This window comes from Ancylobacter aquaticus, from assembly GCF_004339465.1.
In the GTDB taxonomy this organism is placed as follows: Bacteria; Pseudomonadota; Alphaproteobacteria; order Rhizobiales; family Xanthobacteraceae; genus Ancylobacter; species Ancylobacter aquaticus.
On sequence record NZ_SMFY01000001.1, the window covers coordinates 1,533,707 to 1,590,449 of the forward strand.

A 56,743-nucleotide genomic window follows, 5' to 3' on the forward strand; every position below is an offset into this window, starting at 1 on the left:
CGTGCCACGCCGCACGGCCTGCGCGCGGCGACGGCGACGGAGCCGCTGACGCCTGACGAGGAGGCGCGCCTGCGCGCCGCGCTCGGCGATCCGGCTCCCTCAGACAGCCCGGCGGACGTTACGAAAGTTTAACGCCGCCGCCAGACTGCGTTAAGGCGACGGTCTCTACCTTCTCGTTCAACGCTCCCGGTGGGGAGAGTGATTTGCGAACGAGGAACGACACATGCAGCGCACCGCGCCCATCCCGACCCGCACCCCTTCTTCCACGCTGCGCAAGAGCCGTTCCCGGCTGCTGGCCGGTGTGTTCACCCTGGCGCTTGCCGGTGGCACCGTCGGCGCCTTCGTGCTGCCCGAGATCGTCACCCCCGCCCAGGCCCAGCTGACCACCAACCAGCCGGCCGGCACCTTCTCCTTTGCCGACATCGTCGAGAAGGTTTCCCCCGCTGTCGTCAGCGTGAAGGTCAAGAAGGCCGAGGACAAGGTCGCCTCGAATGACGAGGAAGGCATGGGCGGCCAGAACGTGCCCCCGCAGATCGAGCGCTTCATGCGCCGCTTCGGCTTCGGTCCGGGTGGCCCCGGCGGCCCCGACATGGGCCCGCGTCGTGGTCCCGGCCCGCGCGGTGGCGTGGTCGGCCAGGGCTCCGGCTTCTTCATCTCCGCCGACGGCTTTGCCGTGACCAACAACCATGTCATCGACGGCGCCTCCGAGGTCGACCTCACGACCACGGACGGCAAGAGCTACACCGCCAAGGTGATTGGCACCGACCCGCGCACCGACGTGGCGCTGCTCAAGGTCGACGGCAAGGACGACTTCCCCTGGGTGAAGCTCGCCGCCAAGGCGCCGCGTGTCGGCGACTGGGTGGTCGCGGTCGGCAACCCGTTCGGCCTCGGCGGCACCGTCACGGCGGGCATCGTTTCGGCGCGTGGCCGCGACATCGGCTCGGGCCCGTATGACGACTTCCTGCAGATCGACGCCCCGATCAATCGCGGCAACTCCGGTGGTCCGACCTTCAGCCTCGACGGCGACGTGATCGGCGTGAACACGGCCATCGTCTCGCCTTCCGGCGGCAATGTCGGCATCGCTTTTGCCATCCCGTCCGAGACCGTGCTCGAGGTGGTGGAGGCGCTGAAGAGCGGCGGCGAAGTGGCGCGCGGTTATGTCGGCGTGCAGATCCAGCCGGTCAGCGACGAAGTCGCCGAGGCGCTGGACATGGAGCAGGCCGAGGGCGCGCTCATCGCCCAGGTGCAGCCCGGCACCCCCGGCGAGAAGGCCGGCCTCAAGCCGGGCGACGTGGTGACGCAGATCGATGGCGAGACCGTGAAGGACTCCCGCGAGATGTCGCGCGAGATCGCCCGCAAGAAGCCCGGCACGGTGGTGAAGCTGAGCGTGCTGCGCGACGGCAAGTCGATGACCATCCCGGTCACGCTGGAGCAGCTGCCGACCGACGTCGCTTCGGCCGACAAGGCCAAGGCGGATGAAAGCCAGGAGGACGGCAAGGGCATTCCGCGCCTCGGCCTCTCACTGGCTCCCGCCAAGGGTGTCGCCGGCGCCGGTGACATCGGCGTCGTCGTCACCGAGGTCGATCCGAGCGGCCCGGGCGCCGAGCGCGGCATCAAGGAAGGCGATGTCATCCTCGACGTGGGTGGCAAGCCGGTGATGACCCCCGCCGATGTGCGCGATGGCCTCGCCACCGCCCGCAAGGACAACCGCAAGGCCGTGCTGATGCGGATCAAGTCCGAGCAGGGCACCCGTTTCGTCGCCATCTCGCTGGGCGACCAGCGCGGCTGACCGCGAGTTCCGGCTGCGGCTCGTTCCGTCGCCCCTTGGGCTGCGGCCGGTTCGGTGGCGCGGGGAGTCCGAAAGGATTCCCCGCGTCATCTTTTTCAGGGGCCCTCCGGCGCTGGCGCCGGGGGAGGCCAATATAGGCGCGAGGCTCGAAATGACGTACATGGAGACGAATTCGAATCTTACCGCCGCCTCCGATTCCGCGCGGGGCAGAGATGACCCGTTCATCGACCTCGCGGACATCCGGAAGGCAGCCCGAAAGAGCGCCGAAGAGTCCCCCATGCGCCTGCTCATCGTCGAGGACGACCGCGACGCCGCCGACTATCTGCGCAAGGCGTTCCGTGAGGCGGGCCACGTGGTGGACGTGGCCACCGATGGCGAGGAGGGGCTCATGCTTGCCCGCGAGGGCGGCTATGACGTGCTCATCGTCGACCGCATGCTGCCGCGCCGCGACGGCTTGTCGGTGATTGCCGATCTGCGCGGGCGCGGCGACAAGACGCCGGCGCTGATTCTCTCCGCGCTCGGACAGGTGGACGACCGCGTGACCGGCCTGCGCGCCGGCGGCGACGACTATCTGCCCAAGCCCTACGCCTTTACCGAGCTTCTGGCCCGCGTCGAGGCACTGGCCCGTCGCGGCGGGCCGCAGGCGGCCGACACGGTATACCGCGTCGCCGACCTGGAGCTTGACCGGCTGGCGCATCGCTGCACGCGGGCGGGGCAGGAGATCGTGCTGCAGCCGCGCGAATTCCGGCTGCTTGAATATCTCATGCGCCATGCCGGGCAGGTGGTGACGCGCACCATGCTGCTGGAGAATGTGTGGGACTACCATTTCGACCCGCAGACCAACGTGATCGACGTTCACGTCTCGCGGCTGCGCGCGAAGATCGACAAGGGTTTCGATCCGCCGCTGCTCCACACGGTGCGCGGCGCGGGGTACATCATTCGTGACGGCGCTCGGTAAGCTCCTCCGCACCACCGCGTTCAAGCTGCTCGCGGCCTATCTGTTCATCTTCGCCATCTTCGCCGGCTCGGTCATCGCCTATCTCGGCTGGCACACTCAGCGCCTGGTGACGCGGCAGGCGGTGGAGGCGATCGAGAACGACACGCGCTTCATGCAGGCGCAGTTCGAGCGTGGCGGCATCACCCGCCTCGTGCAGCTGGTGAGTCGCCGCGCCCGCGCCCCCGACGCCGGCCTGCTGCTGATCGCCAGCTTCAACGGCGACCCGCTCGGCGGCAATGTGCTCAACCTGCCGCTGAACATTCTCGACCGGCAGGGCTGGCGGGAAATCGACTATCTGCGCTCGGAGGAGTCCTCCGGTCCGCCGAGCCGCGCGCTCGTGCATGTGATCTTCCTGCCCGGCGAATACCGGCTGCTGATCGGGCGCGACATCGTCGAGCGCGAGGAACTGCGCCAGATCATCATCGGCCCCGCCGTCTGGGGGCTGGCGCTTCTCGTCGTGCTCGGCATGGCGGGCGGGTTGTTCATCACCCGCCGCGTGCTCAAGCGCATCGACCAGATGACGGCGATCTCCGACGGCATCATGGCCGGCGACCTCTCCGGTCGGCTCGCCGTCTCCGGCACCGGCGACGAGTTCGACCGACTGGCGCTGAGCCTCAACGCCATGCTCGACCGCATCGAGGCGCTGATGGCCGGGCTGAAGCAGGTGTCGGACAATATCGCCCATGACCTGAAGACGCCGCTGACCCGGCTGCGCAACCGCGCCGAGGACGCGTTGCGCACCGCCCAATCGGAGGAGGAATGGCGCCTTGCCACCGAACGGACCATCGAGGAATCCGACGGGCTGATCCGCACTTTCGACGCGTTGCTGATGATCGCCCGCGCCGAGGCCGGGCAGGCCAGCGCGTCCATGCTTCGCTTCGACCTCGCCGAGACGGTCGCCGGCGTCGCCGAACTCTACGAGCCGGTGGCCGATGAGAGCGGGCTGGATTTGCGGGCCGAGGTCGCCGGGCCGCTGCCGATGCGCGGGGTGCGCGAGCTTCTCGGGCAGGCGCTGGCGAACCTCATCGACAATGCGATGAAGTACAGCGCGCCGGAAATGCCGGGCGGGACCCCAGGCGCGCGGCGCGACATCACGCTGACCGCCCGGCGCGAAGGCGACCGCGTGCGCCTCGTCGTCGCCGATCACGGGCCGGGCATTTCCGAGGCGGACCGCTCGCGCGTGCTGGAGCGTTTCGTGCGGCTGGAGGCGAGCCGCACGCGCCCCGGCTTCGGTCTGGGTTTGTCTCTCGTTGCGGCAGTGGTACGCCTGCACGGCGGCACACTGTCGCTGGAAGGCAACGATCCCGGGCTGCGGATCGTTATCGACCTGCCGCTCGACCTCACCGACGAGGCGGGAATGGATTGACACACGCAGGGGGGCAAAAGCGGCATGGCGGCAAGCAAGAGCGGGACAGTAGCGGTGCCAGCGGAGAGCCTCGTCACGAGGCTCCGGCGCGCGCCCGGCTTTCCCGTGCCGGAGGGGCTCCCCGAGGCGGTGGCGGATGTCCTCGCCGGGGCGCCCAAAGCGGCGCGCGCCCGCCTCGTCGCCCTTCTCGCGGCCCATGACGATTGCCGTGCCGTGCTGGCGGCGGTGGCGGCCCATTCCCCGTTCCTGACCGATCTCATCCGGGTCGACCCGGCGCGCCTGCTGAAATTGCTGGAAGCCGAGCCTGCCGAGGCGCTGGCGCGCGCGCGCGCCGACACGGTCGCGACGGTGGAGGCGTCTTCCGATGAGGCCGAGGTGATGGCGGCGCTGCGCCGGCTGCGGGCGCTCACCGCGCTCACCGTCGCGCTGGCCGATATCGGCGGGGTGTTCGACCTCGCCACCGTGACCGCCGAGTTGACCGCAACGGCGGATGCCGCCATCGCGGCGGCGGTCGCGTTTCTGGTGCGCGAGGGCATCAGCGCGCGCAAGCTGCGCAAGACCGGCGTCGAGGGTCTCGGTTACACCGTCCTCGCCATGGGCAAGCACGGGGCGCGCGAACTCAACTATTCCAGCGATGTCGACCTGATCGTGCTCTACGACCCCGATCTCGCCCCGCTGGCCAAGGACGTGGAGGCCGCGCCGTTTTTCGTGCGGATGACGCAGCGGCTGGTGAAGCTGATCCAGGAGCGCACCGGCGATGGCTATGTCGCCCGCGTTGACCTGCGCCTGCGCCCCGACCCGGCCTCGACGCCGGCAGCGCTCTCGGTGGAGGCGGCGCTGGCCTATTACGAGCGCGAAGGTGCCACCTGGGAGCGCGCCGCCTATATCAAGGCGCGGCCGATCGCCGGCGATCTCGCCCTCGGCCATGAGTTTCTCAAGCAGCTCACCCCCTTCGTCTGGCGCCGCGCGCTCGACTATGCCGCGGTATCGGACGTCCACGCGATGAAGCAGGACATCCACGCCTTTCGCGGCCATGAGGCGATCGCGGTGGAAGGGCACAATGTGAAGCTCGGGCGCGGGGGCATTCGCGAGATCGAGTTCTTCGCCCAGACGCAGCAACTCATTGCCGGCGGCCGCGACCCGCGCCTGCGCACCCCGCGCACTCTGGAAGCGCTGGCCGTGCTCGCTCAGACGGGCTGGATCGGCGAGGGGGCACGCGCGGAACTCGACGAGGCCTATCACTTCCTGCGGCGGGTGGAGCACCGGCTGCAGATGGTCGCCGACGCGCAGACCCACAGCCTGCCGGAGGATGAAGAGGCGCTGGACGGTTTCGCCCGTTTCATGGGCTATGGCGACAGGGATGCTTTCGCGCAGGCGCTGACCCAGCGCCTCACGCGCGTTCAGGACCATTATTCCAAGCTGTTCGAGGACGCCCCGCCGCGTGCGGCGGTGGAGGGGCGGCTCGAATTTCCGGAAGGTGCCGACGACCGCGAGACGCTGGCGACGCTGCACCGGCTCGGCTATGCCGACCCGAAGGCAGCCAGCGCTACCGTGCGCGGCTGGCTGGCGGGCGAGCCCCGTGCCCTGCGCGCCGAGGGCGTGCGCGAGGAACTGGAAGCCATCGTGCCGCTGCTGGTCGACGCGCTGGCACGCGGCGGCGCCCCCGATGCCGGGCTGAACGCCGCCGACCGCTTCTTCCGCGAGATGCCGACCGCCCAGCGGCTGCTGGCGGCGCTGCGGCACAATCCCGACCTCGTGCGGCTTCTCGCCACCATTCTCGGCACCGCGCCACGCCTTGGCGAAATGCTGGCGCACCGCCCCTCGCTGCTCGACGCGCTGCTCGACCCGGCCTTTTTCGGCGCGCTTCCCGACGAGCCGGAACTGGCCGCGCGGCTTGCCGCCGACCTCGCCCAGGCGGAGAACGAGGAAGACCGGCTCGACCGCGCGCGCCGCTTCCGGCAGGAGCACCATGTGCTGATCAGCGTGCGGATTCTCTCCGGCACGCTGCCCGCCGCCCGCGCCGGCGAGGCCTTCGCCCGGCTGGCCGACGTGCTGATCCGCTCGCTGGAAGAGGCGGTCGTGGCCCGCTTCCGCGCCGCTCATGGCGCGCTGGCCGGGGCGGAGATCGCGGTGCTGGCGATGGGCAAGCTCGGCGGCCGGGAGATGACGGCGGGCTCCGACCTGGACCTCATCGTGCTGTATGATTTCGACGAAGAGCACCCCGACAGCGACGGCCCGCGCCCGCTCTATGGCAGCCAGTATTTCGCCCGGCTCACTCAGCGCGTCGTCAGCGCGCTGACCACGCCCACCAATGCCGGCCAGCTCTACGAGGTGGACCTGCGCCTGCGCCCTTCCGGGCGCTCCGGCCCGGTGGCGACCAGCCTGCCGCGCTTCGAGGTCTACCAGGCCGAGGAGGCGTGGACCTGGGAGCACATGGCACTGACCCGTGCCCGGGTGGTGGCGGCCTCGCCCGCCTTCCGCGCTCGGGTGGAGAGCACGATCCACCATGTGCTGGCGGGCGAGCGCGACCCGCGCCGTCTCGCTGCCGACATCGTCGACATGCGTGGCGCCATCGCCGACGAGAAGGGCGAGGACGATCCCTGGGACCTGAAATACGCGCGCGGCGGGCTGGTGGATATCGAGTTCATCGCCCAGTATCTGGTGCTTGCCCACGCGGCGCATGAACCCCGCATCATCGACACATCGACGCTGCGGGTGATCGAGGCCGCCCAGCGTGTCGGCCTGCTCGACGTGCAGGACGGGCAGGTGTTGGCCGACGCCTGCCGGCTGTTGCACGATCTGACGCAGGTGCTGCGCCTCGCGCTCTCCGGGCCCTTCAAGCCGGCGGAGGCCAGCCCGGCGCTGCGCCGGCTGCTGGCGCGGGCGGGGGCGATGCCCGACTTCTCGACGCTGGAAGCGCACCTGTTTGAAACTCAGCGCGCGGTGCGGGCAACCTTCGAGCGCCTGCTGGCCGCCGAGCCGAAGCGCCGGCGCAAGAGGGCGTGATGTTTGCAGGCCCGTCAAGGCCGTGCTCGGCCCGGCCATCCATGCCTTGACTGGTCGCAGGCTGATAAAGTCATGCAATCCCTGGCCAAGCCCGGGGATGACGGCTTGAAAGGCGGTCAGATCAGCTCTCGCCTTCCCGGCAACCTCTCAGTCGCCCGCGCTTTCCCCTAAAGCGTTCATCGGAGGTCTATTCGGCGGGAAGGGTCCGGCTGGTACGGTACTGAAGTGCCGGGCGGCCGTTCAGGGGCAGGCGGATGACCACCGTGGTGCCGACGCCCTCGGAGGAGCGGATGCGCATCGAACCGCCATGCAACTCGACCAGCGACTTGGCGATGGCCAGCCCGAGGCCCGAGCCCTTGTGGGTCTTGGTGAACTGGCTCTCCACCTGCTCGAACGGCCGGCCGATCTTGGCCAGCGCGCTCTTGGCGATGCCGATGCCGCTGTCCTCGATGACCAGCAGCGCCGCATGCTTGGAGCGCCGCGTGCGCAGGCTGACGCGGCCCTGCTCTGGGGTGAACTTGATGGCGTTGGAAAGCAGGTTGAGCGTGATCTGCTTGAGCGCGCGCTTGTCGGCCTCGACCGCCACGGCGGCATCGGAGTCATCGACAATGGTGAGCTGTTTTTCGCCGGCCCGCACCGACATGACGCGGATGGCGTCGGCGACGACCTCGTCGAGCCGGACCGGCTGGAGGTTGAGCTGCATGCGCCCGGCCTCGATGCGCGACATGTCGAGAATGTCGTTGATGACGTCGAGCAGGTAGCGGCCGGAATCACGGATGTCGCGGCAGTATTCGTTGTACTTGTCGTTGCCGAGCGGGCCGAACAGGCCGCTTTCCATCAACTCCGAGAAGCCGATGATGGCGTTGAGCGGCGTGCGCAGCTCATGGCTCATATTGGCGAGGAACTCGGACTTGGCGCGGTTGGCGTCCTCGGCCTTGGTCTTCTCGTCGGCATAGTTCTGCGCCAGTTCGGCCAGCTGAAGCGCCTGCAGTTCCAGCGTCTGCTGCGATTTACGCAGGTCGGCGACCAGCGCCATCAGCCGCTTCTCGCTTTCCATCAGGCGCTCTTCGTGGCGCTTGAGGGCGGTGATGTCGGTGCCGACCGAGACGTAGCCGCCATCCTTGGTGCGGCGCTCGGCGACCTTCAGCCAGCGCCCGCCTTCCAGCTGCGCCTCGAAGGCACGGGCGCCTTCTTCTGGCCGGTCTTCCGGGCGGAGCGGGATGCGGACCACGGGCTGGCGGGCGAGGGTGGCGATGGTCTCGAACTCGGTCCCCTGCGCCACATGGGCGTCGCCGATGCCGTAGAGCGATTGGAACCGGGAGTTGCACAGCACCAATCGGTTCGCCGCATCCCACAGCACGAAGGATTCGGAAATGCTCTCGATAGCGTCGCGCAGGCGCATGTCGGCGGTGGCGGTGCGCTCGGCAAGCCGGCGCTCCTCGGTGACGTCCACCGCGATGCCGACAAGATGGGGCGGCTCGCCATTGGGCTGGGGCACGACTTCCGCGCGGGCGCGCAGCCAAACCCAGTGGCCGTCGGCGTGCTTCATGCGGAACACACGGTCGATGGTGCGGCCGGGCTTGTCGGCGATCTCGCGGGCGATGTCGTAGAGGTTGGTGTCGTCGGGATGGACGAGGCTGGCCACCTCGCCGAAGGAGATGAGGTCCTCGCGCGGGGCGTGGCCGAGCATCTCGAACATCGAGTCGGACCAGAACATGCGGCCACGGCCCATGTCCCAGTCCCACAGACCACAGCGGCCGCGCGAGAGCGCGGTGTCGATGCGCGCGCGCACCGTCTCGTAGATGCCGTCGGCCTCGCGGGCACGGGTCGCCTGCCAGTGGAAGGCAAAGCCGAGGATCAGAAGAACCGCGCCGGTGGTGGAGAGCAGGGTGACGGTGAGGACCGTGTCGGAGCGCCAGGTGGCCAGTGCGCCGGAGAGCGGCTGCACGACGACAAGCTGAAGCGCGCCGTTGGGCAGGTTGCGCACAGTGGCCAGCGCAGCGGCGCCATCGGGCATGATGACGTCCAGCACGCCGGCGTTCTCGGCGAAGATGGTGAGCGCCTGGGTGTTGGCGAGAAGCTGGCCGATCTGCTCGGCGGCCGTCGACGTCTCGTCATGGGTGGCGAGTATCTTGCCGGAGGTGTCGATCAGGCCGTAGCGGCGCCCGTCCTCGGCGGCGCGCGGCGGCAGGCTGTTCTGCAAGAGGGTGTCCGGCGTCGCCGAGCCGGCAGGCAGGCGTCCGGCCTCGCTGGCAATGGCGGCGGCAAAGAGCGCAAGCTCGTCCTTGGCATTGGCGATGGCGTCGGCGCGATAGGCGTGGATCTGCACGATCGCGGCGATGGCGACCGAGGCGATGAACGCAATGATCAGCGCCGGCACCGCCTTGCGCATGAACGGTTCGGCGTCGACCAATCGCTGATACGCAGGTCGCGCCACCGTGCGTGCAAGCCCTCTCATGGCCTGTACGCGCACGGACGCGCCTGCAGCGTTGGCGCGCGCCATCGCCGGCCTCCCCCGAAGTCCCAAAACCCGATCCCAGTACGATAGGAGCGATGTGCCGCATCTCTCCGAATCACTCCGATTTGAATCGATATGGCCCCCCACTGTCCAGAGTCCCCGGGAGTCAAGTTAACGATTCGGCAACCTGCGGACGTGGCGAGGGTGTCTGGGTGGGTGGCGCTGCCGGACAAGAGAGGTGACGCATGCCGACAACCACGCCGCATGGACGCCGCGCGGGCCCCGGTGCTATTCGCTTTTGCCCGGTTTGCGGGTGGCTGCTGAAATAAAAGAGGTTCACATGAGCGATATCTGGTTCCGCACAGGCGAGGCGACCGTTCTCGCGGCTGACGGGCAGTTCACCGACGCCATGCCGGAGGTTCTGATCGGTTCGGTGCGCGGCCCCGCCGGACAGGCTTTCGCCTCGATGATGGGCCAGGTGCAGGGGCACACCCGCATGTTCGTGGTGCGCGACCTGAACCAGCAGGTGCGCCCGGCGACGATGATGACCACCAAGGCCACCATCCACACGCTGGAGTATGTCGACCTGCTCGGCGGCGTGGTGCAGGGCGCCATCGGCGACGCCATCGTCGACGCGCTCAGCGAGGGTATCCTGCCGAAGGATCAGGCGGACGAACTGTGCATGATCGTCATGATCTGGCTTGACCCGCGCTGCGCCGAGGACGCCAATCTCGACAAGGCGGACCTCTACCGCACCAATTACGAGGCGATGAAGCTGGCGCTGGAACGGGCCATGACCGGCAAGCCGACCGTCGACGAGCTGATCGCCAACCGCAAGACGGTAAAGCACTACGCGCTCGACGGCGTGGTGGAATACTGAGCCTTTCCCGTTGCCGCCGCTTCTCGCCGGTGAGGGACACCGGCGAGGTGACGCCGGGGGCATCCTCGCTCAGCGCGTCAGCCCAGCGAGCGGCTGACGATATCGGTCACGTCAGGCGACAGGTCGGGCTTTTCGGCCACGCGCCGTAGCGCCGCCTCGGCCGAGGCGCGCCGTACCGGCTCCAGCGAGCGCCAGCTCTTGAAGGCGGCGAGCAGCCGGGCGGCGAGCTGCGGGTTGCGCCCGTCAATATCCATTACCGCGCCGGCCACCAGTTGGTGGCCGGCGCCGTCGACCCGGTGGAACTGCGTCGGGTTGAGCCCGGCGAAGCTGCCGATGAGCGCGCGCACGCGGTTCGGGTTGCTCCAGGCGAAGGCCGGGTGGGAGGTGAGCCCGCGCACCCGCTCCAGCGCCTGCGGTTCGGCGATCTGCGCCTGCAATGCCAGCCATTTGTCGACCACCAGCGGGTCCTCGTGAAAACGCTCGTGGAACGCGGCCAGCGCCGCCTCGCGCGCCTGCGGCGCCGCATGGGCCAGCACCGAGAGGGCGAAGAAACGGTCGGTCATGTTGTCGGCGGCCTCGAAATGCACCTGCGCCCGGGCTATGCCCTCGGGCGTGCCGCCGGCGGCGAGGAGATCGAGGCAGGTGTTGCGCAGCGCGCGCCGCCCGGCCGAGGCCGCGTCCGGGCAATAGGCGCCCGATGGTGCGTGCCTGACATAGGCGGCATGCAGCGCCGGGGCGAGCGCGTCGCTCACCGCCCGGCGCAGCCGCGTGCGGGCGCCGTGAATGGCGTCCGGGTCCACATCCTCGCCAATCTCGCGCGCGACGTCGGTCTCCGAGGGGATGGAGAGTGCCTGCGCCACGAAGGCCGGGTCCAGCGCGCCATCATCCAGCGTGGCCCCGAGCGCGGCGACCAGCGCGTCCGGCGCCGGCATGGCGGTGCCGGCACGGGCGGCGGCGGTCGCTTCCACAAGATGGCCGAGGGCGATGGTCTGGGCGGCGTCGAAACGGTTGAACGGGTCGCTGTCATGGCGGGCCAGAAACAGCAGGTCCGCCGTCGACATGTCGCTTGAGAGCTTCACCGGGGCCGAGAAGCCGCGATTGAGCGAGGGCACTGGGCGGTGCGGCACGTCGCGGAACACGAAGCTCTGGCGCGGCTCGGTGATGAGCAGCACGCCGCGCGCGGCATTGCTGCCATCGTCGGGGGTGAGCGTCATGTCCTGCCCGTCGGGGCCGACGAGGCCAACGGCGAGCGGGATGACCATCGGCAATTTCTCGCTCTGCCCCGGTGTCGGCGGAAGTGTCTGCGCGATATCGAGCCGGTAGCTGCGCGCGGCCTCGTCCCAGCTGCCGCTCACTGTGACCTGCGGCGTGCCGGACTGCGCATACCAGAGCGCGAACTGGGCCAGGTCGACCCCATTGGCATTGGCGAAGCAGGCGAGGAAGTCCTCCACCGTCGCGGCGTCGCCGTCATGCCGATCGAGATAGAGGTCCATGCCGGCGCGAAAACCCTCCTCGCCCAGCAGCGTCTTGAGCATCCGCACCACTTCCGCGCCTTTTTCATACACGGTGGCGGTGTAGAAATTGTTGATCTCGCGGTAGCTGGACGGGCGCACCGGATGCGCCAGAGGGCCGGCATCCTCGGGAAACTGGTGGCCCTTCAGCAGCCGGACATCGCTGATGCGCTTGACCGGGCGCGAGCGCGCATCGGCGGAAAACTCCTGGTCGCGGAAGACGGTGAGGCCTTCCTTCAGGCAGAGCTGGAACCAGTCTCGGCAGGTGATGCGATTGCCGGTCCAGTTGTGGAAATATTCATGGGCGATGATCGCCTCGATATTGGCGTAGTCGGCATCGGTGGCGGTCTGCGGGCTGGCAAGGACATATTTGTCGTTGAAGATGTTCAGCCCCTTGTTCTCCATCGCCCCCATGTTGAAATCCGCGACGGCGACGATGTTGAACACGTCGAGGTCGTATTCGCAGCCGAACACTTCCTCGTCCCAGCGCATGGAGCGCTTCAGCGCGTCCATGGCGTAGCCCGCCCGCTCCGTCTTGCCTAGCTCGACATAGATGCCGAGCTCGACCCGCTTGCCGGTGGCGGTGACAAATTCCTCGGTGATGCGGTCCAGCTTTCCGCCGACCAGCGCGAACAGGTAGCAGGGCTTCGGCCAGGGGTCGTGCCACACGGCGTAGTGGCGGCTGGTGCCCTCCACCGCGCCGCTCTCCACCGGGTTGCCATTGCCGAGCAGCACCGGCGCCTCCGCGCGCTCGGCCTCGATGCGGGTGGTGTAGACGGCGAGCACGTCCGGACGGTCGGGGAAGAAGGTGATGCGCCGGAAGCCTTCGGCCTCGCACTGTGTGCAATAGGTGCTGCTGGAGCGGTAGAGGCCCATCAGCTTCGTATTGGCGGAGGGGTCGACGACCGTCTCTATTTCCAGCGTCAGCGCCCGCTGCGGCGGGGCGAGCAGAGTCAGCGCCGCCGGGGTGACGACATAGGCGGTGCCGTCCAGCGGTTCGCCGTCCAGCGTCAGCGACTTCAGGCTCAGTTCATCGCCGTCGAGCACGATGGGCGATCCCTCGCGCCCTGCCGGGTTCGGCCGCATGGCCAGCGTTGCCACGATGCGCGAGGCGGTGGGGTGCAGGCGCACATCCAGATGCACCGTGTCGACGAGCCAGTCCGGCGGGAGGTAGTCGCCAAGGCGGACGGGCGGGGGCACGGCATCGGACGACATGTTGAACTCCAGAAAACGGCGTGTGTCTCAGGCGGCGTGTGGCTCAGCGGCGTAAGGCCCAACAGGTAAGGGCTTCGGGTCGGTACCGGAAGGCGCGAGGCCGGGATGCGGCCGGCGGGTCAGCGCGTGCGGGTGATCTCCACCCCGGCATCGCGGAAGATGCCGGGAATGGGAGCCGAGGGCTTGTGCAGTTCGACCCGCACCTTCTCGACGCGCGGGAAGCGGGCGAGCACCGTCGCGGCGATGGCCTGGGCGAAGGCTTCGAGAATGTGGAAGCGGTGGCCCGACGAGACCTCGTGGATGACCTCGAACACTTTTTCATAGCCAACTGTCTCGCCGTAATTGTCGTGAGCGGCAGCGTCGCCGGCATCGAGCCACCAGTCGATGTCGACGATGAAGCGTTGGCCGAGCCGCGCCTCCTCCTCAAGCAGGCCGTGCGTGGCGTGCAGTTCGACGCCCCGAAGGAAAACGCGGTCGGACATAAGCGGGGTTCCGGTATTTTTCACGGGGTCAGGCGGCGTCGAGCGCGGCGGCGAGCAGGCCCACCGCCACGGCGGGGGCGCAATCGGCCGCCTGCCGGGAGAGGGCGGGATCGTCGGTCAGTACATCGGCGAGGTCGAGATAGGTCAGGTCGCGCCGCTCGGCGAGCCGGGCCGCCATGAAACGGCCGACGCCGGCGCCAACGAGCATTTCCGGCGGGTTTTCCTGCGCCGACACCACACAATCCAGCGCGCGCCCGATCCGGCCGACCTGTGCCTCGGCGAGATGGCGGGCCAGCGCCTGCGCCTTGGGCAGCAGAGGCGGCGAGAAATCATGCCCGATCATGCGCAGCAGGCGGCGGGCGCTGGCCTCCGCCGTCTTCGGCCCGCCATCGGCGCTCGGGTGCAGGTCGGCGTCCTCGGTGAGAGCGCCGGTGAGGCGGTGAATGTCCGCGCTCGTGGCAAAGTGCTCGGCCATCAAAGGCAGCCACCGCCCCTCGAACGGCGCCTCGCCTGCCAGCGCCATGACCGGGGTGCGGGCGGCGCCGGTATAGACCAGCTCGTTGCTGGCGAGGCGTTCGGCATCGGTGAAGCCGCGCGCCGTCACCCGCCCGCTCTCAAAGGGGATGAGGTCGGTGGTGGTGGAGCCGATGTCGAGCAGAATGCCGCCCGGCAGCAGATGCGAAAGCACGGCGGCGGCGGCGTACCAGTTGGCCGAGGCAATGTGGTCGGCATGCTCGGCGGCGCGTTCGGGCGGCACGAAGCCTTCCGGGCCGGCGAAAAGGGTCAGCGGTGCGCCGGCGAGTTCGCGCATCAGCAGCGCCGCCGTGCCGATCACCCCGCTGCGGCGGTCGGGCCACAGGTCGGCACCCTCGGCGGTCATTGTCACGGCGGAAGGCACGCCAGGCTCGAATTCGGCCCGCAGTTCGCGCAGGGCGCCGGCGAGCGTCTCCTCGCCCTTCCACACCGGGCAGGGGGCGATACGCACGGCCTTTAGCCTGCCATCCTGCCCGAAGGCGGCAAGCTTCACATGGGCGCCGCCGACATCCCAGCCCAAACGGATGATCTTCTTCAAAGCAGAACCTCGACGGGTAGGGCGGGCGGCAGGTGCGGAAGGTCCGGCACCACGCCATCGCGAATGAACTCGGCCATGAAAGCCAGCGGATTGACCGCCAGCGCCCGGCGCAGGCCGGCATAGGAAGTGGTGAGGCGCGGATTGACCTCGATTGCCACAGACCCCTGCACGGTGGCGATATAGTCCACGCCGACCAACCCGTGCAGCCCCGGCAGCGCCGCACTTATGCTCTCGGCAAACGCGCGCAGCGCGTCGTCGACCGGGAAGGCGCCGACGGTAACGCCGGTGAAGCGCAGCGTGCCATTCTCTCGCGCGATATGCTGGCGATTGGCGGTCAGTACATGGGTCCGCCCGCTCTGGCAGAGCAAAGTAAGGCTCGCCGCCTCGCCCTCGATGAAGGGCTGCACGACATGGCCTGCCGGCAAAGGCGGCGTCGGGCGGTGGTCGAGAAGCCGCAGGCCGAACCCGCCGGCGCCGTCATCGGGCTTCACCACGAACGGGCCGTCAGTGCCCTCGGGCAGCGCATCGAGCGCCCCTGTGGGGACCACGTTCACTCCCGCCGCCGCCAGCGCCCGGGCGGTGCGGCTCTTGCTGGCGCACAGGGCGATGGTCTCGGCCTCCGGCGCCACCACGCGGCGGCAATGGGCGCGGAACTCGCGAACCAGCCCTTCGAGAAGGCCCCCGCTCTCCGGCGCGATGGGCCAGCAGCAATCGGCCTCCTGCGCCATCAGCCGCCAGATCGAGCGCGGATCGTCGCCGAGGCGCAGCGCCGTGCTGGTGCCGCGCGGCGGGGCGGGAAAGCGCGCATCATGGGTGGTGATCACCCGCACGCCGGGCAGGTCTTCAAGATCGCCGATCAGCGTGTCGCGCATCAGCGCGCCTTCGGCTATGAGCGAGGCGGGCAGTTCGGCACCGAGGGCGCCGCCCCCCGTGATCGTTTCAACGACAAAAACCAACATCTACCGAAGCGCCAGAGAGGAACGCCGAAAGTGGAACTTATACCCGTGATCGACCTGATGGGAGGTGCGGTGGTCCACGCCCGGCGCGGCGCCCGCGACGCTTATCGCCCGATAGAGACACCGCTGGCGGCAAACGCTGCCCCGCAGGATGTGGCCGAGGGCCTGCTGGCGCTTGGCGCCTTCCGCACGCTCTACATCGCCGATCTCGACGCCATAGCCGGCGGCGGGGGCCATGATGCGGTGCTGGAGGCCCTCGCGGCGCAACATCCCGGGCTCGCCCTGTGGGTCGATGCGGGGGAGGCTTCCCCCGCCCTGCTGTCCCGCCGTGTCGCGCGCGGGCCGGGGCGGCCGGTGATCGGCAGCGAAAGCCTCGCCGATCGCGCGCAGGCGGCGGCGGCGCTGGCCAGCGGGGCGGGGCTGCTCTCGCTCGACTACGGCCCGGAAGGCCCGCGCGGGCCGGCCGAACTGCACGCCGACGCCGCTCTCTGGCCGGAGGCGGTGATCGTGATGACGCTGGCGCGGGTCGGCGCCGGGCAGGGGCCGGACATCGAGCGCCTGTCGCAGATCGTGGCACGGGCGCAGGGCCGGCGGGTCTATGCGGCGGGCGGCGTGCGGGACGTGGGCGACCTTCATCGTCTGGCGGAACGTGGCGTCGCCGGCGTGCTGCTGGCGAGCGCGCTGCATGACGGGCGGCTGTCGCGGGAGGATATCGCGGCGTTCATGGGGTAAGCAGGGCGCTGGCGAACAGCGTCGCTACGGTCAGGTCGGCGCTGGTGCCGGGGTTGAGGCCGCGCGCCTTCAGGCGGGTGTCGAAGGCGTGCAGCGGTGCCCGGCGCATCTCGGCTGGTGCGCGGAAATCGACCGTCGCTGCCACTTGCGCCGCCTCGTCGCGCACCTTTTCGGCCGTTGCCTCGCCGAACTTGCGGGCGATGTGGCTGTCGGCAAAGGTGGCCATGAAGGCGAGATGCACCCCCTCGGTGCGGGCCTCCGCCTCGGCATCGGCAAGTTCCACATAACGGGCGAGGCCGATCTCGAACACGTCGTTGAAGCCGGTGACATATTGGCGGGCAATGCGGTCCCGCTCTGCCGCTTCCGCCATGGCCTCGCGCAGGCCGATGCGGGCGGGCGCCGCCACATCATGGGCCGAATGCCGGCCGAGACCGCCGGGATTGGCGGCGGCGATCGCGCGGAAGGCGGCCTGCGCGTCGGCGATGTCGAGCCTCGCCAGAACCGCGTGGAGGTTCGCCCGCAGCGCGCCGGACTGTTCCGCCGCCGCCGCGAGGGGCGCGCAGAGCAGGATTATGCCGAGATTGGTGTTGAGGCCGGTCGCTTCCAGCGAGGCCGCCACCGCCGTCTCGATCCGCCGCCCGACACTCGCCCCCGGCGCGGTGAGGGCGGGCGCCGCCGCCTGCGCTGCGCGCTCGAAATGCCCGACGTCCATGCCGTGGCCGGCGCTGAAGCGGTGGACATTGCCCGCCTTCAGCGCGTCGAGTTCGGCGTGGCAGGCGGCGCGGAACGCGTCGGCGATGGCGTCGGCGCTCATGCCGGCACGGCCACGCGCCGGGTCGAGGCCATCTGGGTCGCGAGATGACGGGCCAGCGCGGCGGCGATGTCGACCTCGACGGCCTTCTGCAGTCCCTTCCAGGCCGGCATGGAATTGACCTCCAGCACCTGAAGCCGCCCGCTCGCATCCTCGATCAGGTCCACTCCGGCATAATCGGCACCCACCGCCGCCGTGGCGCGGATGGCGAGATCATGGGCGCGGGCATCGAACGGCGCGGCCACGCCGACGGCGCCTTGGTGGATATTGGTGATCCATACCGGCGAGCGGCGCAGCATCGCGCCGGCCACCTGCCCCCCAATGACGAAGACCCGCCAGTCCTGGTAGCTCTCGGCGGCGGGGGCCGCGACGAAATCCTGGAGATAGTACAGGCCGCCGACTTTCTCGGGCTCGGGCAACAGGCTGCGCGGGGCCAGCCGGCGGATGCCGCGCCCCTGCGCGCCGAACAGCGGCTTCAGCACCATGTCGCCCGGCGCGTCGTCCAGCAGCGCCTGCATCGCCGCGCGGTCCTCGCCGACGAAGCTGCGCGGCGTCGGCAGGCCGGCCTGCGCGATGAGAAAGCTGGTCATGGACTTGTCGACGCAGCGCTCCACGGCGCGGGCATCGTTCATCACCTTGACGCCCAGCGCGTCGAGCGCATGCAGCAGGCCGAGCCGGGCGGTGATCTGCTCGGTCGACCCTTTGGCGATGAGGCGCACGAACGCGGCGGCGGGCAGAAGATCGCCGAGGCCCGGCAGAACCAGCCCGTGCGCGGTGCCGCCAATGGCGAAGCCGCAATCATTGAGCGACAGCACGAGGACGTCAAAGCCCTCGCGCTCGATCGCCGTCTTGAGGCGACGGGTGTGCCAATCGGCGTCCTCGGTGAAGATGACGACCGTATCGGACCGTTCCGAACTCATGCGAAGGAGCGCTCCAGAATCTCGTCGTGGAACGCGCCGAAGGTGAAGCTGCGGCCGGTCTCCAGCGCCGTCACGGTGACGCGGGCGGGGCTGAACAGCATTGGGTCCATCGCGTAGAAGTCGCCCTTATAGGCGGTGAAGATCTCCGCGAAGGTGCGGCCATGGTCGCGCGAGGAGGAGCTGGGCAGCCCCTCGGCCAACTCGCGCGCCTCGCTCTCCGGCCCGGTGACGAACAGCTGCACGTCGCCGCCATAGAGCGTGGCGTCATTGGTGCGGCCCATGGCGGCGACGAAATCCGGCGCCGGCGGCGGCAGGGGGGAGGCGCCGATGCCGTCCACCACCCGGTCGAGCGGGAAATGCAACGCATGTGCCTTGTGCAGCGCCACTTCGAGCACGCGGGCGACGATCTGCACCGTGCCGGCGAGGCTCGATGTGGGGGTGAGGATCAGCGTCAGCTTTGCCGGCGCGATGCCGCATTCCTCGGCGATGCGGGCGACCAGCACATCGGGGGGCATGCGGTCGACTTCGAGCACCAGGCAGGCATTGTCGGTGCTGTCGCGGTAGCCAAGTTCCTCGAACAGCGCTTCCTTCGCCCACAGCGCGCGGGCGGGGCCGGAGCCGAGGGCGAAGAAATCGCCTTCCGCCAGGCTCCAGCCGGCATATTGGCTGCCCAGGCAGGCGATGACCGGATCGGCGGTCGTCACCGTCACCATCGTGCCCCAGCGCGGAAAACGGCCGCTGGTGGAAAGGCTTACCGAGCCGAGGCCGCCGAGGCAGATTTCCGCGATACGACGGCCGGCTTCCAGCCCGCCGCGCGCGGCGATGCCGGCATCGACGAGGCGGGCGCCGCAGGGGCTGCGGCTTATGCCGAGCCGCAATGTGGTGGCATTGGCGACGAGGTGGTCGACGAGAGGGGCCGCCAATGCCGCAACGCTCGGCTTCAGCGTGTCCAGAATGAGGTCCGCCATGGGAGATCTACTCCGCAGCTGCTGCGCGGCCGGCAGTGCCCAGCGCGCGCGAAAGGTGATTCATGCGCCGCGCCAGGACGGCGCGGGCTTCGGCAATGTCGCGCCCGGTCGCCCGCACCGTGCAGACGGGTTCGCCCGCCGCGATGCGCGTGCCCGGGGCGGGACGGTCGGCCACCCAGCCGGGCAGCGCGTCCCTCATCACGGTGGCGGCGGGTGCGTAAAATACGCCGGCGGCCCGGGCCTCCACGCCCGCGCCGGGGACAAGGAGCGGGAGGGGCGGCAAACCGCCCGCGCAGGTGTCGAGATGAAGCCGCAGCAGGGGCGGAAGCGGGGGGGCGTCGAAGATGTCCAGCGTCGCGCCCGGCCGGGGATTGACCTCGATGAGGTGCCAGCTCCCTTCATGAAGGATGAGGTCGGCGCTGGCGAGGCCCTTGAGGCCGACGGCGCCGGTGAGCCGGGAGAGTGCCCCGGCAACCTGTTGGACGAGGGTTTCCTCCAACTGGATCGGCCCTGCGCAGCCGCCATAGCGGAAGGGGGCGTCTTCGCCGGGGTCGCACCATTGCTCGGAAAAGGCGAGCAGCCGCGCCGCCCGGCCATTGCCGAGGAACAGCACGGAGACGCTGTGCCCTTCCAGAAACTCCTGCAGATACCAGCCCTCGCCGCGCGGCTCCGCAGCCCTGCGAACATGCCCCCCGCCCGAACCACCGATCCGTTTTTCCAGCGCGTGCATGCCTGCCGGCGCGCGGTCGGTGAAGATCCGGGGGTGCGGGATGTCAAGATCGCCCAGCAGCCGGGCGAAGGCGAAGGGGTCCTTGAGCCGGGCGAGCGCGGCGGCGCCGCTGCCGGCCACGCGGAAAAGCCCGGCCAGCCGGGCGACGAGGCCCGGCGCGTCCTCGAACCCCGTGCCGAGCACGACAGGCGTGTCCGGTCCGACATGGCGGGCGAGTTGTTCCAGGAGGTCGTCGGGATCGAGAGCAAAGCCCTGTTTCCGGCGCAGCCGGACAACGCCATGCGCCAGCGCCCGGGTGTCCTCGTCCGCGAACAGGTCGAAGGCGAGGGCGCGCAGGCCGGCGCGGCGGGCGGATGCCGCCAGCCCACGCGCGGCGATGCCGATGAGGACGACATCGAACCCGTCCTCAGGCCGTGAGGGAGCGCGCGAGGACGAAGGCATCTTCGAATCCGATGGTCATCGCCGAGGGTGCGACGCGCATGCGCTGCAGAAGTTCGTGCTGCACGCGGTATTTGAGATGGCCGATGGTCAGCGCGCCGATGCCGAGCGCGCCATGGGCGAGCGGCGTGCCGTTGGCATGGGCGTCGATGCCGGCAATGCCGGAGGGCGGCACGGCGTTGACGTCGGCGGCGACCTTGAGATGCTTCGCCTCGGCCAGCACGTCGGCGGAGAGAATTTCCACCCCGGCGCGGCCGCAGGCCAGCACCACCTCGGCGTCCGCGACCAGCGCGCGCTTGTCGTCCTCGCTCTTGCCGGTGGCGCTGGCGAGGTCGACGCCGAAGCGCTGCTTGAAGTCGCGGGCCTTGGCCTCCACCGCCTCGATGTCGCGGTGGCTTACCAATGTCACCTGTGCGCCCGCCTGCGCGGCGATCACCCCGGCAATGCCGCCGACCACGCCGGTGGCGCCGAAGACCTGCAGCTTCACGCCCTTCAGTCCCTCGGGACGAGAGGGGCGCAACTTCAGCTCCACTTCCGCCACCATGGCGGCGGCGGTGGTGAAGGAGCCGGCCGGGTCGACGAAGATGGAAATCTCGAAGGGCGGGAACAGCACGCTCTTCGCCTTGTTCGCCATGTCGAGCGCGAGGCCCGCATCCTTGCCGCCGATGAACAGGCCGGTGCGCGGAGCGGCGTCGGGATGGCGCGAGAACATCATGTCCTGCGTCAGGTCGCCGACCTCGTCGAGCGTCACCCCGGAATAGGGGAGGATGGTGGCGTAGCCGGCATCGACCGCCATGTTGACGTCGAACGGGCTGACGTGGCGAAGCGGCGAAATGATGTGGAGAATGGGGGCGATATCCGCCATGGCGTGCGTTCCCTAGGTCAGAATCGGGCCTTGCGGCCTCTCGTGCGGAAGGTGAGGGAGCGACGCGGGCGTTACGCCAAAACCGTCGCTAGCACTGCTCGACGCAGGCAAGCCATTCGATCCGCGCACCGGCATTGCTGCCGCGCGCACAGTCGAAAGCTAGAGCGGGCCGGTCGCCGAAGCGGATCCGGGCCTCACTGAGAAGCTGGTCGGCCTCTTCGGGGCTGCCGACAATGGCGAACCCCGTGGGACCCCATGAACTCTGGCCGAGACCGCGCAGGCCGCGCGCCTCCAGCCAGTCCATCACCTCGGCGACGGATGAGCTTGTATAGCGGCCCCCTTGGGCGCTCGCATAGTGCTCTCCGAGAAGTCGCTGCATTTCGCCCACCGCAGCGGCGAAGTAGTCCACATCGCCCTCGGCCAGCGCCGGCAGCGCCACCATGACGGCGAGCCGGGACATGTGGCCGGCGAGAGTGTCGGCGAAAGGCGGCAGGCCCTCCATCGCCTTCACCTCTTCCGGGCCACTAAGTCCCTGATGGCCGTGGTCATATACCAGCAGCAGGCGCCAGTTCTCGGGAAACGGCAGGCGGGAGAGAATGGGGGGAGGGGCCTGCGACCCCCGCTTCTTGCCGCCGTCGAGGATCACCCCGCCCTCGGTGAAGGCGCCGATGCCGATGGCGGAGCGCGCCCCGCGACCCAAGGCCGCGCCGACCTCGCGCGGGGTGAGATCGAGCCCGTTGACGAGGCAGAGGCCCGTCGCCACGGCGAGGCTGAGCTGGGTGCCGGAGCCGAGGCCGGAATGGGGTGGGAGCGCCGCCTCGACCGTCACCTCCACATCTGTGTCGAGCCCGAAGCGGAGAGCCGCCTTTTCCACCGCCGCCAGGGCGCGGTCGGCGTCCGGCCCGCTGGCGCTGAGCTGATGGGCACGGCGCAGGCGCACCACGGTGGACGGCCGGTCCAGCGCGATGCCGAGGCTGCCGAAATGCCGGCCGAGCGTGCCGGCAAGATCGAGGAATCCGAGATGCAGTCGTCCCGGCGCGGTGATGCGTATCACCGCCCTGTCCCGCTCGTCCTTCGCCGTGCGCAATTGACGTGTTGTGGTGTTCACCAGCGTTTCCTCGAAGGCCATGGTAAGGCCCGGAAGGCGTCCGGGACAAGCCGGCTGATGATTTACGGGTTTGCCGGATGCGGCGCGGGCGTGCTACCGAATCAGTAAATGACGCCCGCATCAGAACGGGCAGATGCCGCCAGGAGGACGCCAGGAAATGGCGCTGGACCCGAAAAAAACCTTCACCGACAATGAGGTGGAGGAACGCCTCGCCGTCGATCTGCCGCAGTGGAAGCTGCAGGACGGGTGGATTCGGCGCACCTATCGCACCTCAAGCTGGAAGGGAACGCTGATGGTGATCAACACCGTCGGCCATCTGGCGGAGGCGGCGTGGCATCATCCGGATCTCACCGCCTCCTATGCCTGGGTCGAGGTGCGACTGATGTCGCATGACGCCAAGGGCATTACCGAGCGGGACTTTCAGCTGGCCAAGAAAATCGAAGAGGTCGTCGGCTGGCAGCCGGGGACCGAGCCCGAGACCGCGCTGGAAGGTACGCCGCGCGGCGACCTGCGGTTTTCCTATATCAAATACGACTGACGTGTCAGGTAGTTAGCGATGGCCGAGGTTCAGACGATCCATGATGTGGCCTGCGGCTTCTGCGGGCTCGGCTGCGGCGACCTGACGGTCGAGGTGGAGGGTCGCGACGTCCGTGCGAAGGGTTCGCTGTGCCCTGAGGCGGCCCGGCTGCTGCGGCGGTTGGATACGCCGGACCCGATGGCGCGCGTGGCCGGTGAGGTTGCCAGTCCAGCGGATGCGGCGCGCGCGGCCCACCAGATACTGGCGGCCGCCCGCGCGCCGCTGATCGGCGGGCTCGGCGTCGACATGGCCGGCGCCGGCGCCGCCGTCGACCTCGCCATCCGCTTCGGCGGCGTGCTCGACCATTACGCCTCGGACGGGCTTTTTCGGAACTACGCCGCGGTCCAGCGCACGGGTTGGCTCTCGACCACGCTGGCGGAGGTGCGCAACCGCTGCGACGTGCTGCTCGTCGTCGGCGACGATCCCACCGCGACCTGGGGCCGGCTGTTCGAGCGGCTTTATCCCGTCACGCCGCTTTTCGCCGACCAGGGCCGCACCGTGGTTTTCCTCGGCGGCGCGCCGGGTGACAAGGCGAAGGGCCAGCTTGCCGGCGCGGCGGAAGTGATCCATCACGCCACACCTGATCCTGTGGCGGTGCTGGAGGCGCTGGGCAGCCTGATCGCCGGTCGCCGGCCGCCGGGCGAGAATTTTGGCGGGATCGGCGCGGACACGCTGGCGGGCCTCGCCGAAGACCTGCGCAACGCCCATTACGCGGTCGTCACCTGGAACGCGGCGGACCTTGCCGATGGCGACCTTGTCGCCGAGCGGGCGACCGCGCTGGTCGACACGCTGAACGTCACCACGCGGGCCGGCGTCTTTCCGCTCGGCGGGCGCGACAACATCATCGGCGTCAACCAGCTGATGCTGTGGCGCCTGGGCTATCCCCTGCGCACCGCCGTGCAGGGGCAGGCAAGCAGCCATGACGGCACGCTCTACGCCACGCAGGCGGCGCTGGGCGACGCCGATGTGCTGGTATGGGTCTCCGCCTTCCGGCCGGAGCCGCCGCCGGCGTTCGGGGGCAAGATCATCGCCCTTGCCCATCCCGATACAGTCTTCGACAAGGAACCTGATGTTCTGATCCCTGTGGGCACCCCCGGCGTCGATCACGCCGGCACGGTGTTCCGCATGGACTCCATCGTAAGCCTGCCGCTCGGCGCCTTGCGCGTCGCGACGCTTCCCAGCGTCGCCGAGGCTGTGCGTCGCATAGCGGAGGGGTAAATGAGACTGCGGCTGAAGGGCGGGCGTGTGCTCGACCCTGCCCATGGCGAGAACGGTGTCGCCAGCGGCACCGTGCGCGACATCGAGATCGAGGATGGGCGCGTCGTCGCCACCACCGATCTGACGGCCGATGCCGAATATGACCTTGGCGGCGCTGTCGTCATGGCCGGCGGCATCGACCTGCACAGCCACATCGCCGGCGGCAAGATGAACCTCGCCCGCCTGCTGATGCAGGAGGACCGGCGGGCCTTCCCTGAAATGCCGGGCAATTTCTGCGGCTGCGGCGGTGGGCGGGCGGTGCCCACAGCGCACGCCACCGGCTGCCGCTACGCGGAGCTTGGCTACACCACGGTGTTCGAGCCGGCCATGGTCGGCGCTAATGCGCGCGGCGCGCATCTGGAAATGGCGGACATTCCCAATCTCGACACCGGCGCCTATCTGGTGCTGGGAAATGACGATTATTTCCAGCGCCTGCTGGCGGCCGGCGCCGGGCAAGAACAGGTCAACGCCTATGTCGGCTGGATGATCGAGGCGACGCAGGCCTTCGCCATCAAGATCGTCAATCCCGGCGGCATCAACGCCTTCAAGTTCAACGCCCGCAAGATGGACCTCGACGAGGCCAATCCGCATTATGGCGTGACCCCGCGCAAGGTGCTGACCACGCTGATCCGCGCGGTTACCGAATTGGGCATTCCGCACCCGATCCACCTGCATGGCTGCAATCTCGGCGTGCCGGGCAATGACGACACGACACTCGCCACCATCCTCGCCGCCGAGGGGCGGCGGCTGCACCTGACACACCTGCAGTTCCACTCCTACGGCACTGAGGGCGACAAGCGCTTTTCCTCCTCCGCGGCGCGGATCGCGGAAATGGTCAACGCCAACCCGAACATCTCGGTCGATGTCGGGCAGGTGATGTTCGGCCAGACCGTCACCGCCTCGGCCGACTACATGTCGCAATACCGCAATCGCGGACTTGCCAGCCCGAAGAAATCCATCGGCATGGATATCGAGCTCGACGCCGCCTGCGGCGTGGTGCCGTTCGAGTACACGGACAAGTCCTTCGTCAACGCGCTGCAATGGGCGATCGGGCTGGAGCTGTTCCTTCTGGTCGAGGACCCATGGCGGATTTTCCTCACAACCGATCATCCCAATGGCGGTCCGTTCACCACCTATCCGCACCTCATCCGCCTGCTGATGGACCGCGATTTCCGCAACGCCCAGCTCGCCACGCTGAACAAGGCGGCGCAGGCGCACACATTGCTGGCGCAGATCACCCGCGAATATTCGCTGGAGGAGGTCGCCATCCTCACCCGCGCGGCCCCCGCCCGCATTCTCGGCCTCACGGACAAGGGCCATCTCGGCCCCGGCGCGGTGGCCGACATCGCCGTGCATGTGGAAGACGCCGACCGCGAGGCGATGTTCTCGACCACGCACATGGTGTTCAAGAACGGACGGCTGATCGTCAAGGACGGCGTGGTGGTGGAACTGGCGCAGGGCACTACCCATGTGGCGCGGCCCGAATTCGACCGCGCGGTCGACAAGGACATGCAGCTTTGGTTCGACGAATCTGTCGGGCTGAAGTCGAAGCATTTCCGCATCGCCGATGGCGAGCTGAGGGGGGGCGCCGGGCCGACCATCCTGAAATGCGAAGGGGTGGCGTCGTGATGGGTGTGGTTCTCAATCAACATCCTTCGAGGCCCGGCTTTGCCGGGCACCTCAGGATGACGGCCGACTTTAAGAACAACGTCATCCTGAGGTGCGCGCACAGCGAGCCTCGGAGGATGATCGTGGGAGCCGCCCGATGATCCTCAATGGCGTCGAGATCCGCGACACGTTCGCGGAGGCCTTTCCGATGGTAGGCACACGGCTCATCGTCACCGCCGACACGCCGGAATGGGCGCTGATCGCCGGCCGCACCACGACCGGCTTTGCCACCTCGGTGATCGGCTGCGGCTGCGAGGCGGGCATCGAGCGCACGCTGGCGCCGGAGGAGACGCCGGATGGGCGCCCGGGCGTTTCCCTGCTGATCTTCGCGATGGATTTTGGCTCGCTGAAGAAAGTGGTGCCGCTGCGCCTCGGCCAGTGCGTGCTCACCTGCCCGACCACCGCCTGCTATGCCGGCATCGACACAGGCAAGCGCGTCCCGCTGGCCAAGACCATCCGCTATTTCGCCGACGGGCACCAGATTTCCAAGAAGATCGGCGACAAGAGGTTCTGGCGCCTGCCGGTTATGGAAGGCGAGTTCGTCTGTGACGAGGACACCGGCTCGGTCGATGGCGTCGGCGGCGGCAATTTCCTCATCCTCGCCCGTTCGCGCGGGCAGGCACTGAAGGCCGCCGAGGCGGCGGTGGCGGCGATGGTTCAGGTGCCCGGCATCATTCTGCCCTTCCCCGGCGGGGTGGTGCGCTCGGGCTCCAAGGTCGGCTCGAAATACAAGGGCCTGTTCGCTTCCACCAACGACGCCTATTGCCCGACATTGCGCGGCACCGTGCCGAGCCAGCTTCCCGAAGAGGTGGGCTCGGTACTGGAAATCGTCATCGACGGGGTGAGCTTCGAGGCGGTGGCGCAGGCCACAAAGGTCGGCATCACGGCGGTCTGCGCGATCGGGGCGGAGGGTGGCGTGGTGGCGATCGACGCCGGCAATTATGGCGGCAATCTCGGCCCCTTCCACTTCAAGCTGCGCGAGATCATGCAGGACGGCGCGGGAGAGACGGCATGACCGGGGTTTCCCTCAAGCCGCGCGCGCCCTTCGAGGCGCGGGTCGATCTCTCCAACCTGACGCCTGAAGTCACCGGCCCGCTCTCGTTGCGGGAACTGGAGCACCGCGAGGTCCCCTGCGGCGGGCGCAGCCTGAAACTGGCCGAGCTGTTCTTCGTCGAAGGCGCGCCCGACGGCGTGCTGCTGGTCGAGATCGGCGATGTCAGGCTCGACGGCGTCGGCGCCGGCATGTCGAAGGGCGAACTCATCGTCGACGGCACGGTCGGCGCTTTCGCCGGGCGCGGCATGAGCGGCGGAATGCTGCGCATTGGCGGCGATGCCGGCGATTTCCTTGGAGCCGAGATGTCCGGCGGGCGGATCGAACTCGCCGGGAATGCGGGCGCGCAGGCCGGCGCGGCCGGCTCGGGGTCGCGGCGCGGTCTGTCAGGCGGCGTCCTGCGCATTGGCGGGCATGCCGGCCCGCGTGCGGCGGAGCGCCAGCGCGGCGGGCTCATTACCATTGCCGGCGATGCCGGCGAGGGCCTCGCCACCGGCATGATCGCCGGCACGGTCAGCGTCGGCGGCGCCATCGGCCCGCTGGCCGGACGCGGCATGAAGCGCGGCACAATTTTCGTGATGACGGTCCCGGAACTGCCGGCGGGCTTCATCGACACCGGCACGCATGAGCTGGTGATGCTGCCGCTCCTCGCCCGCCGGGTGCCGGAGCTTTCCGCCATGCTAGGCGGCTGGACCCATGCCCGCCGGATCGTCGGCGACACGCTGATGGGCGGGCAGGGGGAAGTTCTGGCGGGGGCGTAGGGGCCGGCGTCGGTCGTCATCCCGGACGGCCCAGAGGGCCGATCCGGGATCGCGTTTCGTGACGGATGGCGATCCCGGCTCTCGTTGCGCTCGACCGGTATGACCTTGCCGGCCTTACAGCAGCGTGCCGTTGAGGATCACCATGGCGACGGTGAAGTAGATCACCAGTCCCGTCACGTCGACAAAGGTAGCCACGAATGGCGCGGAGGCGCTGGCGGGGTCGACGCCGGCGCGGCGCAGCACGAAGGGCAGCATCGAGCCGATCAGCGAGCCGAAGGTGACGATGGCGACCAGCGCTGCGCCCACGGTGGCGGCCACCAGCATCCAGTACTCGCCATAATCATGGAAGCCGGCGAGTTGCCAGACGGTGATGCGGGTCATGCCCAGGGCGGCGAGGATCGAGCCGAGCACGAGGCCCGAAGGCAGCTCGCGCAACGCCACCCGCCACCAGTCCTTGAGCTTGATCTCGCCCAGCGCCAGCGCGCGGATGATGAGCGAGGTCGCCTGCGAGCCGGAATTGCCGCCCGAGCTCATGATCAGCGGAATGAACAGGGTGAGCACGATGGCGCTCTCCAGCTCGTCCTCGAAATGCTGCATGGCGTTGGCGGTCAGCATCTCGCCGAGGAACAGGATGGAGAGCCAGCCGCCGCGCTTCTTCAGCATGCTGAAGAAGCCGATTTCCATATAGGGCTCGTCCAGCGCTTCCATGCCGCCGAATTTCTGTGCGTCCTCGGTGCCTTCCTCGATGATCGCGTCGATCATGTCGTCGACGGTGACGATGCCGAGCACATGCGCGTTCTCGTCCACCACGGGCACCGCCAACAGGTCGTATTTGGTGATCAGCCGCGCCACATCCTCGCGGTCCATCAGCGGGTCGGCGGTGATGGGGTCGTGCCGGGGCGCCACGTCGAGGATCGGCTGCTCGGGCTCGCCGGTGATGAGGCGGCGCAGCGTCACGGCCTTCAGCAGCTTCTGGCTGAGCGGGTCCAGCACATAGATGGCGTAGATGGTTTCGCGCGTACGCTCCGTCTCGCGGATATGGCGCAGCGTCTCGCCCACCGTCCAGCTGGAGGGGACGGTGACGAACTCGGTGGTCATCAGGCCGCCGGCGCTGTGCTCGGGCCAGGCCAGAAGCCGGCCCAGTTCCGCCTGCGTCTCCGGTGCCAGCCGCGCGAACAGGTGCGAGCGGGCGGGCTCGTCCATCCAGCGGAACAGGTCCGCCGCGCGGTCGGCCGACATGTCGGAGACGAGGCGCACCGCTTCCTCCACCGGCAGCGCCTCGATCAGCTCGCTGGTGAGGTCGACATCCGGGCCGTCGAGAATCTCGACCTGCTGCTCGCGCGGCAGGCTGGCGAGCACGGCGGAGGCGGTCTTCGGCTCCTGCTCGTCGAGGGCTTCGGCAATGTCGGCAGGGTGCTCTTCGGCGAGTTCGGCCGCGAGAGCTGCGGCATCCACGAACACATCGTCGCGGCGGTCTTCCGTCCGTTCGTCCATTTCGGCTCTCTTTCCGCTGGCCGGCCCTTGGCAGGCGGCGCGGGGAGCCGAAGCCGGGTCAGCCCCGGAGCCGGTTCACAGCGCCGACCACTGCGGGCCGGACAATCGACTGGTACTGTCGCTGGGCATGGTTAGGGCAATCCAATTGCGGCGCAGTGACACGCGGCGGCGGGGGAATGAACCTGCAAGGTGGTAAAGTCATGGCGGGCCGTGTTTGCCGCAGCACGGAAGAGAAGGCCGACCGGCCCGTTCCCACCATTCTGCTCCAACCGTTATGATGGCGGGCGGAGGCGACGCTAATGGTCGCTCGGCTCGCGCAGGCGTGCGTGGACCTGGCCGAGACGGAGCGGGTCGAGCGTGCCAGTGCGCCCGCCTTCGCAGAGCGCGCCACGAAAGCCGAGATAATCCGCCCCTACGCCCACCAGCAGCGGGATGTCCTCCAGCCGAAGCGAGCCGGCGAGCCCGGTGATGAGCCCGTGCCGGCGGGCCTCGGCGACGAACTGGCCGAGGGTGAGCGGGTCAAGGTGCGCAGTTAGCGAGCCGGCTTTCTTGTCGGCGGTGTCGATCATCACCCCGGCAAAACCGGCGCGGCCGAGCGCGGCCAGAATACCGAAATCGGGTGCTTCATCAGCAAAAAGCACGCCGATCAGTCGGGTCCGGCTGGCGAGCGGGGCCAGCGCCTCGATGCACTCATTGGTGTGCTGGGAGGCGGAAAGGCCGATCTTGACGAGGGGCACGCCGGTCCGGGCGACGCGCTCGGCGGCCGCGCGCACGAGCGCCGGCACCATCGGCTGGTCGCCAATGGTCGCGCTCAGCGCCGGGCGCCCCTGTTCGCCCAGTTGCTCGCCCCAGGAGGTCCAGAGCATGACAGCGGCTGTCAGCGAATCCGTGCTCCAGGCGCCGAGAGCGCCGAAGGAGGGCTGCTTGAGATCGACGATATCGGCGCCGCCAGCCCGCGCCAGTTCCATCTCGTGGAGATCGGTGACGCTGGCGAGCAGGCCGGGCGGGGTCTGTTTCATGAGGCGCGCCGGCTGCGGTGCTCGGCGACGGCGTCCAGCACCCAGCCCCACGCTTCCAGCTCGGCCGGCCCGGCGGTCTTTTCCACCGCGATGGCGAGATAGGCCATTTCCTGATCCACCTTCTCATCCGGCAGCAGGCCGAGCCGGCTGACCAGCACGGCGGCTTCCAGCACCGCCGCCTTGGCGCGGTTCATCCCCTCGAAACGGTTATGGCCTTCGGAATGATAGGTCTTGCAGAAGAATTTCGGCCGCTGCGGGTCGTCCTCCACCCGCTCGACGGTCATCTCGTCATGGGAGAGCGCATCGGCGAGGCGCGGGCAGTCGAGATAGGTCGCCTTCTTCACATCCACATTGTAGCGGCGGCCGACCACGCAGCTGGCGAAGATGCGGATATCGTCGGTGAAGTTGACCACGGCAATGCTGGTGCGCAGGAGATTTTCCAGCGTGCGCGAGGGCCGGAAGGGCTGGAGCAGATAGCCGCCCTCGATCACCGTCGCGCCCATGGGGGCGATGTGCGGCTCACCTTCGAGCGAGCGGGTGGTGACGATGGCTTCACGAATCACGGCGTTTCTCCGGCTTTCGCCCTGGCTTCTGTTTTGGCAGCGGATTTGGCCTGCAAGGTCGTGCCGGCCTCCTTGAATGTCAAACGGTGGGCTTCCTCGGGGCTGCCGGCGATCTCGCCCGCCGCGCCCCATTTCAGCCCCTCGTCCTGCGCGTAGCGCTTGCCGAGCTTGAAGGCGATTTCGGCGCGGGCGGCTTCCACGCCGAGATAGAAGGCGTGGGCGCCATCGCCCTCCACGCCGAGATGGGGAAACAGCGCGAAGGGCTCGGTTGCCACATGGTGGCCGTCGCGATTGTAGATGTGGATGCCGGCCTGCGTGACGTCGATGCGGAAATTGCGGTCGCGCACCTTGGCCGCCAATCCGGCGATTTCCTCCGGCGTGGCGGCATAGGGCTTGCGGTCGCGCAGAGCCATCAGCCCGCCGCCGAAGCCCTGCGGCAATGCGCCCGCCTGCCGGGCGGCGTAATATTCGCGCCGCGCGCGGTCGAATTCGCGCACCGCCGTGCGGCAATGCGGGCTCACCTGCACCGCCAGCACCGCCTGGATGTGCAGTTCCGAAATCATGCCCATGAGGATGGCGTTTATGCCCGTCGTGTCGGCGTCCGTCAGCTCGGTGACATTGCCGATGCCCATGAGGATGGGGATATCGGCGTAGCGCCGGCGCAGCTCGGCATAGCGCACCACCGAGGCGGTGTAGCCATAGTGGATAGGGTCGAGGATAGGGTCGGCATAGAAGGGCTGGCCGGAGGCAAGGCAGGCCTCCACGGCGCGGCAGAGGGAATCGAGGTCGCCCTGCATCGCCGGCACGAGGATCGGCACCGCCGGGCCTTCCTTCGCCACGTCGAGGCTGGTCTCGTTGAGGCTGAGCAGATAATCGGCGCCGGCGCGGGTGGCACGGGTCAGCTCGGCGAGGTCGAAACTGTCGACGCTCACCTTCAACCCCTGTTCGTGCAGTGCGGCGATGGCCTCTTCCAGATGCGGGAAAGGCGTGTCCGGCAGGCAGCCGAGGTCGATGACGTCGGCGCCCTCGCCCTTGAGGAACAGCGCGCGGGCCACCAGCGCGTCGACATCCAGAACGGTGGCATCGACGATTTCGGCAAAGATGGTGACGTCGTGTCGGGAGAGGTCGGTGGCCCGGCGCTTCTGGCCGAAATAATCCGGCAGGTCCGCCACTTCGTCGGGACCCCGGGCGAAGGGCACGCCGAAGAAACGCTCCAGCCGGTCGAGATCGCCCCGGAAACGGCCGGGCATCAGCACGCGGTCGGTGCCCTCCGGCAGCTTCAGCCGGCGCTCGACGATCTCAGCCGTCATCAGCGCCGCGACCTTGACGCCGACACTGACGACGACAGGATCGAGCGTCGCGTCTGTGATCTCGCCGGCTATCTTCGTCAGGCGCGGCTCGGCCAGCGAGCCGGTGATGAGGGCGACCTTCTCCGGCTTGGCCGAGGGCGAGGCCGGGGAGACGGGGGCGCGCTCGTCCGCCATCTCAGGAGGCGGCCTTGTCCGCGAGGTGAAGCCGGCGGGCGGCAATGGCGGCTTCCAGATCGCCGATGGATTCGACCACGACCGTGTCGTCGAATTCCTTCAGCTTGGCGGTGTTCTCAAGGTCGATGCGGCGCGGATAGACCGAGACCGGCCCCTTCGGCGCCATGGTGATCATTTCAGGCGCGGTGTCGCAGGCGAAGACAATGGCGTGCACCCGGCATTTGCCGGCCTGCGCGAAGCAGTTCGTCACCAGCGTGTCGGAAATGCCGAACACCGCTTTCGCCACCGTGTTGGAGGAGGCGGGCGAGACCACCAGCGTGTGGTACAGCCCCTCATAGAACCGCCCGACGGGGGCGGAACTGGCCGTCGTCTCCCTGAAGATGCGGGTGTCCTTCGGCAGGTCCTGCTTGTACATGCGCAGCACCTCGTCCGCCGCCTTCGAGACGAACAGGTCCACCGCGTCGAGCGCCTTGATGAGCGCGATCGACTCGGTGAAGAAGTGCCCCGAGCCGGTGAGCGCCCACGCCCAGCGCGGGTAGGTTCCCTTGGTCGCGCTCATGCCGCGATGTCCTTCTGCGCAGAGGCGGCGAGCACCGCCGCAGCCGTGGTCATGTCGACCGGGCCGGCAAGGCGCGCGGCGAAGGCGGGAAAAAGCGGGTCGACAAGGCCGGCGGCCGCCCAGTCGGCGGGGAAACTGCCGGGGACGGTGGCGGTTGATTTGACCAGCGTCAGCCGTGTGGCGCCGAGTTTTTCCGCCACCCAGGCGGAAAGGCTGTCCGAGGTGAGGTCCCAGCTTTCCGGCAGATCATTGGCCGCCAGCGCCATGCGGGCGGGCAGCCAGAGCGCGGCGCGGCCACGCGCATGCGCCGCAGCCACTGTCTCCGGCGTGTCGGCGAGGGCGAGAGTGGGAGCGAGATCGGCAAAAGCGTGGGCGGTCTGTTCCATGGCGAGGATCGCCATGCGGTGGCAGGCGGCGTCGGAGAGCGCGAGGCGCGGTTGCAGCGCCCGCACGGCATCCGCCAGCGGCCCACCGCCGGCCACGAGGAGCAGCGGCGCCCCGCGCCGCGCCAGCGCGCCCAGCAGGGTCTTCAGCGCGGGATCACCAACAAGGCTGCCGCCGAGCTTGACGATCTCGGGAGGGGGCGAGTGAGACAGGTCCGGCATCGTTCAGCTTCCGTTCCGGCCGAGGCGGAGCTCGTATCGATCAGGCGCGTCGGCCGCATCGATTCCGTCTCCAGGCCATAGATCGTGCCGCGCGGTCGTCGCAATACCAGTAAAAGGCCGGCGCGTCCAAAGTGGGAGCCGACAGAAAAAAGGCCCGAAGAGTTGCTTCGGGCCTTAATGAGTTGACGATCAATCAGACGGCTTCCCGCCTGTAGAAGTGCGCTTGAGAATGCGCTTGGAGGCGACGAATGTCGAGGCTTGATTCGCCGCTCACGCGAGCTTTACCGGCCACAGGCAAGAGCGTGCAGCGCGATGCCGCTGGTGGTCGCGACATTGAGCGAATCGAACCCGGCGCTCATCGGTATGCGAACCGTGCGGGTGCGCGCGAGGATGGTCTCTGGCAAGCCGGGCCCCTCGGCGCCGAGCAGTAGGGCGGTGCGGCGGGCGGGCTTCACCTCGCCCAGCACCGTTGCCCCGGCCGGGCTCAGCGCCAGAAGCTCGAAGCCGGCGGCGGTCAGCAGGTCCAGCAGCGCCGGCGCCGAACCCTCGCGGGCGAAGGGCACGATGAGGCTGCCGCCGACCGAGACGCGGATCGCCTTGCGGTAGAGCGGGTCGCAGGAGGCGAAGTCGAACAGCGCCGCATCGGCGCCGAAGGCGGCGGCGTTCCGCATGATGCCGCCAACATTGTCGTGATTGGCGATGCCGAGCGGCACCACCACCAATGCCGACTCCGGCAGGGCGGCGATCAGCTCCGCCATCGAGGGCAGGGCGCCGCGCAGCCCGACGCCAAGCAGGCCGCGATGGATGTGGAAGCCGGTAATGCCGTCGAGAATCGACTGGCTGGCGGTGTAGATCGGCAGGTCGTCCGGCGCCCCCGCCAGCAGGGGCCCGAGCGCCTCGATGCGGCTTTCCGACAGCAGCAGCGATTCCAGCGCGAAGCGGTTGCGCGTTGAGAGCGCGACATCCAGCACCGTGCGCCCCTCAACGATGAAGCGCCCGCCGCGCCCGACCAGATCGCGCTCCTTTATGACGCGATAGGCGTCGATGCGGGGGTCGTCGGGGGAGGTGAGGGGGATGAGGCGGGGCATGGGGGAGTTGTGTCTCGGGCAGCCCGTTCAACGGAAAGCGTCAGAGGGGGTGCGTATGTGCAGGCCGCTGCAGCACCCCACTCACCCGCCCATTTCCTCGCGCATCATCTCCAGCTTCAGCCACTCTTCCTCGGCCTTGGCGAGTTCCGTCTGGGCCTTGGTCAGTTCGGCGGTGGCCTTCTGGAAACCGGCGGGGTCGCGTGTGTAGAAATTGGGCGTGTGCAGCGTGTTGTTGAGCCGCTTGATGTCCGATTCCATCTGCGCGATGCGCTTGGGCAATTGCTCCAGCGCGTGCTTCTCCTTGAAGGAGAATTTACGCTTCGAGGCTGCCGCCGGCGCGGCTGCCGCCGATTTGGCAGAGGCGGGCTTGGCCGAAGCCGGCGCCGCTGCCGCCGCCGCACGCATTTTCACGCCATGGCCGCGCTGCGCCACCATGTCGGAATAGCCGCCGGCATAGACTTCCCAATTGCCGTCGCCTTCATAGGCGATGGTGGCGGTGACGGTGCGGTCGAGGAAGTCGCGGTCATGGCTGACCAGCAGCACGGTGCCGGCATAGTCGTCGATCATCTCTTCCAGCAGGTCGAGCGTTTCCAGGTCGAGGTCGTTGGTCGGCTCGTCCAGCACCATGAGGTTCGACGCCTGCGCCAGCGCACAGGCCAGCAGCAACCGCCCGCGCTCGCCGCCGGAAAGGCGCGAGACGGCGGTGCCGGCCTGTTCCGGGGTGAACAGGAAGTCCTTCATGTAGCCGATGACGTGGCGCGGATTGCCGCCGACGAACACCTGGTCGCCGCGCCCATCGGTCAGCGTCTCACGCACCGAGCGGTTGGGGTCGAGCGCGGCGCGGCGCTGGTCCAGCGTCGCCATCTCGATATTGGTGCCCATCTTGGCCTTGCCGGTGTCGGGGGCCAGATCGCCGGTCAGCATCCTGAGCAGCGTGGTCTTGCCCGCGCCGTTCGGCCCGACAATGCCGATGCGGTCGCCGCGCTGAATGCGGATGGAGAGGTCGCGCACGATGACGCGGTCCCCATAGGTCTTGGAGATGTGCTCGGCTTCCATCACCAGCTTGCCGGAGACTTCCGCCTCGGTGGCCGCCATGGTGACGGTGCCCAAGGCGCCGCGATGATCGCGGAACTGGGCGCGCAGGGCGGCCAGTTCGCCGACGCGGCGCACGTTTCGTTTACGTCTCGCGGTGACGCCGTAGCGCATCCAGTGCTCTTCCGCGACGATCTTGCGGGCGAGCTTCTGCTGGTCGCGCTCTTCCTCTTCCAGCACCTGGTCGCGCCATTCCTCGAAGAAGCCGAAACCGCGCTCCATGCGCTTGGTGCGGCCGCGGTCGAGCCAGACCGTGGCGCGGGTCAGATCCTGCAGGAAGCGGCGGTCATGGCTGATGAGCACGAGCGCGGAGCGCAGCGAGGCGATTTCGGCCTCCAGCCATTCGATGGCGGGCAGGTCGAGATGGTTGGTCGGCTCGTCGAGCAGCAGGATGTCGGGCTCGGGCGCCAGCACGCGGGCGAGCGCGGCGCGGCGCGCCTCGCCGCCGGAGAGGGTGGCGGGGTTTTCCTCGCCGGTGAGGCCAAGCTCGCTCAGCAGATATTGCGCGCGATATTCCTGATCGCCCGGCCCCATGCCCGCCTCGACATAGGCCAGCGTGGTGGCGAAGCCCGTGAGGTCCGGTTCCTGCGGCAGATAGCGCACCGTGGCGCCGGGCTGCACGAAGCGCGCCCCGCTATCGGCCGAGACCAGCCCGGCGGCGATTTTCAGCAGGGTCGACTTGCCCGAGCCGTTGCGGCCGACAAGGCCGACGCGCTCGCCGGCGGAGACGGAAAGCTCCGCCCCCTCCATCAGCGGCGTGCCGCCAAAGGTGAGTTTGGTATCTTGAAGCAGAAGAAGAGGAGGGGCCATGGCGCCGGGATAGGGGGAAAGCCGCGCCGGGGCAAGGGGCGGGGCGACATTGGAGCCATGTCCGCGACGAGCGTGGTGCGGGGCCGAGGCAGCCAGTCCTTGCCAAGGCGTGGCGATGCTGTACATAAATCATGTACAGGAGCCAGGAGGCACGTTCATGAGCGCAAGGATCGTCCCGGCCGCGCAGTTCAAGGCCGAATGCCTGCGCCTGATCGATGAGATGAATGAAACCGGCGAACCCGTGACAATTACCCGCCGGGGGAAGCCGGTGGCGGTGCTGAGCCCCTTCCAGCCCTCGCCGGCGCGCGCGCTGATCGGCGCCTCTCGCGGGGTCGTCACCCGCTATGACGAGCCGTTCGAGCCGGCGGCGGATGCGGGCGACTGGGCCGCCATGTCGTGATCGTCCTCGATACGCATGTGCTGATCTGGGCTCTGGACGACGACGCGCGCCTCGGCGTGCAGGCGCGCGCCGCGATCGAGCAGGCGAGCGAGGCCGGGAGCGTGTTCGTTTCCGCCATCACGCCGTGGGAGATCGCGTTATTGGTGCACAAAGGCCGGCTGGCGCTGGCCGACGATGTTGGAGCGTGGCTGGAAACCGTGCTGGCCCTGCCTGCGCTGCGCCTGGCGGCGCTTGAGCCGGCGATTGCCGTGGACAGCGTGCGCCTGCCCGGCACGCTGCATGCCGACCCGGCGGACCGGATCATCATCGCGACGGCGCGGCATCTGGGCTCGCCGCTGCTCACCGCCGATCGCGCCATTCTCGACTATGGTGACGCCGGCCACGTCCGTGTCATCGACGCCTCCCGCTAGTTTCAGGATCGCTCATGTCCGCCCTCTCCCCCCTGCTCGCCGCCATCGCCCAGCGCATCGGCGCGGCGCATGTCTTCACCGATCCGGCCGACATGGCGCCGTATCTGCACGAGGAGCGCGGGCTTTACCGGGGCGAGGCGCCCGCCGTGCTGCGGCCGGGCTCGACCGAGGAGGTGGCGTTCATTGTCGCAGCCTGCGCACAGGCGGGCGTGGCGGTGGTGCCGCAGGGCGGCAATACCGGGCTGGTGGGCGGGCAGATGCCGTTCGGGCAGATGCTGCTCTCGCTTTCCCGGCTCGACCGTATCCGCGCTGTTGATGCCGTGGACATGACCATGACGGTGGAGGCCGGCTGCATCCTCGACAAGGTGCACGCGGCGGCGGAAGAGGCCAACTGCCTGTTTCCCCTGCACATCGCCTCGCAGGGCTCCTGCCGTATCGGCGGCAATTTGTCCTCCAATGCCGGCGGCACCGCCGTGCTGCGCTACGGCAATGCGCGCGAGCTGGTGCTGGGGCTGGAAGTGGTGCTGGCCGACGGGCGGGTGTGGAACGGGCTGAAGCGCCTGCGCAAGAACAATGCGGGCTATGACCTCAAGCAGCTCTTCCTCGGCAGCGAGGGCACGCTCGGCATCATCACCGCCGCCGTGCTGAAGCTGTTTCCCCGGCCCGCGCAGCGCGCCACCGCCTTCCTCGCCGTGCCCGACCCCGCCGCCGCGCTCGCTTTGCTCAAGCGCCTGCGCGGCGAGGCGGGCGACGCGCTGACTACCTTCGAGCTGATGGCCGCCTTCGGGGTCGAGACGGTGTTGAAGCACATGCCGGGCACGGTGCGCCCGCTGGGCGATACCTATGACTGGTACGTGCTGGCCGAACTCTCCTCTCCGACCCGCGCCTTCGACCTCGGCGCGCTGATGGAGGAGGGCCTCGCCGCCGCGATGGAGGCGGGGGAGGTGCTCGACGCTGTCATCGCCACCAGCGAAGCGCAGGCGGCGAACCTGTGGCGGCTGCGCGAGGACATGTCGGAGGCGCAGAAGCATGAGGGCGGCTCGATCAAGCACGATGTGTCGGTGCCGGTCTCCCGCGTGCCGGAATTTCTCGACCGTGCACTCTCTGCCTGCATGGCGGCCCTCCCCGCGTTGCGCCCTTGTCCCTTCGGCCATGTCGGCGACGGCAACATCCATTTCAACCTCAGCCAGCCGGTGGGCATGGAAAAGGCCGCTTTCCTCGCGCTGTGGGAGAGGTTCAACAGGATCGTGCACGACATCGTGACGGAGATGGACGGCTCCATTGCCGCCGAGCACGGCATCGGCCTTCTGAAGCGCGACGAACTGGCACATTACGCCGATCCTGTCGCGCTAGACCTGATGCGCAGCGTCAAGTTGGCGCTCGATCCCGCTGAAACCCTCAATCCCGGAAAGGTGATCGGTGTCGGGGTGGGATGAATTCTTAGTCTGGAATGATGTTAAATTGTATATTCCTGCTCTATTCGTTGTTTTGAAGAATTCTACATTTGCATTGCTGGACGATTTAATGTTGTCGAGCCAGTCGTTGCGGGTTTATGGAAGCCGGGACTGAGGACCCCCCCGCCGATACGTCCGCCTTCGGGCGGTGGTGCCGGGGAAGACCGGAGCTTCGGGAAGCCGCCATGCCGACGACACCCACGACCCTTGCCCAGCGTCCGGCGCTGAACCTTCTGCTGGCGCTGGCGATGCTGGTTGCCGGCCCCGTGGCGGCGTGGGCGCAGGTTCAGCAACCGGCGCCGGCCCTCTCGACGCCAGCGCCCGCCACGCCAGCGCCCGCCACGCCAGCGCCTGCCACGACCACGCCCTCGGCGCCGGCAACCGCCGCACCAGTGCCCGCCGCGCCGGCCCCCTCCACGCCTGCGCCGGCGGTCGATCCGCTGGTGCCGCCGGCTCCCGGCATGACGGCCCCGGCGACGGGCGGCCAGGTGTCGCCGCCGGCCGGCGATGCCGCCACTGCCGTTCCCCCCGCTGCCGCTCCTGCCGGCGATGCCCCGGTCGTCGCTCCGGCCGCTGGCGAAGTCTCGGCGGACCCGTCCCTGTCTGGCCTCCCGCTCGACCAGAGCGAAGACCCCTCCGTCGCCGCACAACTGCCGCACGACCTGTCCCCGTGGGGCATGTTCATGGCGGCGGACTGGGTGGTGAAGGCGGTCATGATCGGCCTTGCCTTCGCCTCGGTGGTCACATGGACGGTGTGGCTGGCCAAGACGATGGAACTGGCAGTCGCCAAGGGGCGGCTGCGGCGCGCGCTCAAGGGCTATCTCGCCAGCGCCACGCTGGACGAGGCGCGGCGCGTCGACCCGCGCGGGCCGGCCGGCGCCATGCTGCGCACGACCGATCTCGAACTTCAGCGCTCCGGTCCCCTGCCGGCCGACGGCATCAAGGAGCGGGTGTCGATCTCGCTGTCGCGCATCGAGGTTGCGGCGGGGCGCGCGATCACCCGCGGCACCGGCCTTCTCGCCACCATCGGCGCCACCGCGCCGTTTGTGGGCCTGTTTGGCACGGTGTGGGGCATCATGAACTCGTTCATCGGCATCTCGAAGGCGCAGACAACCAATCTCGCCGTGGTCGCTCCCGGCATCGCCGAGGCGCTTCTGGCCACCGCCATCGGCCTTGTCGCCGCTATTCCGGCGGTGGTGATCTACAACCACTTCTCGCGTCAGGTGTCGGGCTATCGCGTGCTGATGGGCGATGCCTCGGCCGAGGTGCTGCGGCTGCTCTCGCGCGACCTCGACCGCCGCGACGCCAGCCGGTCTGCCGCGCACCGCGTGCGAACGGCGGCGGAGTAAGCCGCCATGGGCGCCAAACTCCAGAGCACCGAGGCCGACGACCTCGTCGAGAGCCACGAGATCAACGTCACGCCCTTCATCGACGTGGTCCTCGTGCTGCTCATCATCTTCATGGTGGCGGCGCCGCTGTCGACGGTCGATGTGGCGGTGGACCTGCCGGCCTCGAACGCGCAGGTGCAGCCACGCCCGGACAAGCCGGTCTATCTCACGGTGAAGAGCGACCTGGTGCTGGCGCTGGGCAATGAGGATGTGGCGCGCCCGTCTCTTGGCGCCACGCTGGACCGCACCACGCAGACCAAGCGCGACACCCGCATCTTCCTGCGTGCCGACAAGACTGTGGATTATGGCGAGCTGATGGAGGTGATGAACCTGCTGCGCGCCGCCGGTTACCTCAAGATCGCTCTGGTGGGGGTCGAGATGACCGGCCAGCCGGCCCCCGAGATGACCGGCCAGCCGGCACCCGCCGCGCCGGCTTCCGGCGCGGTGCCGGCGGCTCCCGCTGCCGCCCCCGCACCAATCGCCCCCGCTTCGCCCGCCCCCGCTTCCCCTGCTGCCGGGGCGCCGGCTCCATGAGCCTGCTGCTGCTCAGGGGAAATGCCGGGCATCGGCTGCGCGAGGCGAGCGGCTGGGTGGTTTGCGGCGCCGTGGTTCTGGCCGTTCACGGCGGCGCGCTCGGCTACATGCTGACCGATCCTCCGATCGTGGCGGCCGAAGAGCCGGCGGCGATCATGATCGAGCTGGCGGAAATGCCGGTGGCGCCGGCGGCCGAGCCGGTGGAACTGCCGCCCGGCCCGCAAATGGTCGAGGCGCCGGAAGAGGTGCAGGAAGAGACTCCGCCGGACCCGCTGGCCGAGGAAGTAGAGGACACCCCGCCGCCCGAGCCGCCGCCGGTGGAAGAGCCGGTGCCGGAAGTGTCGGAGAGCCCGGCCGAGACGATCGAGGTGCCACTGCCGCCCCGGCCGCCGGAGCCCTCCGAAATTCCGCCACCGGAGAAGAAGCCCGATCCGCCGAAGGAACGCCCGAAGCCCAAGCCGAAGCCGAAGGAGCGCGAGAAGAACAACAAGCCGCCCGCGCCGCGCACGTCGGCCGCGCCCTCGGTTCAGGCGCGGGATGCGGACCGCATCGCCGCCCCGACCTCGGGCGCCTCGTCCTCCGCGAGCCGGGCGCCGGCGAACTGGCGTTCTCGGCTGATGGCCCATCTCAACCGCCACAAGCGCTATCCCGGCGGAGAAGGCGGGGGAGGGCGGGCGATGGTGGCGTTCAGCATCAATCGGTCGGGCCAGGTTCTCTCGGCGCAGCTGGCACGCTCGTCCGGCAATCCGCGCTTCGACGAAGAGGCGGTCGCCATGTTGCGCCGTGCCTCCCCGCTGCCGGCCCCGCCGCCCGAAGTGGGCGGAAGCACCATTCGCTTCACCGTGCCGGTCAATTTCACGCAGCCGTAACGGCCGCGCCGGCGTCGGCGCCCGTGACCCAGCACGCCACCCTCTGCGCGCTTTTGCGCGCCAGCGGGGGCATCTCAACCCGGCAGCGCTCCACCACCAGCGGGCAGCGCGGGTTGAACGGGCAGCCGCGCGGCGGGTTGAAAGGGGAGGGAAGCTCGCCCTCCAGCACGATGCGCTCCTTCTTCGCCTCCGGGTCGGCCACCGGGGTGGCCGAGAGCAGGGCGCGCGTATAGGGGTGCAGCGGGGCGTCGAAGATGGCGTCGCGCGGCCCATGCTCGACGGCGCGGCCGAGATACATCACCAGCACCTCGTCCGCCATGTGCCGCACCACGCCGAGATCGTGGGAGACGAAAACATAGGCGACGCCAAGCTGTTCCTGCAGTTCCACCAGCAGGTTCAGCACCTGCGCCCGCACCGAGACGTCGAGCGCCGAGACCGGCTCGTCCAGCACCAGGATTTTCGGCCGCAGCACCAGCGCGCGGGCAATGGCGATGCGCTGGCGCTGGCCGCCGGAGAACATGTGGGGGTAGCGGCCGTGATGCTCGGGGCGCAGGCCGACGCGCGTCATCATGTCGAGCGCCCGCTCGCGCCGCTCCGTGGCGGAGAGCGACGTGTTGACCAGCAGCGGCTCCTCGATCGCCTTGCCGATGGTCTGGCGCGGGTTGAGCGAGCCGAACGGGTTCTGGAACACCATCTGCACCTCGCCGCGATAACGGCGCAGCGTGCGCGCATCCGCCTCGGCGACATCGACATCGTCGAGCCGCAGCGAGCCGGCTCCCGGCCGCTCGATCAAGGTGAGCATCCGGGCGAGGGTCGACTTGCCGGAGCCGGATTCCCCGACCACCGCAAGCGTCGAGCGCGGCGCGAGCCGGAAGCTGATGCCGGCGACCGCCTTCACGATGGCGGATTTGCTGAACAGCCCGCGCGAGACCTCGTAGCTCTGGGCGAGGTCGACGGCTTCCATCACCGCTTCGGTAGCGGTGGTGTCGTGCGCTGCATCAAAGCTCATGCCGCGAACTCCCGGCGTTGGGGAACGCCCGCAACGAGGGGCGTGTGGCAGAGGGCGAGGCCGAGTTCCGCCCCCGCGCGCGGAGGCGGCACGGTGCGGCAGGTGTCGGTGGCGAAACCGCAGCGCGGCGAGAACAGGCAGCCTGTCGGCCGGTCGGCCAGCCCCGGCACGATGCCGGGAATGGAGGGCAGCAGCCGGCCCCGCGCCCGCTCCGGCAATGCCGCCAGCAGGGCGGCGGTGTAGGGATGGTGGGGATCGCGGAACAGGCCGCGCGTGTCCTGCATCTCCACCTGTTGGCCGGCATAATGGACGCAGACCCGCTGCGCCGTCTCGGCCACCACGCCCATGTCATGGGTGATGAGCACCAGCCCGACGCCGCTCTCCTTCTGCAGCTTCAGCAGCAGGTCGAGAATCTGCGCCTGGATGGTGACATCGAGCGCGGTGGTCGGCTCGTCGGCGATGATGAGCTTGGGCTTGCAGGCCAGCGCCATGGCGATCATCACCCGCTGGCTCATGCCGCCGGAGAGCTGGTGCGGAAAGGCGCTGAGCCGGCGGTCGGGCTCGGGAATGCCGACCAGTTCCAGAAGCTCGACCGCCCGCGCCTGCCGCTGGGCGCGCGAGAGGTCGAGATGCGCCTTCATCGCCTCGCGGATCTGGAAGCCCACGGTGAAGCACGGGTTGAGGCTCGACATCGGCTCCTGGAAGATCATGACCAGGTCGCGCCCGATGATCCTGCGGCGCTCGCGGGCCGAGAGGCTCAGCAGGTCGCGGCCGTCGAACATCATCCGGTCGGCGGTGACGGTGGCGATCCACGGCAGCAGGCCCATCACCGCCAGCATCGCCACCGATTTGCCGGAGCCGGATTCGCCGACGATGGCGACGAGTTCGCCCGCCGCGACATCGAGGTCCACCCGGTCGACCGCGCGAAAGGGGCCGCGTCCGGTGGCGAAGCTGACGGAAAGGTTGCGGATGGAGAGCAGGGACATCAACTCCGCCTCAGCTTGGGGTCGAGGGCATCGCGTAGGCCGTCGCCCATCAGGTTGATGGCGACCACGGTGACGAGGATGGCGAGGCCGGGCAGGGTCACGATCCAGGGCGCGGAGCGGATGAACTCGCGGGCGTCGGCCAGCATGGCGCCCCATTCCGGCGTTGGCGGCTGCGCACCGAGGCCGAGGAAGCCGAGCGCCGCCGCCTCCAATATCGCATCCGAAATGCCGAGGGCGGCCTGCACGATGAGCGGGGCGAGGCAGTTCGGCAGCACGGTGACGAACATCAACCGCAGCCTGCCGACGCCGGCGACCTGAGCGGCGATGACGTATTCCTTCGTCAGCTCGGCGAGCGCGGCGGCGCGCACGAGGCGCACATAGCGCGGCAGGTAGACGACGGTGACGGCGATGATGGTGTTGGAAAGGCTCGGGCCCAGAACCGCGACGATGAGGATGGCGAGCACCAGGCTGGGGATCGCCACCACCATGTCCATGACCCGCATCACCACCACCTCGACGATGCCGCGCATGAAGGCGGCCGCGAGGCCCAGCACGATGCCGAGCGCCACCGAGACCACCATCACCGACAGGCCGATGCCGAGCGAGATGCGCGCGCCATAGATGAGGCGCGAGAGCACGTCGCGCCCCACCGCATCGGTGCCGAACGGGAAGGTCCAGTTCCCACCGGCCCAGACCGGGGGCAGCAGCACGCTCTGGCGGAACTGCTCGATCGGCGAATGCGGCGCGACCCACGGCGCGAAGAGCGCCAGCAGGGCGATGAACACCACGACGGCGAGGCCGAGCACGGCGCCGCGGTTTTCGCTGAAGGCGGACCAGAAGGCCCTGAGCGGCGAGGGCTCCTCGCCCACCGGCTCGGTGAGGGCGACGACGACTCCCGCCGCACCAAGGCTAAGCCCCGAGGCGTCGAGGACGAAGCGTTCCGGAGCGGTCGGCATCGGATCGTCGATGGCGTTTTCCTCAGCCATGCCGGATCCTCGGATTGATCGCGACATAGAGCATGTCGACGATGAGATTGACGAGGATGACGATCGCCGAGATCAGCATGATGCCGCCCTGCAGCGCGGGATAGTCGCGGCGGGAGATCGACTCGATCAGCCATTTGCCCACGCCCGGCCAGGCGAAGATCGTCTCGGTCAGCACCGCGCCGGCGAGCAGGGTGCCGGTCTGCAGGCCGACCACGGTAACGACCGGGATCAGCGCGTTGCGCAGCGTGTGCAGCCCGACCACGCGCAGCGGCGACAGGCCTTTGGCGCGTGCGGTGCGCACATAGTCCTCGCCCAGCACTTCCAGCATGGAGGAGCGCGTCATCCGCGCGATGACCGCCAGCGGAATGGTGCCGAGCACGATGGAGGGCAGGACGAGATGGGCCGCCGCCGCGCCAAACGCGCCCTCCTGCCCCGACAGCAGGCTGTCGATCAGCATGAAACCCGTCACCGGCTCGAAATAATAGTTGATGAGGTCCATGCGGCCGGAGACCGGGGTTAGGCCCAGATATTCCGACATGAACATGATGAGCAGCAGGCCCCACCAGAAGATCGGCATCGAATAGCCGGCCAGCGCCACCGTCATCACCGAATGGTCGAGCACCGAGCCGCGCTTGACCGCCGCGAGCACGCCGGCGGGCACGCCCAGCACGACGGCGAAGACCAGGGCGCAGAAGGCCAGTTCCAGCGTCGCGGGGAAGAGGATCAGGAATTCATGCAGCACGGGCGTCTTGGTGACGATGGAAACGCCGAAGTCGCCGTGCAGCAGGCCATAGATGTAATCGAGGAACTGCCTCCACACCGGCTGGTCGAGGCCGAGTTCGTGGCGCAGCTGGGCGAGGCGCTCCGGCGCGATGCCGCGCTCGCCGGTGCGCGCCTCGATGGGGTCGCCGGGCACGAGGCGCACGGCGACGAAGGTGACGAACATCAGCGCCACAAAGGTGGGCACCGTGAGTGCGACGCGGCGGAGAATGAGATTCAGCATGTGTGGGGCGTACCCATGGGTCGTGCCTGATCCCTGCAAGGCAGCCATCATCCCGGACACCGCGCAGCGGCGATCCGGGATCGCAGGACGGAGAGGCGCCTTAGGGCGCGATCCGATCGGATTGAATCACGCGGATCGGTGAAGCGCCCTTGGCCCTGTGAAAGAGGGGGACGCGATCCCGGAGCGCGGCAGGCCGCGTCCGGGATGACAATCGTTCCGGGGCACGACGCCCCGGCCTCTACGGGTCACTTCAGCTCGACGCCATAGAATTCGTGGCGGCCGAACGGGCTGACCGTGTAGTCGACCACTTCCTTGCGGGTCGGCTCGTACACCACCGAATGGGCGATGGTGAACCAGGGGGCGTCTTCCTTGAAGATCACCTGCGCCTGCTCGTAGAGCTTGGTGCGCTCGGCGAGGTCGGAGCTGGAGCGCGCCTTGCTGATGAGGGCGTCGAAGTCCTTGTTGCACCATTTGGCGAGGTTCTGCCCGCCCTTGCGCGCGGCGGGACAGCCGAGCAGGAAGAAGAAGTTGTCCGGGTCGCCATTGTCGCCGGTCCAGCCGAGCTGGCCGGTCATGTGCTCGCCTTCCTGCATGCGCTTGCGGTACTCGCCCCACTCATAGGAGACCAGCTTGGCATTGACGCCGATCTTGGCGAGGTCCGACTGCATCATCTCGGCGATGCGCTTGGCGTTGGGGTTGTAGGGGCGCTGTACCGGCATCCACCACAGGTCGATGTCGAGCGGCGTCGTGACCCCGGCCGCCGCGAGCATGGCCTTGGCCTTCTCCGGGTCATAGGCGTAGTCCTTGACCTCGGTATTGTAGGACCAGATGGTCGGCGGGATCGGGTTGATCGCGCCCTGTCCGGCGCCCTGATAGACGTCCTTGATGATGGACGCCTTGTCGATCGCCATGTTGAAAGCCTGGCGCACTTCCTTTTTGTCGAAGGGGGGCTTCTCCACATTGAAGGCCCAATAGGCGATGTTCAGGCCCGGCTGCGAGAGCAGGTTGACGGCCGGATCGGTCTTCATGCCGGCGATGTCGGCCGGGTTCGGCGCGATCATCACATGGCACTCGCCCTTCTTCAGCTTGGCGTAGCGCGCGGTCGGGTCGGGGGTGATGGCGAAGACGAGGTTGTCGATCTTGGACGGGCCCTCGAAATAGGCGGGGAAGGCCTTGTACCGGATGACCGCGTCCTTCTGGTAGTTCACGAAGGAGAACGGGCCGGTGCCGACCGGAATCTGGTCGAACTGCTCGGGCGTGCCCTTCTTCAACAGGAAGTCGGCGTATTCCTTGGAATGGATGGTGGCGAAGTCCATGGCGAGGTTCGCCAGCATCGGCGCGTTCGGTTCCTTCAGCACGAACTTCACCGTGTGGTCGTCCACCTTGTCGATGGAGACCAGCAGGTCCGGCAGGCCCATGTCGTTGAAGTAGTCATACGCGCCGCCCGTTACCTTGTGGTACGGGTTTTCCGGCTTCCACATGCGGTCGAAGGTGAAGATCACGTCGTCGGCGTTGAAGTCGCGGCTCGGCGTGAAGCCGTTGACGCCCGAATGGAATTTCACGCCCTTGCGCAGCTTGAAGGTGAGTTCCTTGCCGTCGTCGCTGACCGTCCAGCTTTCAGCGAGGCCCGGAATCACCTTGGTGCTGCCGCGCTCGAACTCGACGAGCTGGTTATAGGCCGGGCGGGCGGCGTCGAAGCTGGTGCCAGTGGTATTGAGGGCAGGGGTGAAGTTTTCCGGGCTCCCTTCGGAGCAATAGACGAGCGTCTTGGCGGCATAGGACGGCGCGCACAGCGCCGTCAGCATGGCAGCCGCAAGGGCTGCCTTCGCATGGAAAGCCGGCATGTCTGAGTTCCCCTCTCATAGACCGCGCGAGGCGTGCCCACTCTTTAGGCTGGCCTGTTGTTTGTTCGTCGCGATCCGATTTCACAACTGAAACACGTGTCTCAGCGTTTCGCAATCATACCCCTCCCCCCGACCTAAGTCGGATGACGCAGCGTTAAGAACCGTCCGCGCCGCATTGGCGGATGGTCGGGTGCGCGTCCTTGCGCGACGTTGTAAGAGAGGCGTGCCGGCCTCTGGCGTCGGCCCGTCCGGGAGAATTTGCATGAGTGCCGCGCCGTCTGTCGCCCATCCTGCCGCCGCCAAGGCATCTAAGGTTTCGTTCGACTGGGCCGATCCGGTCGATTTCGAATCGCAGCTGACCGAGGAAGAGCGCCTGGTGCGCGACACGGCGCGCGACTACGCGCAGGAGCGGCTGCAGCCGCGGGTCACCTCCGCCTATATGGAGGAGCGCTTCGACCGCGAGATCATGAGCGAGATGGGCGAGCTCGGCCTGCTCGGCCCCACCATTCCGGAGGAATATGGCGGAGCGGGCCTCGGTTATGTCGCCTACGGGCTGGTGGCGCGCGAAGTGGAACGGGTCGATTCGGGCTATCGCTCGGCGATGAGCGTGCAGTCCTCACTGGTCATGCACCCCATCAACGCCTATGGCAGCGAGGCGCAGAAGCGCAAATACCTTCCCAGGCTCGCCACCGGCGAGACGGTCGGCTGCTTCGGCCTCACCGAGCCCGATGCCGGCTCGGATCCCGCCGGCATGCGGACGCGCGCCGAGAAGATCGACGGCGGCTATCGGCTCTCCGGCGCCAAGATGTGGATCACCAACTCACCGATCGCGGACCTCGCGGTGGTGTGGGCGAAGTCGGCGGCCCATGGCGACGACATCCGCGGCTTCCTGCTGGAGCGCGGCATGAAGGGCTTTTCGACGCCGAAGATCGACAACAAGCTCTCGCTGCGCGCGTCCGTCACTGGCGAAATCGTGATGGACGGGGTCGAGGTGCCGGAGGAAAATCTCCTGCCCGACGCCTCCGGTCTGAAGGGCCCATTCGGCTGCCTCAACCGCGCCCGCTTCGGCATCGGCTGGGGCACGATGGGGGCGGCGGAAGCCTGCTACGCGGCCGCCCGTCAGTACACGCTCGACCGCAAGCAGTTCGGCAAGCCGCTGGCGGCGAACCAGCTGATCCAGAAGAAGCTGGCCGACATGGCGACCGAGATCACGCTCGGCCTTCAGCTCGCGCTGCGCGCCGGCCGGCTGTTCGACGAGGGGCAACTGCCGGTGGAAACCATCTCCATGCTCAAGCGCAACAATTGCGGCAAGGCCCTCGACATCGCCCGCCTCGCCCGCGACATGCATGGCGGCAACGGCATTTCCGGCGAATTCCCGGTCATGCGCCACATGGTGAACCTGGAGACGGTGAACACCTATGAGGGCACGCACGACATCCACGCGCTGATCCTCGGCCGCGCCATCACCGGGCATCAGGCGTTCTTCTGAGCAGGCGTCCTCGTCACCCGGTCGTCGCCATCCCGGAAAGGACCTTCAGGGACCTGGCCGGGGTCGCGGGGACAAGGGGCTGTTTGGGGGAGAGATCCCGGCTCTGCGCGTCGCTCCGGCCGGGATGACGTGCCTGAGGGCGGCCGGTCAGACGGCGCGCCGCCTCAGATGTTGTACATCAGGTCAGCATCGGGGCTGCGGGCGAAGACCACCATGTCGTGCAGCGACATGCCGTCGAGAATGTCCGACATGGCGTCGCGCACCTTGCTCATGGTGATGCGGACCGAGCAGGTGGCGAGGTCCTCGCAGTCCTGGCAGGGGACATAGGCGCTCTTGCTGGCGCAGCTGAGCGGGGCCAGCGGGCCGTCGAGCACGCGGATGATATGGCCGATGCGGATGTCGCGCGGCGTCTTGGCCAGCGCATAGCCACCGCCTGGCCCCTTCTTGGAGCGCAGCATGCCGGCGTTCCTCAATTCCAGCAGAATGGCGTCGAGGAACTTCTTGGGAATGTTATTGGCGGTGGCGATCTCCTGCCCCATGGCGCTCGACCCGGGATCGAGCCGGGCGAGGAAGAGCATCGCCTTGAGGCCGTATTTGCCCTTGTTGGTCAGCATGTCCGCTTCGTCATGTCGCCGCGCGCCCGGACGCCGGAAGGAAGGTGCGGGGGAGGGCCGATTCCCCGCAGCAGCTCCTCACATAAATGATCGATCAAGCCGGATTTTACCAGTGCCCCCGCGCCGGGGATCAACGCGTGCCGGGGTTGCTCGCCTGCGCATTGGCCGCGACCCGCGCAGGGTCGCGCGCGTCGGGCGCTGGGTGCAGGAACAGGATGGCGGCGATGACAGCGCTGTAGGCCAAGGCGAACAGCAGCTTGTCGCGGGTGCGGCGGAGGCCGGTCTGACTCATGGGTCACTCTCCAGTTGGAAAGTAATCTATGGACAATGTAGGAATATGTAAAGGGTCAGTCCTCTTCCAGCCCGCGCGTGGCCGTCGTCAGCGTGCCGCCGCTCTCGAAAGCGGCGGTGAACGCGGCCACGCGGCGGTCGATCCGGATGTCGGAGGCACGCAAGGGGCGGGCCAGCGAGAGCCCTTCCAGCGAACGCGCCCGCGAGAGCGCGACATAGGCCTGGCCGGCGGCGAAGGCGCCGCTGTCGAAGTCGATCCGCACATCGTCCAGCGTCAGCCCCTGCGCCTTGTGCACCGTCACCGCCCAGGCGGGCACGAGCGGAAGCTGGGTGTAGGTGCCGACCACCTTGGCCGCGACCTTTCCCGTCGCCTCGTCCCAGTCGTAGCGGATGCGCTCCCAGCTGGTGCGCTCGATCTCGACGATGCCCGCGCCGTCGAGCCGGACATAGGCGCGGTCGGGGGCGAGGCCGGTGATGGTGCCCACCGAGCCGTTCACCCATTGCCTCTCGGGGTGGTTGCGCACGGTCATCACCCGCGCCCCTATCTTGAGCGCCAGCGTCTCCGGCACCGGCAGTCGGTCATTGGCGAGGTCGAACTCGCCCTCGCTCTTGCCCTCATAGAGCCGGCCGTCATCGTGCAGCGCCTCCAGGCCGCGCCGGTTATAGGCATCGACCCGCGCATTGGTCGGTGCCAGCACCACGGGGGTACGGCCGGGGCGATGGTCGCGGAAGGAGGCGGCATTGATGGCGGCAATGGCGTCGCCGAGGAACCGGCCGGTGCGCAATTCCGCCAGATATTCCACAAAGGCGTTGTCGGTCTGCCGGTACACCTGCAGGAACGGCAGCCGCGCCGGCTCCACCTCGCGCAGCACGCGGGCGTCGAAGGCGAACGGGCCCTCATAGCCGAGATGGCCCAGAATCTCGCGCTCCGCCTGCGGCACCACGGGCGGGAGTTGCAGGAAGTCGCCCACCAGCACCACCTGCACTCCGCCGAACGGCTCGGGATTGCCGCGCGCGATGCGCAGGCTCCGGTCGACCGCGTCGAGCACATCGGCGCGCACCATGGAAATCTCGTCGATGACGAGGCGCTCCAGCTTCTTCATCAGCGTGCGCTTTGGCGTGCGCGGGCGCACCTGGTCAGGGTCGACAAGGCGCGGCGGCAGGCCGAAGAAGGAATGGATGGTCTGCCCGCCAAGCTGCAGCGCGGCGACCCCGGTGGGCGCGAGAAAGGCCTGCTTGCCGCCGCCATGCTTGCGCAGCGCATGCAGGAAGGTGGTCTTGCCCGTGCCGGCGCCGCCGAGCACCATCACGACAGGCGCACCGGAGCCGACCAGCGCGAGCGGGCCGGCAAAGGCGTCGGCGGCCAGGGCAGGGCGAATCGGCAGCGCGGCTTTCTCGTTCATCGGCGCAATGGAGCACAGGAGGGCCGGCGGTGCGACTGCAGGGCTTTGTTGGCCGTCGTGAGATCGGCTCGTCACTGCAGCTTGATCAGCACCAGCCCGGCGACGATGAGGGCGGCGGCCAGCAGCCGCTCGCGGCGCACCGGCTCGTGCAGCACCAGGACGGCGATCACCGCCCCGAACAGCACGCTGGATTCGCGCACCGCCGCGACAAGGCCGATCGGCGCCTTGGTCATCGCCCAGATCGAGATCCAGTAGGCGGCGAGCGACATCGCCCCGCCGGCGAGGCCCGGCCCGATGAAGGAGAGCGTCGGCGCCAGCGCGCGCGGTCCTTTCCACGCCAGCCCGACCAGGGTGATGACGACGCTGTCGGCGACGAACAGCCAGGATGTGTAGACATGCGGCGAGGTGGCGCTGCGGGCGCCGAGGCCGTCGACCAGCGTATAGGCGGTGATGGACACCCCGCACAGCAGCGCGAGCCGCAGCGCTGTCGTGTCGAAGGCGGCGATGCCCGCCCGCCGCCAGGCGATGGACAGGATGCCGAGGGCCAGCAGGCCAACCCCGAAAAAGCCCTGCGCGTCGACCGCTTCCCCCACCAGCACCACCGACAGGATCGTCGTCAGCAGGGGGGCGCTGCCGCGTGCCAGCGGGTAGACCAGCCCCATATCGGCGCGGCGATAGGCGCCGGACAGCGTCAGGTAATAGACGAGGTGGATCGCCACCGAGGCCGCGATCCACGGCCAGACATGCGCTTCCGGCGGGCCGAGATACAACGCCGCCGGCAGAGCCAGAAGGCCGCAGGCGGCATTGACCAGCACCACGGCGAGGAACGGGTCCAGCCGAATCTTCAGCACCGCGTTCCAGCCGGCATGCATCGCCGCGGCAGCGATGACGGCGAGGAAGACGCTCGGTTCCATGGAACTGCCGGCCGGAGGAAGGACGCGCGGGCTTTAGCCGATTCCGCTGGCGCTGCCGAAGATTATCAGGTCAATGCAGCTTGATCAGCGTCACGCCCGCCACCACGAGGAGGGCGGCGATGAGGCGCTCGGGGCGTAGTGTCTCGCGCAGCACCAGCACGGCGAGGGCGGCGCCGAACAGCACGCTCGCCTCGCGCACCGCCGCCACCAGGCTGATCGGCGCCCGGGTCATCGCCCAGACGCAGAGCCAGTAGCTGACGAACAGCATGGCGCCTCCAACCAGCGCCAGCCGCCAATGGGGCCGCAGCGGGCGCAGGAACGCGGCGCCTTTCCACAGAGAGAGGCCGACAGCCACCAGCACCGCGTCGCCGACAAACAGCCAGGCCGTATAGATGCCGGGCGATCCCATCCGGCCGGCGGTGCCGTCGATGAGGGAATAGGCGGTGACGGCGACACCCGAGCCGAGCGCCAGCATCAGCGCGGCGGTCTGCGAGGCCTCCTTCCGGCTGCGCCAGCCGGTCACCAGCACGCTAGCCGACAGCAGCGCGATGCCGGCGATGCCGATCGGCCGCACCGGCTCGTGCAGAACCGCAATGGCGATGCCGGCCGTCATCAGCAGCGCCCCGCCGCGCGCCACGGGGTAGACGAGGCCGAGATCGGCACGCGCATAAGCGCCGACAAGGCAGGCATAGAAGGCCATGTGCGCGCTCATCGAGCCGGCCATCCATGGCAACAGCGCCGGCGTGGGCGGGCCAAGCCAGAGCGCCACCGGCAGAGCCACGGCGCCGCCCCCAAGAACGACCAGCGTCAACGCCGCGAGCGGGTCGAGCCGCAGCTTCAGCAGGACGTTCCAGCCGGCCTGAAGCAGCGCCGACAGCAGGACGACGAGGAGAACGACAATATCCATGCAGCGGCCGCGATGTGGAGCACTACCAAGTTACCCGACATCGCGGTCGCTGACGAGATGGGCGTCAGACGCCCAGCTGGGTGACGAACTTGGTGTTCACATAGGCTTCCATCGCCTCGGTGCCACCTTCCGAGCCGTAGCCGGAATCCTTGATGCCGCCGAACGGCACTTCGGGGAGGGCGAGGCCGTGATGGTTGATCGAGATCATGCCGCTTTCCACCCGACGGGCGAACTCGTCGGCGCGGGCGGAGGAGGTGGTGTAGGCATAGGCCGCAAGCCCGTAAGGCAGCCGGTTGGCCTCGGCAATCACCGCCTCGGTCGAGGTGAAGGACTGGATCGGCACGATGGGGCCGAAGGGCTCTTCGTTGAGAATGCGCGCATCCGCCGCGAGCCCGGTGAGCACGGTCGGCTCGAAGAAATAACCCTTGTTGCCGATCCGTGCCCCGCCCGTGTGCAGGGTGGCGCCCTTGGCGAGGGCGTCGGCGGTCAGCGCCTCCATGGCCTCCACGCGGCGCGGATTGGCCAGCGGCCCCATGCGCACGCCGTCCTCAAGGCCGTTGCCGACCTTCACGCCCTTCACCGCCTCGGTGAAGCCGTCGACGAACCGGGAATACAGGTCCTCATGCACGAGGAAGCGGGTCGGCGAGACGCAGACCTGCCCGGCATTGCGGAACTTGGCGCCGGACAGCAGCTTGATCGCCACCTCCACGTCGGCATCCTCGAACACCACGGCGGGGGCATGGCCGCCGAGCTCCATGGTCACGCGCTTCATGTGCGCGCCGGCCAGCGCGGCGAGCTGCTTGCCGACCACGGTGGAGCCGGTGAAGGAGATCTTCTTCACGACGGGGTGCGGGATGAGGTACTGCGAAATCTCGGCCGGCACGCCGAAGACGAGGTTGACCACGCCCGCCGGCACGCCGGCATCGGCATAGGCGCGCACCAGCTCTGCGCAGCTCGCGGGCGTTTCCTCCGGCCCCTTCAGGATCACCGCGCAGCCGGCGGCGAGCGCGGCGGAAACCTTGCGCACCGCCTGGTTGATCGGGAAGTTCCACGGGGTGAAGGCGGCGACGACGCCCACCGGCTCGCGGTGGACCATTTGCTGCACGCCGGCGGCGCGGGCGGGGATGAGCCGGCCATATTGCCGGCGGCCTTCCTCGGCGAACCAGTCGATGATGTCGGCGGAGGCGAGCGTCTCCATCCGCGCCTCGGGCAGCGGCTTGCCCTGCTCAAGGGTCATCAGGGTAGAGATCGCCTCATGCCGCTCGCGCAGGATTTCGGCCGCCTTGCGCATGATCTTGTAGCGCTCGTGCGGCGGCGTGTGGCGCCACGTCGCAAACCCCTTCTCGGCGGCGGCGAGCGCGGCGTCGAGATCGGCCCGGCTGGCATGGGCGACCGTGCCGATGGCCTCTTCCGTCGCCGGGTTGATCACGGGCTGGCTGGCCGGCGCGCCGCCATGCTCGCTGCCCCCGCGCCACTTGCCGTCGATGTAGAGCTGGACCTCGGGATAGGACACGGAATGCGACATGGCCGAACCTTTCAAGACAGGATGCTGGCGCATACCTAATCGCGCCGGTGCCCGACGGAAAGGGGCAAGGCAGCCTGCCGTAACGGTATTGGATGGCTGCGTCCCAGCGCAGGCAGGCACGCAGCCGGTCGAGGCCGGGGGATGGCGCCGCCATGTCAGGCTGTGAGGGGAACACTGCTTCGCGCGAGAGCGAGAAGCGTGGCGGGGTCCATGCCGCTGGTGCGCAGGGAGAGCCAGTGTTCTACCGGCAGTGCCACGATCAGCGTGAATGTGGCGTGGCCCCTCGTCCGCACCCCTGTAGGCATAGAGGCGGGCGGTACACCCCGTGCGAAGGCTGATCTCCTCACCCGCCCCACCCTCGACGTCGGGCAACGGTGAAGGACTGTGCACCTGCTCCAGCACCAGGGTGCCGGTCTCGCAATACGTCCAGTAGCTTGCAGTCTGGCAGGCGCCCTTCATATTGTACCACTGCACGATCCGCTCGAAAGCGAGGCCCGGCCGCGCGGCCGGCAGCAGCCGCCGCGCGCCTTGTCCCGACGCGCGCGGCGCAGCAGCGCCTGGCCGCCTTTACGATACCGGCCGGGCCGAGCAGACGCGCCACCCGGAACAGAAGCGCGGCGCCGGTGAGCGCCTTTTCCTCGGCGCCTTCGCGGACAATCAGAGAGGGGCGGATCGCCCATCCCGCGGGAAAATGACGGCGCAGCAGAATCTGCGCCCTTGGCGAATAGACGCTCTCCCGGCGCCCGCGCGCCGATAAGCTGCGCCAGCGCCGAGCAGGCGACGCATTCATCGTCGAAGATGAGAGGGAGCATACTCCCCATCCACACTCCTCAAGCGGGCGCTGCCACGTGCAACCGGTCGCCCCGCACGCAACAGATCCGCGCGACGCAAGACCCGAGTACCGCTTCGGGTTGCTGACGCCATTCATGGCGTTGGCGACGAGCCGCAGAACCGTCTCGCCGGCGCTCAGCGGCCGCAGGTCGAGCGGTGGCGCCAGGCGGGGAGGGGGGGCGGTGCCGGCGGCGCGGGCGTCCCGGCGCGGCGCGGCGGGACGGTTTGGCTAGGGTCAGCGGGCCTCGCGCAGGATGTCGCGCTTGCCGGCATGGTTGGCCGGGCCGACGATGCCCTCGTTCTCCATCCGCTCCATCAGCGAGGCGGCGCGGTTGTAGCCGATCTGCAGCCGGCGCTGGATATAGGAGGTGGACGCCTTCTTGTCGCGCAGCACGAGGGCCACCGCCTGGTCGTAGAGATCGCCGCAATCCTCGCCACCCATGGCGGACTTGTCGAACACGGCGCTGTCCTCGGCGACCGGCTCTTCCTCTTCCTCGGCCGTGACCTCTTCGAGATATTCCGGCCGCGCCTGGCTTTTGAGGTGCTCGACGACGCGCTCCACTTCCTGGTCGGACACGAAAGGACCGTGGACGCGCGAAATCCGCCCGCCGCCGGCCATGTAGAGCATGTCGCCCTGGCCCAGCAGCTGCTCCGCGCCCATCTCGCCGAGAATGGTGCGGCTGTCGATCTTGGACGTCACCTGGAAGGAAATTCGGGTCGGGAAGTTCGCCTTGATGGTGCCGGTGATGACATCGACGCTCGGGCGCTGGGTCGCCATGATGAGGTGGATGCCGGCGGCGCGGGCCATCTGCGCCAGGCGCTGGATGGCGCCCTCGATTTCCTTGCCGGCGACCATCATCAGGTCGGCCATCTCATCGACGACGATGACGATGAAGGGGAGGGGGGCGAGATCCATGATCTCCTCCTCCTCGATCAGGTCGCCGGTCTCCTTGTCGAAACCCTTCTGCACCGTGCGGGTGATGATTTCGCCCTTGGCGGTCGCCTCCACCACCCGGGCGTTGAAGCCATCAATATTGCGCACGCCGAGGCGGCTCATCTTCTTGTAGCGGTCTTCCATCTCCCGCACTGCCCATTTCAGGGCGACGATGGCCTTCTTCGGGTCGGTGACGACGGGCGTCAGCAGGTGCGGAATGCCCTCATAGACCGAGAGCTCCAGCATCTTCGGGTCGATCATGATCAGGCGGCACTGGTCCGGGCGGTGCCGATAGAGCAGCGACAGGATCATCGTGTTGATGGCGACCGACTTGCCCGAGCCGGTGGTGCCGGCGACCAGCAGATGCGGCATGCGGGCGAGGTCGACGATCACAGGCTCGCCGCCAATGGTCTTGCCGAGCCCGATGCCGAGCTTGGCGCGGGCGGCCTCGAATTCGTGGCTGGCCAGCATCTCGCGCAGCCACACCGTCTCGCGGCGCTGGTTGGGCAGTTCGATGCCGATGACGTTGCGCCCTTCCACCACGGCGACGCGGGCGGAAATGGCGCTCATCGAGCGGGCGATGTCGGCGGAAAGGCCGATGACGCGGCTGGACTTGATGC

General features: G+C 68.6%; 50 protein-coding genes (2 of these 50 cut by a window edge). 19 read left to right on the plus strand and 31 right to left on the minus strand.

The genetic code is table 11. From position 1 onward, the window contains the following. The 5 genes from EV667_RS07080 to EV667_RS07100 all read left to right on the plus strand — a co-directional run. Window positions 1-132: the final stretch of a cytochrome c-type biogenesis protein gene (locus EV667_RS07080; protein WP_245516013.1), read on the plus strand. 381 nt of this gene lie to the left of the window's left edge; 132 of the gene's 513 nt are visible here — the last part of the coding sequence; the start codon falls outside the window, past its left edge; the stop codon is at window positions 130-132. Window positions 133-223: 91 nt separating this feature from the next. Next, on the plus strand, window positions 224-1,789 hold the full coding sequence (locus tag EV667_RS07085; RefSeq protein WP_131834547.1) for a Do family serine endopeptidase: 1,566 nt from the start codon (window positions 224-226) through the stop codon (window positions 1,787-1,789). A gap of 277 nt (window positions 1,790-2,066) precedes the next feature. Continuing rightward, window positions 2,067-2,747 carry a response regulator transcription factor gene (locus EV667_RS07090; protein ID WP_207907684.1) on the plus strand — a complete coding sequence of 227 codons (681 nt, stop codon included), beginning with the start codon at window positions 2,067-2,069 and terminating at the stop codon, window positions 2,745-2,747. Further along, the gene (locus EV667_RS07095; protein ID WP_131834549.1) at window positions 2,731-4,152 is read left to right on the plus strand and encodes a sensor histidine kinase; all 1,422 of its coding nucleotides are present in this window, start codon (window positions 2,731-2,733) and stop codon (window positions 4,150-4,152) included. The genes EV667_RS07090 and EV667_RS07095 overlap by 17 nt, the downstream gene beginning before the upstream one ends. 24 nt (window positions 4,153-4,176) lie before the next feature. Beyond that, complete coding sequence (locus tag EV667_RS07100) at window positions 4,177-7,158, plus strand: bifunctional [glutamine synthetase] adenylyltransferase/[glutamine synthetase]-adenylyl-L-tyrosine phosphorylase (RefSeq protein WP_131834550.1); 2,982 nt, start codon at window positions 4,177-4,179, stop codon at window positions 7,156-7,158. Between the two features lie 187 nt (window positions 7,159-7,345). Here EV667_RS07100 and EV667_RS07105 read toward each other — a convergent pair whose 3' ends face one another. Then, window positions 7,346-9,550 carry a PAS domain-containing sensor histidine kinase gene (locus EV667_RS07105; RefSeq protein ID WP_131835060.1) on the minus strand — a complete coding sequence of 735 codons (2,205 nt, stop codon included), beginning with the start codon at window positions 9,548-9,550 and terminating at the stop codon, window positions 7,346-7,348. A gap of 406 nt (window positions 9,551-9,956) precedes the next feature. On the opposite strand from EV667_RS07105, the gene fae reads away from it, so the two are divergent. Further along, window positions 9,957-10,496, plus strand: coding sequence for a formaldehyde-activating enzyme (gene fae / locus EV667_RS07110; protein ID WP_131834551.1), 540 nt, complete (start codon window positions 9,957-9,959; stop codon window positions 10,494-10,496). A 77-nt stretch (window positions 10,497-10,573) separates the two neighbouring features. Here the strand turns inward: fae and pepN are convergent, their stop codons facing one another. From pepN to EV667_RS07130, 4 genes are all read right to left on the minus strand, one after another. Further along, the gene (gene pepN / locus EV667_RS07115) at window positions 10,574-13,222 is read right to left on the minus strand and encodes an aminopeptidase N (RefSeq protein ID WP_131834552.1); all 2,649 of its coding nucleotides are present in this window, start codon (window positions 13,220-13,222) and stop codon (window positions 10,574-10,576) included. Between the two features lie 119 nt (window positions 13,223-13,341). Continuing rightward, window positions 13,342-13,704, minus strand: coding sequence for a dihydroneopterin aldolase (folB, locus tag EV667_RS07120; protein ID WP_131834553.1), 363 nt, complete (start codon window positions 13,702-13,704; stop codon window positions 13,342-13,344). A gap of 28 nt (window positions 13,705-13,732) precedes the next feature. Next, on the minus strand, window positions 13,733-14,776 hold the full coding sequence (locus EV667_RS07125; protein ID WP_131834554.1) for a hydantoinase/oxoprolinase family protein: 1,044 nt from the start codon (window positions 14,774-14,776) through the stop codon (window positions 13,733-13,735). Further along, a complete protein-coding gene (locus EV667_RS07130; protein WP_131834555.1) occupies window positions 14,773-15,735 on the minus strand; it encodes an ATP-grasp domain-containing protein in 963 nt (320 codons plus the stop codon). The genes EV667_RS07125 and EV667_RS07130 overlap by 4 nt, the downstream gene beginning before the upstream one ends. A 30-nt stretch (window positions 15,736-15,765) precedes the next feature. Between EV667_RS07130 and EV667_RS07135 the strand changes: the two genes are divergently transcribed. Next, the gene (locus EV667_RS07135; protein ID WP_245516014.1) at window positions 15,766-16,464 is read left to right on the plus strand and encodes a HisA/HisF-related TIM barrel protein; all 699 of its coding nucleotides are present in this window, start codon (window positions 15,766-15,768) and stop codon (window positions 16,462-16,464) included. Here EV667_RS07135 and EV667_RS07140 read toward each other — a convergent pair. The 6 genes from EV667_RS07140 to EV667_RS07165 form a co-directional block, all read right to left on the minus strand. Beyond that, the gene (locus EV667_RS07140; protein WP_131834556.1) at window positions 16,454-17,278 is read right to left on the minus strand and encodes a triphosphoribosyl-dephospho-CoA synthase; all 825 of its coding nucleotides are present in this window, start codon (window positions 17,276-17,278) and stop codon (window positions 16,454-16,456) included. The two genes, EV667_RS07135 and EV667_RS07140, sit on opposite strands and share 11 nt — an antisense overlap. Beyond that, window positions 17,275-18,195: a RimK family alpha-L-glutamate ligase gene (locus EV667_RS07145; protein ID WP_131834557.1), complete on the minus strand. Its 921-nt coding sequence runs from the start codon at window positions 18,193-18,195 to the stop codon at window positions 17,275-17,277. The genes EV667_RS07140 and EV667_RS07145 overlap by 4 nt, the downstream gene beginning before the upstream one ends. Next, a complete protein-coding gene (gene mch, locus EV667_RS07150; RefSeq protein WP_131834558.1) occupies window positions 18,192-19,163 on the minus strand; it encodes a methenyltetrahydromethanopterin cyclohydrolase in 972 nt (323 codons plus the stop codon). The genes EV667_RS07145 and mch overlap by 4 nt, the downstream gene beginning before the upstream one ends. A gap of 7 nt (window positions 19,164-19,170) precedes the next feature. Beyond that, on the minus strand, window positions 19,171-20,334 hold the full coding sequence (locus EV667_RS07155) for an ATP-grasp domain-containing protein (RefSeq protein WP_131834559.1): 1,164 nt from the start codon (window positions 20,332-20,334) through the stop codon (window positions 19,171-19,173). Next, on the minus strand, window positions 20,300-21,196 hold the full coding sequence (locus EV667_RS07160; RefSeq protein WP_131834560.1) for an NAD(P)-dependent methylenetetrahydromethanopterin dehydrogenase: 897 nt from the start codon (window positions 21,194-21,196) through the stop codon (window positions 20,300-20,302). Before EV667_RS07160 ends, EV667_RS07155 begins: the two co-directional genes overlap by 35 nt. Before the next feature lie 88 nt (window positions 21,197-21,284). Further along, window positions 21,285-22,304 (minus strand): beta-ribofuranosylaminobenzene 5'-phosphate synthase family protein, encoded by a 1,020-nt coding sequence (locus tag EV667_RS07165; protein ID WP_245516015.1) that lies wholly within the window; start codon window positions 22,302-22,304, stop codon window positions 21,285-21,287. Window positions 22,305-22,461: 157 nt separating this feature from the next. Between EV667_RS07165 and EV667_RS07170 the strand changes: the two genes are divergently transcribed. The 5 genes from EV667_RS07170 to EV667_RS07190 all read left to right on the plus strand — a co-directional run bounded on the left by EV667_RS07170 (window position 22,462) and on the right by EV667_RS07190 (window position 27,618). Then, window positions 22,462-22,842: a 4a-hydroxytetrahydrobiopterin dehydratase gene (locus tag EV667_RS07170; RefSeq protein WP_131834562.1), complete on the plus strand. Its 381-nt coding sequence runs from the start codon at window positions 22,462-22,464 to the stop codon at window positions 22,840-22,842. A gap of 18 nt (window positions 22,843-22,860) precedes the next feature. Next, on the plus strand, window positions 22,861-24,099 hold the full coding sequence (locus tag EV667_RS07175; RefSeq protein ID WP_131834563.1) for a formylmethanofuran dehydrogenase: 1,239 nt from the start codon (window positions 22,861-22,863) through the stop codon (window positions 24,097-24,099). Further along, a complete protein-coding gene (locus EV667_RS07180; RefSeq protein WP_131834564.1) occupies window positions 24,100-25,767 on the plus strand; it encodes a formylmethanofuran dehydrogenase subunit A in 1,668 nt (555 codons plus the stop codon). It abuts the gene before it with no gap. A 136-nt stretch (window positions 25,768-25,903) separates the two neighbouring features. Then, window positions 25,904-26,821, plus strand: a complete 918-nt coding sequence (fhcD, locus tag EV667_RS07185) for a formylmethanofuran--tetrahydromethanopterin N-formyltransferase (protein ID WP_131834565.1) — start codon at window positions 25,904-25,906, stop codon at window positions 26,819-26,821. Continuing rightward, window positions 26,818-27,618, plus strand: a complete 801-nt coding sequence (locus tag EV667_RS07190) for a formylmethanofuran dehydrogenase subunit C (RefSeq protein WP_131834566.1) — start codon at window positions 26,818-26,820, stop codon at window positions 27,616-27,618. The genes fhcD and EV667_RS07190 overlap by 4 nt, the downstream gene beginning before the upstream one ends. 114 nt (window positions 27,619-27,732) lie before the next feature. On the opposite strand, the gene mgtE is transcribed toward EV667_RS07190, so the two are convergent. From mgtE to EV667_RS07230, 8 genes are all read right to left on the minus strand, one after another. Beyond that, entirely contained in the window at window positions 27,733-29,112 is a 1,380-nt protein-coding gene (gene mgtE, locus EV667_RS07195; protein WP_131834567.1) for a magnesium transporter, read from the minus strand. 296 nt (window positions 29,113-29,408) lie between these two features. Further along, window positions 29,409-30,131 carry a (5-formylfuran-3-yl)methyl phosphate synthase gene (locus tag EV667_RS07200; protein ID WP_131834568.1) on the minus strand — a complete coding sequence of 241 codons (723 nt, stop codon included), beginning with the start codon at window positions 30,129-30,131 and terminating at the stop codon, window positions 29,409-29,411. After that, window positions 30,128-30,694, minus strand: coding sequence for a DUF447 domain-containing protein (locus EV667_RS07205; RefSeq protein WP_131834569.1), 567 nt, complete (start codon window positions 30,692-30,694; stop codon window positions 30,128-30,130). The genes EV667_RS07200 and EV667_RS07205 overlap by 4 nt, the downstream gene beginning before the upstream one ends. Continuing rightward, complete coding sequence (locus tag EV667_RS07210) at window positions 30,691-32,178, minus strand: DUF6513 domain-containing protein (RefSeq protein WP_131834570.1); 1,488 nt, start codon at window positions 32,176-32,178, stop codon at window positions 30,691-30,693. Before EV667_RS07210 ends, EV667_RS07205 begins: the two co-directional genes overlap by 4 nt. A 1-nt stretch (window position 32,179) precedes the next feature. Beyond that, window positions 32,180-32,737: a flavoprotein gene (locus EV667_RS07215; RefSeq protein ID WP_131834571.1), complete on the minus strand. Its 558-nt coding sequence runs from the start codon at window positions 32,735-32,737 to the stop codon at window positions 32,180-32,182. Beyond that, a complete protein-coding gene (locus tag EV667_RS07220) occupies window positions 32,734-33,342 on the minus strand; it encodes an amino acid kinase family protein (protein ID WP_131834572.1) in 609 nt (202 codons plus the stop codon). Before EV667_RS07220 ends, EV667_RS07215 begins: the two co-directional genes overlap by 4 nt. A 281-nt stretch (window positions 33,343-33,623) precedes the next feature. Continuing rightward, on the minus strand, window positions 33,624-34,430 hold the full coding sequence (locus tag EV667_RS07225; RefSeq protein WP_131834573.1) for a TrmH family RNA methyltransferase: 807 nt from the start codon (window positions 34,428-34,430) through the stop codon (window positions 33,624-33,626). An 81-nt stretch (window positions 34,431-34,511) separates the two neighbouring features. After that, window positions 34,512-36,332, minus strand: coding sequence for an ABC-F family ATP-binding cassette domain-containing protein (locus tag EV667_RS07230; protein ID WP_207907723.1), 1,821 nt, complete (start codon window positions 36,330-36,332; stop codon window positions 34,512-34,514). Window positions 36,333-36,489: 157 nt separating this feature from the next. Here EV667_RS07230 and EV667_RS07235 point away from each other — a divergent pair, with 157 nt between their 5' ends. From EV667_RS07235 to EV667_RS07260, 6 genes are all read left to right on the plus strand, one after another. Next, window positions 36,490-36,732: a type II toxin-antitoxin system Phd/YefM family antitoxin gene (locus EV667_RS07235; protein WP_131834575.1), complete on the plus strand. Its 243-nt coding sequence runs from the start codon at window positions 36,490-36,492 to the stop codon at window positions 36,730-36,732. After that, window positions 36,729-37,142 (plus strand): type II toxin-antitoxin system VapC family toxin, encoded by a 414-nt coding sequence (locus tag EV667_RS07240; RefSeq protein WP_131834576.1) that lies wholly within the window; start codon window positions 36,729-36,731, stop codon window positions 37,140-37,142. Before EV667_RS07235 ends, EV667_RS07240 begins: the two co-directional genes overlap by 4 nt. A 14-nt stretch (window positions 37,143-37,156) precedes the next feature. Beyond that, window positions 37,157-38,578 (plus strand): FAD-binding oxidoreductase, encoded by a 1,422-nt coding sequence (locus EV667_RS07245; RefSeq protein WP_131834577.1) that lies wholly within the window; start codon window positions 37,157-37,159, stop codon window positions 38,576-38,578. Between the two features lie 203 nt (window positions 38,579-38,781). Further along, complete coding sequence (gene exbB / locus EV667_RS07250) at window positions 38,782-39,945, plus strand: tonB-system energizer ExbB (protein ID WP_131834578.1); 1,164 nt, start codon at window positions 38,782-38,784, stop codon at window positions 39,943-39,945. A gap of 6 nt (window positions 39,946-39,951) precedes the next feature. Beyond that, the gene (gene exbD, locus EV667_RS07255; protein ID WP_131834579.1) at window positions 39,952-40,518 is read left to right on the plus strand and encodes a TonB system transport protein ExbD; all 567 of its coding nucleotides are present in this window, start codon (window positions 39,952-39,954) and stop codon (window positions 40,516-40,518) included. Next, on the plus strand, window positions 40,515-41,387 hold the full coding sequence (locus EV667_RS07260; protein ID WP_131834580.1) for an energy transducer TonB family protein: 873 nt from the start codon (window positions 40,515-40,517) through the stop codon (window positions 41,385-41,387). The genes exbD and EV667_RS07260 overlap by 4 nt, the downstream gene beginning before the upstream one ends. Here the strand turns inward: EV667_RS07260 and EV667_RS07265 are convergent. The 5 genes from EV667_RS07265 to EV667_RS07285 all read right to left on the minus strand — a co-directional run bounded on the left by EV667_RS07265 (window position 41,374) and on the right by EV667_RS07285 (window position 47,215). Next, a complete protein-coding gene (locus tag EV667_RS07265) occupies window positions 41,374-42,396 on the minus strand; it encodes a dipeptide ABC transporter ATP-binding protein (RefSeq protein ID WP_131834581.1) in 1,023 nt (340 codons plus the stop codon). The two genes, EV667_RS07260 and EV667_RS07265, sit on opposite strands and share 14 nt — an antisense overlap. Beyond that, window positions 42,393-43,382: an ABC transporter ATP-binding protein gene (locus tag EV667_RS07270; protein ID WP_131834582.1), complete on the minus strand. Its 990-nt coding sequence runs from the start codon at window positions 43,380-43,382 to the stop codon at window positions 42,393-42,395. Before EV667_RS07270 ends, EV667_RS07265 begins: the two co-directional genes overlap by 4 nt. Further along, complete coding sequence (locus EV667_RS07275) at window positions 43,382-44,368, minus strand: ABC transporter permease subunit (protein ID WP_131834583.1); 987 nt, start codon at window positions 44,366-44,368, stop codon at window positions 43,382-43,384. The genes EV667_RS07270 and EV667_RS07275 overlap by 1 nt, the downstream gene beginning before the upstream one ends. Beyond that, window positions 44,361-45,371, minus strand: coding sequence for an ABC transporter permease subunit (locus EV667_RS07280; RefSeq protein ID WP_131834584.1), 1,011 nt, complete (start codon window positions 45,369-45,371; stop codon window positions 44,361-44,363). Before EV667_RS07280 ends, EV667_RS07275 begins: the two co-directional genes overlap by 8 nt. Window positions 45,372-45,616: 245 nt before the next feature. Then, entirely contained in the window at window positions 45,617-47,215 is a 1,599-nt protein-coding gene (locus EV667_RS07285) for an ABC transporter substrate-binding protein (RefSeq protein ID WP_425359006.1), read from the minus strand. A gap of 262 nt (window positions 47,216-47,477) precedes the next feature. On the opposite strand from EV667_RS07285, the gene EV667_RS07290 reads away from it, so the two are divergent. After that, complete coding sequence (locus tag EV667_RS07290) at window positions 47,478-48,704, plus strand: acyl-CoA dehydrogenase (protein WP_131834585.1); 1,227 nt, start codon at window positions 47,478-47,480, stop codon at window positions 48,702-48,704. Window positions 48,705-48,868: 164 nt separating this feature from the next. On the opposite strand, the gene EV667_RS07295 is transcribed toward EV667_RS07290, so the two are convergent. The 7 genes from EV667_RS07295 to EV667_RS07320 form a co-directional block, all read right to left on the minus strand. Beyond that, on the minus strand, window positions 48,869-49,318 hold the full coding sequence (locus EV667_RS07295; RefSeq protein WP_131834586.1) for an RrF2 family transcriptional regulator: 450 nt from the start codon (window positions 49,316-49,318) through the stop codon (window positions 48,869-48,871). Window positions 49,319-49,448: 130 nt separating this feature from the next. Further along, window positions 49,449-49,610 (minus strand): hypothetical protein, encoded by a 162-nt coding sequence (locus EV667_RS22550; protein ID WP_165901564.1) that lies wholly within the window; start codon window positions 49,608-49,610, stop codon window positions 49,449-49,451. A gap of 55 nt (window positions 49,611-49,665) precedes the next feature. Then, complete coding sequence (locus EV667_RS07300) at window positions 49,666-51,012, minus strand: ATP-dependent DNA helicase (protein ID WP_131834587.1); 1,347 nt, start codon at window positions 51,010-51,012, stop codon at window positions 49,666-49,668. Between the two features lie 71 nt (window positions 51,013-51,083). Beyond that, on the minus strand, window positions 51,084-51,926 hold the full coding sequence (locus tag EV667_RS07305) for an EamA family transporter (RefSeq protein ID WP_131834588.1): 843 nt from the start codon (window positions 51,924-51,926) through the stop codon (window positions 51,084-51,086). A 70-nt stretch (window positions 51,927-51,996) separates the two neighbouring features. After that, window positions 51,997-52,833, minus strand: coding sequence for a DMT family transporter (locus EV667_RS07310; RefSeq protein WP_131834589.1), 837 nt, complete (start codon window positions 52,831-52,833; stop codon window positions 51,997-51,999). 64 nt (window positions 52,834-52,897) lie between these two features. Next, window positions 52,898-54,358, minus strand: coding sequence for an NAD-dependent succinate-semialdehyde dehydrogenase (locus tag EV667_RS07315; protein ID WP_131834590.1), 1,461 nt, complete (start codon window positions 54,356-54,358; stop codon window positions 52,898-52,900). A gap of 1,066 nt (window positions 54,359-55,424) precedes the next feature. Continuing rightward, a protein-coding gene (locus EV667_RS07320) for a DNA translocase FtsK (RefSeq protein WP_131834591.1) crosses the window boundary here: on the minus strand, window positions 55,425-56,743 show its 3' portion. 1,483 nt of this gene lie beyond the right edge of the window; only the last 1,319 of its 2,802 coding nucleotides appear in the window; its start codon lies beyond the right edge, outside the window; the stop codon is at window positions 55,425-55,427.

Bases quoted from the DNA above. Each gene is read 5' to 3' on its own strand.
- EV667_RS07310 (WP_131834589.1), bottom strand. From the start codon at position 52,833: ATGGATATTGTCGTTCTCCTCGTCGTCCTGCTGTCGGCGCTGCTTCAG.
- EV667_RS07175 (WP_131834563.1), top strand. From the start codon at position 22,861: ATGGCCGAGGTTCAGACGATCCATGATGTGGCCTGCGGCTTCTGCGGG.
- EV667_RS07265 (WP_131834581.1), bottom strand. From the start codon at position 42,396: ATGAGCTTTGATGCAGCGCACGACACCACCGCTACCGAAGCGGTGATG.
- EV667_RS07090 (WP_207907684.1), top strand. From the start codon at position 2,067: ATGCGCCTGCTCATCGTCGAGGACGACCGCGACGCCGCCGACTATCTG.
- EV667_RS07145 (WP_131834557.1), bottom strand. From the start codon at position 18,195: ATGAGTTCGGAACGGTCCGATACGGTCGTCATCTTCACCGAGGACGCC.
- EV667_RS07220 (WP_131834572.1), bottom strand. From the start codon at position 33,342: ATGCCGGACCTGTCTCACTCGCCCCCTCCCGAGATCGTCAAGCTCGGC.
- EV667_RS07210 (WP_131834570.1), bottom strand. From the start codon at position 32,178: ATGGCGGACGAGCGCGCCCCCGTCTCCCCGGCCTCGCCCTCGGCCAAG.
- exbD (WP_131834579.1), top strand. From the start codon at position 39,952: ATGGGCGCCAAACTCCAGAGCACCGAGGCCGACGACCTCGTCGAGAGC.
- EV667_RS07280 (WP_131834584.1), bottom strand. From the start codon at position 45,371: ATGCTGAATCTCATTCTCCGCCGCGTCGCACTCACGGTGCCCACCTTT.
- EV667_RS07190 (WP_131834566.1), top strand. From the start codon at position 26,818: ATGACCGGGGTTTCCCTCAAGCCGCGCGCGCCCTTCGAGGCGCGGGTC.
- EV667_RS07200 (WP_131834568.1), bottom strand. From the start codon at position 30,131: ATGAAACAGACCCCGCCCGGCCTGCTCGCCAGCGTCACCGATCTCCAC.
- EV667_RS07170 (WP_131834562.1), top strand. From the start codon at position 22,462: ATGGCGCTGGACCCGAAAAAAACCTTCACCGACAATGAGGTGGAGGAA.
- EV667_RS07305 (WP_131834588.1), bottom strand. From the start codon at position 51,926: ATGGAACCGAGCGTCTTCCTCGCCGTCATCGCTGCCGCGGCGATGCAT.
- EV667_RS07105 (WP_131835060.1), bottom strand. From the start codon at position 9,550: ATGCGCAAGGCGGTGCCGGCGCTGATCATTGCGTTCATCGCCTCGGTC.
- fhcD (WP_131834565.1), top strand. From the start codon at position 25,904: ATGATCCTCAATGGCGTCGAGATCCGCGACACGTTCGCGGAGGCCTTT.
- EV667_RS07225 (WP_131834573.1), bottom strand. From the start codon at position 34,430: ATGCCCCGCCTCATCCCCCTCACCTCCCCCGACGACCCCCGCATCGAC.
- EV667_RS07180 (WP_131834564.1), top strand. From the start codon at position 24,100: ATGAGACTGCGGCTGAAGGGCGGGCGTGTGCTCGACCCTGCCCATGGC.
- EV667_RS07260 (WP_131834580.1), top strand. From the start codon at position 40,515: ATGAGCCTGCTGCTGCTCAGGGGAAATGCCGGGCATCGGCTGCGCGAG.
- EV667_RS07235 (WP_131834575.1), top strand. From the start codon at position 36,490: ATGAGCGCAAGGATCGTCCCGGCCGCGCAGTTCAAGGCCGAATGCCTG.
- EV667_RS07295 (WP_131834586.1), bottom strand. From the start codon at position 49,318: ATGCTGACCAACAAGGGCAAATACGGCCTCAAGGCGATGCTCTTCCTC.
- EV667_RS07140 (WP_131834556.1), bottom strand. From the start codon at position 17,278: ATGAGCGCCGACGCCATCGCCGACGCGTTCCGCGCCGCCTGCCACGCC.
- EV667_RS07130 (WP_131834555.1), bottom strand. From the start codon at position 15,735: ATGTTGGTTTTTGTCGTTGAAACGATCACGGGGGGCGGCGCCCTCGGT.
- EV667_RS07300 (WP_131834587.1), bottom strand. From the start codon at position 51,012: ATGAACGAGAAAGCCGCGCTGCCGATTCGCCCTGCCCTGGCCGCCGAC.
- EV667_RS07270 (WP_131834582.1), bottom strand. From the start codon at position 43,382: ATGTCCCTGCTCTCCATCCGCAACCTTTCCGTCAGCTTCGCCACCGGA.
- mch (WP_131834558.1), bottom strand. From the start codon at position 19,163: ATGGCGGACCTCATTCTGGACACGCTGAAGCCGAGCGTTGCGGCATTG.
- EV667_RS07100 (WP_131834550.1), top strand. From the start codon at position 4,177: ATGGCGGCAAGCAAGAGCGGGACAGTAGCGGTGCCAGCGGAGAGCCTC.
- EV667_RS07285 (WP_425359006.1), bottom strand. From the start codon at position 47,215: ATGCCGGCTTTCCATGCGAAGGCAGCCCTTGCGGCTGCCATGCTGACG.
- EV667_RS22550 (WP_165901564.1), bottom strand. From the start codon at position 49,610: ATGAGTCAGACCGGCCTCCGCCGCACCCGCGACAAGCTGCTGTTCGCC.
- EV667_RS07155 (WP_131834559.1), bottom strand. From the start codon at position 20,334: ATGCCTTCGTCCTCGCGCGCTCCCTCACGGCCTGAGGACGGGTTCGAT.
- fae (WP_131834551.1), top strand. From the start codon at position 9,957: ATGAGCGATATCTGGTTCCGCACAGGCGAGGCGACCGTTCTCGCGGCT.
- exbB (WP_131834578.1), top strand. From the start codon at position 38,782: ATGCCGACGACACCCACGACCCTTGCCCAGCGTCCGGCGCTGAACCTT.
- EV667_RS07215 (WP_131834571.1), bottom strand. From the start codon at position 32,737: ATGAGCGCGACCAAGGGAACCTACCCGCGCTGGGCGTGGGCGCTCACC.
- EV667_RS07230 (WP_207907723.1), bottom strand. From the start codon at position 36,332: ATGGCCCCTCCTCTTCTTCTGCTTCAAGATACCAAACTCACCTTTGGC.
- EV667_RS07245 (WP_131834577.1), top strand. From the start codon at position 37,157: ATGTCCGCCCTCTCCCCCCTGCTCGCCGCCATCGCCCAGCGCATCGGC.
- EV667_RS07160 (WP_131834560.1), bottom strand. From the start codon at position 21,196: ATGGCGGATATCGCCCCCATTCTCCACATCATTTCGCCGCTTCGCCAC.
- EV667_RS07315 (WP_131834590.1), bottom strand. From the start codon at position 54,358: ATGTCGCATTCCGTGTCCTATCCCGAGGTCCAGCTCTACATCGACGGC.
- EV667_RS07290 (WP_131834585.1), top strand. From the start codon at position 47,478: ATGAGTGCCGCGCCGTCTGTCGCCCATCCTGCCGCCGCCAAGGCATCT.
- mgtE (WP_131834567.1), bottom strand. From the start codon at position 29,112: ATGGACGAACGGACGGAAGACCGCCGCGACGATGTGTTCGTGGATGCC.
- pepN (WP_131834552.1), bottom strand. From the start codon at position 13,222: ATGTCGTCCGATGCCGTGCCCCCGCCCGTCCGCCTTGGCGACTACCTC.
- EV667_RS07275 (WP_131834583.1), bottom strand. From the start codon at position 44,368: ATGGCTGAGGAAAACGCCATCGACGATCCGATGCCGACCGCTCCGGAA.
- folB (WP_131834553.1), bottom strand. From the start codon at position 13,704: ATGTCCGACCGCGTTTTCCTTCGGGGCGTCGAACTGCACGCCACGCAC.
- EV667_RS07085 (WP_131834547.1), top strand. From the start codon at position 224: ATGCAGCGCACCGCGCCCATCCCGACCCGCACCCCTTCTTCCACGCTG.